Below are 55,484 nucleotides of genomic sequence, written 5' to 3' on the forward strand. Positions count from 1 at the left end.
CAAGGGCGGCAAGATCGAGTTCCGCGTCGACAAGCACTCGAACCTCCACTTCATCATCGGAAAGACCTCTTTCGATGACACGAAGCTGGTCGAGAACTACGGCGCGGCGCTGGAGGAGATCCTCCGTCTGAAGCCCTCCGCCGCGAAGGGTCGCTTCATCAAGAAGGCGACCATGAGCACGACGATGGGCCCCGGCATCCCGCTGGACGCCAACCGCGTGCGCAACCTCCTCGTCGAGGAGGACCCGGCCTCCGTCTGAGCCCCCGTGCTCATCCGGTAGCCGCGTCACGGCATTCCGACGGGCCCCGCACCTTCCGAGGTGCGGGGCCCGTCCCCGTATCCGCAGGGACGCGATCGTGGCCGAGCGGCCCGCACACCCGCGTTCCAAACCTCCCGGACCGCTCGAACCGGGACGGATTTGCTCCGCGTGCCCCCGGTCGCGTACTCTCCTGAAGAAGCCAAAGACCGCTGGTCGTTGCTGTGCTCTCGTAAGAGGGACCGGTGACCGAAGGCTCCGTCGAGAACGGACGACCTGCGCAGGTGACTGTGGAAAGCTCCCGGACTTCGTGCGGTTGAGCTACGCCCTGGCACTTGTGCCGGGGCGTTTTGTTTTTGCCGGTTCCTTCTGAGCGGTCCTCATCACCCGGAAGGAGGCCGACGCTCATGGCAAGGCCCGACAAGGCTGCCGCGGTAGCCGAGCTGACGGACCAGTTCCGCAGCTCGAACGCCGCCGTGCTGACCGAGTACCGGGGTCTCACCGTGGCGCAGCTCAAGACGCTGCGTCGTTCGCTCGGTGAGAACGCCCAGTACGCCGTGGTGAAGAACACGCTGACCAAGATTGCGGCCAACGAGGCCGGGATCGACACGCTGGACGACCTGTTCTCGGGTCCGACGGCGGTTGCCTTCATCACCGGTGACCCGGTGGAGTCGGCGAAGGGTCTTCGTGACTTCGCCAAGGAGAACCCCAACCTCATCATCAAGGGCGGTGTCCTTGACGGTAAGGCGCTGTCCGCCGATGAGATCAAGAAGCTCGCGGACCTCGAGTCCCGCGAGGTTCTGCTCGCCAAGCTGGCCGGCGCCATGAAGGGCAAGCAGACTCAGGCTGCGCAGCTCTTCCAGGCTCTGCCGTCGAAGTTCGTCCGCACCGCGGAAGCGCTTCGCGCCAAGAAGGCCGAGCAGGGCGGTGCCGGTACGCCGGCTCCCGCCGAGGCTGCCGAGTAACCACTCGGTGGTCCAGCGGGCACCACGTACGCCCGCCGACATATACATCCGGCACCTGCCGAATTAGTGGAAGGACCCGCCATCATGGCGAAGCTCAGCCAGGAAGACCTGCTCGCCCAGTTCGAGGAGCTCACCCTCATCGAGCTCTCCGAGTTCGTTAAGGCGTTCGAGGAGAAGTTCGACGTCACCGCCGCCGCGGCCGTCGCCGTCGCCGGCCCCGCCGGCCCGGGCGCCGTTGCCGAGGCCGCTGAGGAGCAGGACGAGTTCGACGTCATCCTCACCGCCGCCGGTGACAAGAAGATCCAGGTCATCAAGGTCGTGCGTGAGCTGACCTCGCTCGGTCTCAAGGAGGCCAAGGACCTCGTCGACGGCGCCCCGAAGCCCGTCCTCGAGAAGGTCGCCAAGGAGGCCGCCGAGAAGGCTGCCGAGTCCCTCAAGGGCGCCGGCGCCTCCGTCGAGGTCAAGTGACCCTGCGAGTCATCTGACTCCTCAGGACCGTCCCTGCCGCAAGGCGGGGATGTCACATCGCAAAGGGCGATCACCCATTCGGGTGGTCGCCCTTTGGCGTACCCGTGGCGGCTGCCTTGCTCTTCTGCCGGTGACGAGTATCGTGATCTTCGCCGTGCGCCTCTCAGGGGCCGCCAGCAGGCGTTCTGGGGCGGTCGGAGCGGGCCTCCGGGACCTCGTCCCGGCTGAGGGGCCTTGACGAACCGCACGCGGCGCGCAATTCTCAGGACGCGTCGTCACATCGATCCGTATCCGAGGCATGGATCGAGAGTGAAGAGGGCAGTAAAGAAGTGCGCACTTCGCGCGAGGGCTAGGCATAGGTGTTGAGAAGAGCTGTTGAGAGCAACGTGGGTCTCTGAGAACCCCGACTGGACATCAGTGTGGCCATTGGCTACACTGACCCTTTGCGCTGCCTGTTAGCTGCCTCCTGCCCGTCACCAGGGGCATACCCAATCTGAGCACCGATGACCGATCCTCTCTGACCTGGCCATTCATGGCTGATTCAGGAACGGCCTGTCTTCGTGTCCACTTGGGACCGGTACGCGCGTAGTGAGTCCGAGCCCTCGGAAGGACCCCCTCTTGGCCGCCTCGCGCAACGCCTCGACCGCGAATACGAACAACGGCGCCAGCACCGCCCCGCTGCGCATCTCTTTTGCAAAGATCAAGGAGCCCCTCGAGGTTCCGAACCTCCTCGCGCTGCAGACCGAGAGCTTTGACTGGCTCCTCGGTAATGCCGCCTGGAAGGCTCGCGTCGAGGCTGCTCTGGACAGTGGACAAGACGTCCCCACCAAGTCCGGCCTGGAGGAAATCTTCGAGGAGATTTCACCGATCGAGGACTTCTCCGGGTCGATGTCGCTTACGTTCCGCGACCACCGCTTCGAGCCCCCGAAGAACTCGATCGAGGAGTGCAAGGAGCGCGACTTCACGTTCGCCGCGCCGCTCTTCGTCACGGCCGAGTTCACCAACAACGAGACCGGCGAGATCAAGTCCCAGACGGTCTTCATGGGCGACTTCCCGCTCATGACCAACAAGGGCACCTTCGTCATCAACGGCACCGAGCGTGTCGTCGTGTCGCAGCTGGTCCGCTCGCCGGGTGTCTACTTCGACTCCTCGATCGACAAGACGTCCGACAAGGACATCTTCTCCGCGAAGATCATCCCGTCCCGGGGTGCCTGGCTGGAGATGGAGATCGACAAGCGCGACATGGTCGGTGTCCGCATCGACCGCAAGCGCAAGCAGTCCGTGACCGTACTCCTGAAGGCTCTCGGTTGGACCACCGAGCAGATCCTCGAGGAGTTCGGCGAGTACGAGTCCATGCGCGCCACCCTGGAGAAGGACCACACCCAGGGCCAGGACGACGCGCTGCTCGACATCTACCGCAAGCTGCGCCCGGGCGAGCCGCCCACGCGCGAGGCTGCTCAGACGCTGCTCGAGAACCTCTACTTCAACCCGAAGCGCTACGACCTCGCGAAGGTCGGCCGCTACAAGGTGAACAAGAAGCTCGGCGCGGATGAGCCGCTGGACGCCGGTGTGCTCACCAGCGACGACGTCATCGCGACGATCAAGTACCTGGTCAAGCTGCACGCGGGCGAGACCGAGACCGTCGGTGAGTCCGGTCGTTCGATCGTCGTCGAGACCGACGACATCGACCACTTCGGCAACCGTCGTCTGCGTAACGTCGGCGAGCTCATCCAGAACCAGGTCCGTACGGGTCTGGCTCGTATGGAGCGCGTCGTGCGTGAGCGCATGACGACTCAGGACGTCGAGGCGATCACGCCGCAGACCCTGATCAACATCCGGCCGGTCGTCGCCTCCATCAAGGAGTTCTTCGGCACCAGCCAGCTGTCGCAGTTCATGGACCAGAACAACCCGCTGTCGGGTCTCACCCACAAGCGCCGCCTGTCGGCTCTTGGCCCGGGTGGTCTGTCCCGTGAGCGGGCCGGCTTCGAGGTCCGTGACGTGCACCCGTCCCACTACGGACGCATGTGCCCGATCGAGACCCCTGAAGGCCCGAACATCGGTCTGATCGGTTCGCTCGCCTCGTACGGACGCGTCAACGCGTTCGGTTTCATCGAGACGCCGTACCGCAAGGTCGTCGACGGCCAGGTCACCGACGAGGTCGACTACATCACGGCCGACGAGGAAGACCGTTACGTCATCGCCCAGGCGAACGCGACGCTCTCCGACGAGCTGCGCTTCACCGAGCCCCGCGTCCTGGTCCGCCGTCGTGGCGGAGAGGTCGACTACGTGCCCGGCACGGACGTCGACTACATGGACGTCTCGCCGCGCCAGATGGTGTCCGTCGCCACCGCGATGATCCCCTTCCTGGAGCACGACGACGCCAACCGTGCCCTCATGGGCGCGAACATGATGCGGCAGGCGGTGCCGCTCATCAAGTCCGAGGCGCCGCTCGTCGGCACCGGCATGGAGTACCGCTGCGCCACCGACGCCGGTGACGTGCTCAAGGCGGAGAAGGACGGTGTGGTCCAGGAGGTCTCCGCGGACTACATCACCGTCACGAACGACGACGGCACGTACACCACGTACCGCATCGCCAAGTTCATGCGCTCCAACCAGGGCACCTCGGTCAACCAGAAGGTTGTCGTCTCCGAGGGTGACCGGGTCATCGCCGAGCAGGTGCTCGCCGACGGACCGGCCACCGAGAACGGTGAGATGGCCCTCGGTAAGAACCTGCTCGTGGCGTTCATGCCGTGGGAGGGTCACAACTACGAGGACGCGATCATCCTGTCGCAGCGCCTCGTGCAGGACGACGTCCTCTCCTCGATCCACATCGAGGAGCACGAGGTCGACGCCCGTGACACCAAGCTGGGCCCGGAGGAGATCACCCGGGACATCCCGAACGTCTCCGAAGAGGTCCTCGCCGACCTCGACGAGCGCGGCATCATCCGTATCGGTGCCGAGGTCACGGCCGGAGACATCCTCGTCGGCAAGGTCACGCCCAAGGGCGAGACCGAGCTGACGCCGGAGGAGCGTCTGCTCCGCGCGATCTTCGGTGAGAAGGCGCGCGAGGTGCGCGACACCTCGCTGAAGGTCCCGCACGGCGAGATCGGCAAGATCATCGGCGTCCGTGTCTTCGACCGCGAAGAGGGCGACGAGCTGCCGCCGGGCGTGAACCAGCTGGTTCGCGTCTACGTCGCGCAGAAGCGCAAGATCACCGATGGTGACAAGCTCGCCGGCCGTCACGGCAACAAGGGCGTCATCTCGAAGATCCTGCCGATCGAGGACATGCCGTTCCTGGAGGACGGCACCCCGGTCGACATCATCCTCAACCCGCTGGGTGTCCCGTCCCGAATGAACCCGGGACAGGTCCTGGAGATCCACCTCGGCTGGCTCGCCAGCCGCGGCTGGGACGTCTCCGGCCTCGGTGACGAGTGGGCCCAGCGCCTGCAGTCCATCGGCGCCGACCAGGTCGCCCCCGGCACCAACGTCGCGACCCCGGTCTTCGACGGTGCCCGTGAGGACGAGATCACCGGCCTCTTCAAGGCCACGATCCCGAACCGTGACGGGAACCGGCTGGTCCAGCCCTCGGGCAAGGCCAACCTGTTCGACGGCCGCTCCGGCGAGCCGTTCCCGGAGCCGGTCTCGGTCGGTTACATGTACATCCTCAAGCTCCACCACCTCGTCGACGACAAGCTCCACGCTCGTTCGACGGGTCCGTACTCCATGATCACCCAGCAGCCGCTGGGTGGTAAGGCTCAGTTCGGTGGTCAGCGCTTCGGTGAGATGGAGGTGTGGGCGCTCGAGGCTTATGGCGCCGCTTACGCCCTCCAGGAACTGCTGACCATCAAGTCCGACGACGTGACCGGCCGCGTGAAGGTCTACGAGGCCATCGTCAAGGGCGAGAACATCCCCGAGCCCGGCATTCCCGAGTCCTTCAAGGTGCTCATCAAGGAAATGCAGTCGCTCTGCCTCAACGTGGAGGTGCTGTCCTCGGACGGCATGTCCATCGAGATGCGCGACACGGACGAGGACGTCTTCCGCGCTGCGGAAGAGCTCGGTATCGACCTGTCCCGGCGCGAGCCGAGCAGCGTCGAAGAGGTCTGACGGGCCTGGCCGGGGCCTCCTCGTGAGGCCCCGGCCGCCCCGGACCGTTCAGACCATGTTTGACACTCGACCCTGAAAGAGGGATTGACGACAAGTGCTCGACGTCAACTTCTTCGACGAGCTGCGGATCGGCCTTGCCACCGCGGACGACATCCGGACCTGGTCGCACGGCGAAGTGAAGAAGCCGGAGACCATCAACTACCGCACGCTCAAGCCCGAAAAGGACGGACTCTTCTGCGAGAAGATCTTCGGTCCGACCCGGGACTGGGAGTGCTACTGCGGCAAGTACAAGCGTGTCCGCTTCAAGGGCATCATCTGTGAGCGCTGCGGCGTCGAGGTCACTCGCGCCAAGGTGCGTCGTGAGCGGATGGGCCACATCGAGCTTGCCGCTCCCGTCACCCACATCTGGTACTTCAAGGGCGTCCCGTCGCGCCTCGGCTACCTGCTTGATCTCGCTCCGAAGGACCTCGAGAAGGTCATCTACTTCGCCGCGTACATGATCACGTTCGTGGACGAGGAGCGCCGTACGCGTGACCTGCCCTCGCTGGAGGCGCACGTCTCCGTCGAGCGTCAGCAGGTCGAGAACCGTCGCGACTCCGACCTGGAGAACCGCGCCAAGAAGCTCGAGACCGACCTGGCCGAGCTCGAGGCCGAGGGCGCCAAGGCCGACGTACGCCGCAAGGTGCGCGAAGGTGCCGAGCGTGAGATGAAGCAGCTGCGCGACCGTGCGCAGCGCGAGATCGACCGCCTCGACGAGGTGTGGAGCCGCTTCAAGAACCTCAAGGTCCAGGACCTCGAGGGCGACGAGCTGCTCTACCGCGAGCTGCGTGACCGCTTCGGCACGTACTTCGACGGCTGCATGGGTGCCGCTGCTCTGCAGAAGCGCCTGGAGTCATTCGACCTCGACGAGGAGGCCGAGCGCCTCCGCGAGATCATCCGCACCGGCAAGGGCCAGAAGAAGACCCGTGCGCTCAAGCGCCTCAAGGTCGTCTCCGCGTTCCTGCAGACCAGCAACAAGCCCAAGGGCATGGTGCTCGACTGCGTGCCGGTCATCCCGCCGGACCTGCGTCCGATGGTGCAGCTGGACGGTGGCCGCTTCGCGACCTCCGACCTGAACGACCTGTACCGCCGTGTGATCAACCGCAACAACCGCCTCAAGCGTCTCCTTGACCTCGGTGCCCCCGAGATCATCGTGAACAACGAGAAGCGGATGCTGCAGGAGGCCGTCGACGCGCTGTTCGACAACGGCCGCCGCGGTCGCCCGGTCACCGGTCCCGGTAACCGCCCGCTGAAGTCCCTGAGCGACATGCTCAAGGGCAAGCAGGGTCGATTCCGTCAGAACCTTCTCGGTAAGCGTGTGGACTACTCCGCGCGTTCCGTGATCGTCGTCGGTCCGCAGCTGAAGCTGCACCAGTGCGGTCTGCCCAAGGCCATGGCGCTGGAGCTCTTCAAGCCGTTCGTGATGAAGCGCCTGGTCGACCTGAACCACGCGCAGAACATCAAGAGCGCGAAGCGCATGGTCGAGCGCGGCCGCACGGTCGTGTACGACGTCCTGGAAGAGGTCATCGCCGAGCACCCGGTTCTCCTGAACCGTGCGCCGACGCTGCACCGCCTCGGCATCCAGGCCTTCGAGCCGCAGCTGGTCGAGGGCAAGGCCATCCAGATCCACCCGCTCGTCTGCACCGCGTTCAACGCGGACTTCGACGGTGACCAGATGGCCGTGCACCTTCCGCTCTCCGCGGAGGCGCAGGCCGAGGCCCGCATCCTGATGCTGTCCTCCAACAACATCCTGAAGCCGGCCGACGGTCGTCCCGTCACCATGCCGACCCAGGACATGGTGCTGGGTCTGTTCTTCCTGACCACCGACGGTGAGCTCCGTGACACCAAGGGCGAGGGCCGCGCGTTCGGCTCCACGGCCGAGGCGATCATGGCGTTCGACGCCGGCGAGCTGGCGCTCCAGTCGTCCGTCGACATCCGCTTCCCGGTGGGTACCATCCCGCCGCGTGGCTGGGTGCCGCCGGTCGCCGAGGAGGGCGAGCCCGAGTACCAGCCGGGTGACACCTTCCGGCTGCGGACGAGCCTGGGCCGCGCGCTCTTCAACGAGCTGCTGCCCGAGGACTACCCGTTCGTCGACTACTCGGTCGGCAAGAAGCAGCTCTCCGAGATCGTCAACGACCTCGCCGAGCGCTACCCCAAGGTCATCGTGGCGGCGACGCTCGACAACCTGAAGGCGGCGGGCTTCCACTGGGCCACCCGTTCCGGCGTCACCGTCGCCGTTTCGGACATCGTCGTGCCCGAGGCCAAGAAGGCCATCGTCAAGGGCTACGAGGACCAGGACGAGAAGGTCCAGAAGCAGTACGAGCGCGGTCTGATCACCAAGGACGAGCGCACGCAGGAGCTCATCGCGATCTGGACCAAGGCGACCAACGAGGTTGCCGAGGCGATGAACGCGAACTTCCCCAAGACGAACCCCATCTTCATGATGGTTGACTCGGGTGCCCGAGGAAACATGATGCAGATGCGTCAGATCGCCGGTATGCGTGGTCTGGTGTCCAACGCCAAGAACGAGACGATTCCTCGTCCCATCAAGGCGTCCTTCCGTGAGGGCCTCACCGTTCTGGAGTACTTCATCTCCACGCACGGTGCCCGTAAGGGTCTGGCGGACACCGCCCTGCGTACCGCCGACTCGGGTTACCTGACCCGTCGTCTGGTGGACGTCTCGCAGGACGTGATCATTCGCGAGGAGGACTGCGGCACCGACCGCGGCCTCAAGCTGAAGATCGCGGTCAAGGGCGCCGACGGCGTGCTCCGCAAGACGGACGACGTCGAGACCTCGGTCTACGCCCGCATGCTCGCCGAGGACGTCGTCGTCGACGGCAAGGTCATCGCGCCTGCCAACGTCGACCTCGGTGACGTCCTGATCGACGCCCTGGTGGGCGCCGGCGTCGAGGAGGTCAAGACCCGTTCGGTCCTGACCTGTGAGTCCGCGGTCGGCACCTGTGCCTTCTGCTACGGACGCTCGCTCGCCACCGGCAAGCTGGTCGACATCGGTGAGGCGGTCGGCATCATCGCCGCCCAGTCCATCGGTGAGCCCGGTACCCAGCTGACGATGCGTACCTTCCACACCGGTGGTGTGGCGGGGGACGACATCACGCAGGGTCTGCCGCGTGTCGTCGAGCTCTTCGAGGCCCGTACGCCCAAGGGTGTCGCCCCGATCTCGGAGGCCAAGGGCCGCGTCCGGATCGAGGAGACCGAGAAGACGAAGAAGCTCGTCGTCACCCCGGACGACGGAAGCGAGGAGACGCCGTTCCCGATCTCCAAGCGTGCCCGTCTGCTGGTCGGCGAGGGCGACGCGGTCGAGGTGGGCCAGAAGCTCACCGTCGGTGCGACCAACCCGCACGACGTGCTGCGGATCCTCGGTCAGCGCGCGGTCCAGGTCCACCTGGTCGGCGAAGTCCAGAAGGTCTACAACTCGCAGGGCGTGTCGATCCACGACAAGCACATCGAGATCATCATCCGGCAGATGCTGCGCCGCGTGACGATCATCGAGTCCGGCGACGCGGAGCTGCTGCCGGGCGAGCTGGTCGAGCGGTCGAAGTTCGAGGTCGAGAACCGTCGTGTGGTCACCGAGGGCGGTCACCCCGCCTCCGGCCGTCCGCAGCTGATGGGTATCACCAAGGCCTCGCTCGCCACCGAGTCGTGGCTGTCGGCGGCGTCCTTCCAGGAGACGACCAGGGTCCTGACCGACGCGGCGATCAACGCCAAGTCGGACTCCCTGATCGGCCTCAAGGAGAACGTCATCATCGGTAAGCTCATCCCGGCCGGTACGGGTCTGTCCCGCTACCGCAACATCCGGGTCGAGCCGACCGAGGAAGCCAAGGCCGCGATGTACTCGGCCGTCGGCTACGACGACATCGACTACTCGCCGTTCGGCACGGGCTCCGGCCAGGCCGTTCCGCTGGAGGACTACGACTACGGTCCGTACAACCAGTAAGCGAGTCGTTCGGCCGCAGGGCGGCCACCCCGTTGCGTACGGGGTGGCCGCCCTGCGGCGTATCCAGGGGCCGGCGCGTCGCGGCGTACCGTCGTGAGGGCCCTCCGCCGGTCCTCTGCGGGATCGCGGCCGCCGGGTCGGCCGGCCGGGGTCGCGACGGGTGGGGGAGTGGGGCTGTGCGGCTCGTACGGGACCGGCGGTGACCGGCCCCGTTGTGATGGACAGCATTTGTTTTGACCGGAGTCCGTGAGGTAGGTACGCTCAAGCCTTGTGCCTGGGGTGTGCCTGGGCTCGGGTGCGTGTCCTCAACCGCATCGCGAGTCCGTAAGTGGCCACCGCAATCTGCGCCTCTCCCGCCCTCGGGCAGGAGCTTGCAGTATTCGACACACCCGACCGCGTGGGTCGGTGTGTTCCAGGTTAGTTTCAACGAACGGCACACAGAAACCGGAGAAGTAGTGCCTACGATCCAGCAGCTGGTCCGGAAGGGCCGGCAGGACAAGGTCGAGAAGAACAAGACGCCCGCGCTCGAGGGTTCGCCCCAGCGTCGTGGTGTCTGCACGCGTGTGTTCACGACCACCCCGAAGAAGCCGAACTCGGCGCTCCGTAAGGTCGCGCGTGTGCGTCTGACCTCCGGTATCGAGGTCACGGCCTACATCCCGGGTGAGGGACACAACCTGCAGGAGCACTCCATCGTGCTCGTGCGTGGTGGCCGTGTGAAGGACCTGCCGGGTGTTCGCTACAAGATCATCCGCGGTTCGCTCGACACCCAGGGTGTCAAGAACCGCAAGCAGGCCCGAAGCCGCTACGGCGCCAAGAAGGAGAAGTAAGAATGCCTCGTAAGGGCCCCGCCCCGAAGCGCCCGGTCATCATCGACCCGGTCTACAGCTCTCCTCTTGTCACCTCGCTGATCAACAAGATCCTCCTCGACGGCAAGCGTTCCACCGCCGAGCGGATCGTGTACGGCGCCATGGAAGGCCTCCGCGAGAAGACCGGCGCTGACCCGGTCATCACGCTGAAGCGCGCGCTTGAGAACGTCAAGCCCTCGCTCGAGGTCAAGTCCCGCCGTGTCGGTGGCGCCACCTACCAGGTGCCGATCGAGGTCAAGCCCGGTCGTGCCGCTACCCTCTCGCTGCGCTGGATCGTGGGTTACTCCCGCGCCCGTCGCGAGAAGACGATGACCGAGCGCCTCATGAACGAGCTGCTCGACGCCTCCAACGGTCTTGGCGCTGCCGTCAAGAAGCGCGAGGACACCCACAAGATGGCCGAGTCGAACAAGGCCTTCGCGCACTACCGCTGGTAGTCGCTACCCACATCGAGACCGAGAGAAGATTGAGCCTTATGGCCACCACTTCGCTTGACCTGGCCAAGGTCCGCAACATTGGGATCATGGCCCACATCGACGCGGGCAAGACGACCACCACTGAGCGGATTCTGTTCTACACCGGCGTCTCGTACAAGATCGGTGAAGTCCACGACGGCGCTGCCACGATGGACTGGATGGAGCAGGAGCAGGAGCGCGGCATCACGATCACGTCGGCCGCGACGACCTGTCACTGGCCGCTCAATGATGTTGACCACACGATCAACATCATTGACACCCCGGGTCACGTGGACTTCACGGTCGAGGTGGAGCGTTCGCTCCGCGTCCTCGACGGTGCCGTCACCGTGTTCGACGGTGTGGCTGGTGTCGAGCCGCAGTCCGAGACTGTCTGGCGTCAGGCGGACCGCTACGGCGTGCCGCGTATCTGCTTCGTCAACAAGCTCGACCGCACCGGTGCTGAGTTCCACCGCTGTGTCGACATGATCGTCGACCGCCTCGGTGCGGTTCCGCTGGTCATGCAGCTCCCCATCGGCGCCGAAGCCGACTTCAAGGGCGTCGTCGACCTCGTGACGATGAAGGCCTTTGTCTGGTCGGACGAGACCGCCAAGGGCGAGATGTACGACACCGTCGACATCCCGGACACCCACGTCGAGGCGGCTCAGGAGTGGCGCGGAAAGCTGCTCGAGGCCGTCTCCGAGAACGACGACCAGATGATGGAGCTGTACCTCGAGGGCATCGAGCCCACCGAGGACCAGCTCTACGACGCCATCCGTCGCATCACGCTGGCGTCCAAGGGCAGCGCGGACTCCGTCACGGTCACCCCGGTGTTCTGTGGCACGGCGTTCAAGAACAAGGGCGTTCAGCCCCTGCTCGACGCCGTCGTCCGCTACCTGCCTTCCCCCCTGGACGTCGAGGCCATCGAAGGCCACGACGTCAAGGACCCCGAGGTTGTCGTCAAGCGCAAGCCCTCGGACGACGAGCCGTTCTCCGGTCTCGCGTTCAAGATCGCTAGCGACCCGCACCTGGGCAAGCTCACCTTCGTCCGGATCTACTCCGGTCGCCTCGAGGCCGGCACCGCGGTGCTGAACTCGGTCAAGGGCAAGAAGGAGCGCATCGGCAAGATCTACCGTATGCACGCGAACAAGCGTGAGGAGATCGCGTCGGTGGGCGCCGGTGACATCGTCGCCGTCATGGGTCTGAAGCAGACCACCACGGGTGAGACGCTGTGTGACGACAAGAACCCGGTGATCCTGGAGTCCATGGACTTCCCGGCGCCGGTCATTCAGGTCGCCATCGAGCCCAAGTCCAAGGGTGACCAGGAGAAGCTGGGTGTCGCCATCCAGCGCCTCTCGGAGGAGGACCCCTCCTTCCAGGTGCACTCCGACGAGGAGACCGGCCAGACCATCATCGGTGGTATGGGCGAGCTTCACCTCGAGGTGCTCGTCGACCGCATGAAGCGCGAGTTCCGCGTCGAGGCGAACGTCGGCAAGCCGCAGGTCGCCTACCGCGAGACGATCCGCAAGACCGTCGAGCGCATTGACTACACGCACAAGAAGCAGACTGGTGGTACCGGCCAGTTCGCGAAGGTGCAGATCGCCCTCGAGCCCATCGAGGGTGGCGACTCGTCCTACGAGTTCGTCAACAAGGTCACCGGTGGCCGCATCCCCCGTGAGTACATTCCCTCGGTGGACGCGGGTGCCCAGGAAGCCATGCAGTTCGGCATCCTGGCCGGTTACGAGATGGTCGGCGTCCGCGTCACCCTTCTCGACGGTGGTTACCACGAGGTCGACTCCTCCGAGCTCGCCTTCAAGATCGCCGGTTCGCAGGCGTTCAAGGAGGGTGCCCGCAAGGCGTCCCCCGTGCTCCTCGAGCCGATGATGGCCGTCGAGGTCACCACGCCCGAGGACTACATGGGCGACGTGATCGGCGACCTCAACTCCCGCCGTGGCCAGATTCAGGCCATGGAGGAGCGCAGCGGCGCTCGCGTCGTGAAGGGCCTCGTGCCTCTCTCGGAGATGTTCGGCTACGTCGGAGACCTCCGCAGCAAGACCTCGGGTCGCGCAAGCTACTCGATGCAGTTCGACTCCTACGCCGAGGTTCCGCGGAACGTCGCCGAGGAGATCATCGCGAAGGCCAAGGGCGAGTAACTCTCCCGAGTTGACGCTTTAGGCTTATCACCGGAGCCCGGTGGGGCATTTGACGCGACGCGCGAGCGATGCGGCGAATGTCCCCGGGCCCCGGCATCCCAGCAAAGATCACCTGGCGCCGATGAAGCAAGGCGTACAGAACCACTCAGGAGGACCCCAGTGGCGAAGGCAAAGTTCGAGCGGACTAAGCCGCACGTCAACATCGGCACCATCGGTCACATCGACCACGGTAAGACGACCCTCACGGCCGCCATTACCAAGGTGCTGCACGACGCGTACCCGGACCTGAACGAGGCCTCGGCCTTCGACCAGATCGACAAGGCTCCCGAAGAGCGCCAGCGCGGTATCACCATCTCGATCGCGCACGTCGAGTACCAGACGGAGTCGCGTCACTACGCGCACGTCGACTGCCCGGGTCACGCCGACTACATCAAGAACATGATCACGGGTGCGGCGCAGATGGACGGCGCCATCCTCGTGGTCGCGGCCACCGACGGCCCGATGCCGCAGACCAAGGAGCACGTGCTCCTGGCCCGCCAGGTCGGCGTCCCCTACATCGTTGTCGCGCTGAACAAGGCCGACATGGTGGACGACGAGGAGATCCTGGAGCTCGTCGAGCTCGAGGTTCGTGAGCTCCTCTCCGAGTACGAGTTCCCGGGCGACGACCTTCCGGTCGTCAAGGTCTCGGCGCTCAAGGCTCTTGAGGGTGACAAGGAGTGGGGCCAGACCGTCCTCGACCTGATGAAGGCCGTCGACGAGTCGATCCCGCAGCCCGAGCGTGACGTCGAGAAGCCGTTCCTCATGCCGATCGAGGACGTCTTCACGATCACCGGTCGTGGCACCGTCGTCACCGGTCGTATCGAGCGTGGTGTCCTCAAGGTCAACGAGACCGTCGACATCGTCGGTATCAAGACCGAGAAGGTCACCACCACGGTCACCGGTATCGAGATGTTCCGCAAGCTGCTCGACGAGGGCCAGGCCGGTGAGAACGTCGGTCTGCTCCTCCGTGGCATCAAGCGCGAGGACGTCGAGCGCGGCCAGGTCATCATCAAGCCGGGTTCGGTCACGCCGCACACCGAGTTCGAGGCGCAGTCCTACATCCTGTCGAAGGACGAGGGTGGCCGTCACACCCCGTTCTTCAACAACTACCGCCCGCAGTTCTACTTCCGTACCACGGACGTAACGGGCGTTGTGACCCTTCCCGAGGGCACCGAGATGGTCATGCCGGGCGACAACACCCTCATGAACGTCTCGCTGATCCAGCCCGTCGCCATGGAAGAGGGCCTGAAGTTCGCCATCCGTGAGGGTGGCCGGACCGTGGGCGCCGGCCAGGTCACCAAGATCGTCAAGTAATTACCTGACTGTCTGACCTGGTTGCTCCGCACAGAGCACCGAGAAGGGCCCCGGCCCGCCGCGCGAGCGGTGGACCGGGGCCCTTCTGTGTGTCCGGGGGCCGGGCCCGGCGGCCTACGCGGGCCGCCAGATCCAGGGCACGGCGTCCGGGCCCAGGCCCACGACGCTCGGCCGGCCCTCGGCGTCGACGTGGAGCGCGGTGCCGTCGAGGGCCGCGGGCCCCTGGGTCCGTACGTGGAGTCCGCTGCTCGTACGGAGCTGGACCCGGCCCTCCGCGGTGCGGCCGAGCAGGACGGCACCCCGGGGCGCCGCCGCCGCGGTGACGGGTCCGTACCCGCCGAAGTCGTCGCGCTCCACGACGGCGCCCGAGCGCACGGTGGTCAGCCCCGCCTGCGCCTCGGCCCGGTAGAACACCTCCACGGACCCGTCAGCGGCCGTGAGAGCGGCCGGTGCCACACCGGGCACCGGAGCCTCGTCGAGCTGGGTGCGGGCGGTCAGCGCCTCCCCCGGCGCGTCCTGCGTCCAGTGGTGCACCGCGTGATGGCCCGCCGCGAAGACATGCACGCGGCCCGCCCCGTCGACGGCGGCGGCGAACCCGTCCTGCACCTGGCCGCCGCCCGTGTCACGCCAGCCGCTCCACCGCCCGGCCGCGGAGCGCACCCGGGTACTGAGCCCGCCCTCGGCGTTCCGTACGAAGAGGTGGACCCGTCCGTCCGGGGCGGCGAGGGCGACCGGTATGCCGATCCGGCGCCCGTGGTCCCGTCCCCGGGCGGGATTGCCGAGGCCCCGCCAGGCGCTGAACCCGCCGCCGGGGGAACGCTGTTCCAGCAGGACGATCTCGCGCTCGTTGTCACTGCCGTGCCCGCCGAGCGCCGCGAAACGCAGCCCGAACAGGAGCTGCCTGCCGTCGGTGAGGGTGGCCGAGCCGAGTACGGGGGCGAGCGGGCCGCCGCCGAGGTCGTCGGGAGCGTCCCAGGTCCCGCTGCCGGGCGCGCTCTCACGCCACCGGACGGCCCGCAGACCCAGCACGCCGTACGCGACCAGCGGGCCGTCCGGTCCGGCGGCGAGGGCCGGCCTGGCCCCCGGGTAGCGGTGGTGGGTGGAGCGGACCCAGCCCTTCCTGTTGGTCAGGGGCCGGTCGCCGCCCACGTTGTAGTCCCCGCAGCCGGCCGGGTTGCCGCACTCCCAGTCGGGCGAGCCGCCGTAGGGGACGAGGTGGCCGGCCTTCCGGGTGAGCACGGCCGGCGGCAGGTTCTTGGGCCAGTGGCGGTTGTAGTAGCCGCGGAACGAGCTGGCGACGAAGGCGGGCACGGTTCCGCCGCTCCGGGTGGACCGGGCCGACCAGCGGATCATCGCCGCCCAGGCGAAACAGGCCGCCGCGGTGTGGTCGGCGTGGTCGGAGTACCCGCGCTGTTCGCTGTCCCGCCGGCGGACGGCCTCGGTGCTGTGCTGGATGTCCGGATCGGGGTCCAGGGTGTGGACGACGGTCGGCCGGTACCGCTCCAGCAGTCCCGCGAGTACGTCGACGAGCCCCTCGTACGTATACGAACCCGCCCTGCGGACAGGGGAGTTGTCGGCGACCACGGTTCGCAGGACGAGGTGCCGGTCGTGCCAGAGGCTCGGCAGTCCCAGGCGGCCGTGCGAGGTGTGCATGGCCGTGCCGAGGAAGATCAGCTCGACCCGGCGGGTGCCGTCGGCCAGGACGTCGCACTCGGCCAGGTGCCGGCCGTGCAGCGTCACCACGGACCGCTGCCAGGGGGTGAACCCGTCGAGGCCGAGCAAGGTGGCGTACGCCTGGCGGAGCCCCTGCTGGCGCGAGGAGGAGTACGCGGACCTGTCCGGGGCCGGGTGGGGCGCACCGGGGATCTTGTTGACACCGTCGGCCTCGCCCGCGGTGAGGTAGACGCAGACCAGGGGAGTCCCGGAGTCGAGGGTCTCCCGGGCGTCCGGGTTCATGAAGTACAGGTCGTCGTCCGGGTGGGCGAGGATCTGCATCAGCCGGGCCCGCCCGGAGGAGCTGATCGGGAAGCCCGGAGCCGGATTCGGCATCGGGTTCCGGCGCCGGGGGGCCGGCACGGAACAGGCGGTGAGCACCGCCAGGCCGGTGGCCGCCATCACCGCCGTCCGTCTGCGGACACCGGTTTCTGGCAGAGCAGGTCGATCCGTCACGCCGCGCACCCTTCGCATTCCGCTTCCCCCGCAGCGGGCGTGAGGGATGCCCTGGGCTGCGTACCACCGCTTCGACGCGGGTCACGGCCGGCAGGGCCGTTCCCGCGAGGGAGTAGACGGGCGCGGGGACGTAAGGGTTGCCCTGCTCAGGACCCGGGTGCGCGGACCGTGAAGACGTCGACGGGGTTCTCCGACTCCAGGGCGAAGCCGTGGCCCTGGTGGGCGGGGGAGAGGGGGAAGTGCTCCAGGTCGGGGCGCGCGTCACGACCGGGGGAGTTTCCCGGGGACGGGCGGAAGCCCCGCAGGTGCGGCCGTTCGTGCCCGCGTTTGACCAAACGACCCCGGGGGGTAAGATCCTCCGCCCGATTGGCCAGGCTCGTGCCCCGTATGGCACACTGACCAGGTTGCTCGGTTGAGTGTCAATGCTGCGCGCCTCCCGCCGGGAGGACCGGAAGCGAGTCCCACGGTACTCGTCGACCCCATGCGGGTCGGACGTACGGGAATCTTTCGGGAAGTTAGGCAGGGCGCCGACCAGGCACCCGGTGGGTGTTCCGCCCCCGGTCGCGAGGTCTGAGGGCCCGCACCCCCTTGGTTGGGAAATCCTTCGGGAGATCTTCGTAGAGGGGATGCGACACGCCCGACCGCGTGGGTCGGAGACGGAGTTACGAGAACCCCCGGGTTCCAGAGCGTTACTGAGAGACAGGACTACTAGTAGCCATGGCGGGACAGAAGATCCGCATCCGGCTCAAGGCCTACGACCACGAGGTCATCGACTCCTCGGCGAAGAAGATCGTCGAGACGGTGACCCGCACTGGTGCGTCGGTCGCGGGCCCGGTGCCGCTGCCCACTGAGAAGAACGTGTACTGCGTCATCAAGTCGCCGCACAAGTACAAGGACTCTCGCGAGCACTTCGAGATGCGCACGCACAAGCGCCTCATCGACATTCTCGACCCCACGCCGAAGACGGTTGACTCGCTGATGCGCCTCGACCTGCCGGCTGGCGTCGACATCGAGATCAAGCTCTGAGGGGACGGGCCGAGATGAGCAAGAACATCAAGGGCGTCCTGGGCGAGAAGCTCGGCATGACCCAGGTCTGGGACGAGAACAACCGGGTTGTCCCGGTGACCGTCGTCAAGGCCGGGCCGTGCGTCGTGACGCAGGTTCGTACGAACGACAGCGACGGCTACGAGTCGGTCCAGATCGCCTTCGGCGAGATCGACCCTCGCAAGGTGAACAAGCCCCTCAAGGGCCACTTCGCCAAGGCCGACGTGACCCCCCGCCGCCACCTGGTGGAGCTCCGCACCCCTGACTCCAGCGAGTACACGCTGGGCCAGGAGATCACTGCCGAGGTGTTCGAGTCCGGCGTCAAGGTTGACGTCACGGGCAAGAGCAAGGGCAAGGGCTTCGCCGGTGTCATGAAGCGTCACAACTTCAAGGGCCTCGGCGCCGGTCACGGCGTCCAGCGCAAGCACCGTTCCCCCGGTTCGATCGGTGGCTGCGCCACCCCTGGGCGTGTCTTCAAGGGCATGCGCATGGCCGGCCGGATGGGTAACGAGCGCGTCACCACCCAGAACCTGACCATCCACGCGGTTGACGCGGAGAAGGGTCTGCTCCTCATCAAGGGCGCAGTCCCCGGTCCGAACGGCGGCCTCGTCCTGGTCCGTACCGCGGCCAAGGGGGCTTGAGGTAATGAGCACCATTGACATCCTTTCGCCGGCAGGCGACAAGGCCGGTACCGTCGAGCTCCCCGCGGAGATCTTCGACGCGAAGACCAGCGTTCCGCTGATCCACCAGGTCGTTGTCGCACAGCTGGCAGCTGCCCGTCAGGGCACGCACAAGACCAAGCGTCGCGGCGAAGTCCGTGGTGGTGGCCGCAAGCCTTACCGCCAGAAGGGCACCGGCCGCGCGCGCCAGGGTTCGACCCGCGCGCCGCAGTTCGCCGGCGGTGGCGTCGTCCACGGCCCGCAGCCGCGCGACTACTCGCAGCGCACCCCGAAGAAGATGAAGGCCGCCGCCCTGCGCGGTGCCCTCTCCGACCGGGCGCGTCACTCCCGCATCCACGTCGTCACCGGCGTGGTCGAGGGTGGAGTTTCCACGAAGGCCGCCAAGACGCTGTTCGGCAAGATCTCGGAGCGCTCCAACCTGCTCCTGGTCGTCGACCGCGCCGACGAGGCCGCGTGGCTGTCCGCACGCAACCTGCCCCAGGTGCACATCCTGGAGCCGGGCCAGCTGAACACGTACGACGTGATCGTCTCTGACGACGTGGTCTTCACCCAGGCCGCTTTCGAGTCCTTCGTGTCTGGCCCCCAGACCGCTGAGACCGAAGGGAGCGACGCCTGATGAGCGAGGCGACCGTTACCAGCTCGACCATCACGAGCAAGACCTACTCGGACCCGCGTGACGTTCTCGTCAAGCCGGTTGTCTCCGAGAAGAGCTATGCGCTGCTCGACGAGAACAAGTACACGTTCATCGTCGCGCCCGGCTCCAACAAGACCCAGATCAAGCAGGCCGTGGAAGCGGTCTTCTCGGTCAAGGTCACCGGGGTCAACACGATCAACCGGCAGGGCAAGCGCAAGCGGACCAAGACCGGCTTCGGCAAGCGCGCTGACACCAAGCGCGCCATCGTGACCCTCGCCGAGGGCGACCGTATCGACATCTTCGGCGGCCCGACCTCCTGACGGAGGTCGAGTCGTCCGGAATCGGACGAGGACTGAGAAATGGGTATCCGCAAGTACAAGCCGACGACCCCGGGCCGTCGTGGCTCCAGCGTCGCCGACTTTGTCGAGATCACGCGGTCCACGCCGGAGAAGTCGCTGGTCCGCCCCCTGCACAGCAAGGGCGGCCGTAACAACGCCGGTCGTGTGACCGTTCGCCACCAGGGCGGTGGCCACAAGCGCGCCTACCGAGTGATCGACTTCCGTCGTCACGACAAGGACGGCGTGCCGGCCAAGGTCGCGCACATCGAGTACGACCCGAACCGCACCGCGCGCATCGCGCTGCTGCACTACGCGGACGGCGAGAAGCGTTACATCGTCGCTCCCCGTGGCCTGTCGCAGGGTGACCGTGTCGAGAACGGTCCGACCGCAGACATCAAGCCCGGCAACAACCTGGCGCTGCGTAACATCCCGGTCGGTACGACCATCCACGCCATCGAGCTGCGGCCCGGCGGCGGCGCGAAGTTCGCCCGTTCCGCGGGTGCCTCCGTGCAGCTGCTGGCGAAGGAGGGCACCATGGCCCACCTTCGTATGCCGTCGGGTGAGATCCGCCTGGTCGACGCCCGCTGCCGCGCCACCATCGGCGAGGTCGGCAACGCCGAGCAGTCGAACATCAACTGGGGCAAGGCCGGCCGTATGCGCTGGAAGGGCGTTCGCCCGACCGTCCGCGGTGTCGCGATGAACCCGGTTGACCACCCGCACGGTGGTGGTGAAGGCAAGACCTCCGGTGGACGTCACCCGGTCTCGCCGTGGGGTCAGAAGGAAGGTCGTACTCGTTCGCCGAAGAAGGCATCGAACAAGTACATCGTCCGCCGCCGCAAGACGAACAAGAAGCGCTAGGAGCGGGTTTAGATGCCGCGCAGTCTCAAGAAGGGGCCCTTCGTCGACGGCCACCTCATCAAGAAGGTGGACGTACAGAACGAGGCAGGCACCAAGAACGTCATCAAGACCTGGTCCCGTCGCTCGATGATCGTCCCGGCCATGCTGGGTCACACCATCGCGGTGCACAACGGCAAGATCCATGTCCCGGTGTTCGTCACCGAGTCGATGGTCGGCCACAAGCTCGGCGAGTTCTCGCCGACTCGCACCTTCCGCGGCCACGTCAAGGACGACCGGAAGTCGAAGCGCCGCTAAGCGCGGGGTGGAAACGACTATGACTTACACCGAAGGGACAACCATGGAAGCCAGGGCCCAGGCGCGGTACATCCGCGTCACGCCCATGAAGGCCCGCCGAGTGGTGGACCTCATCCGTGGCATGGATGCCACGGAGGCTCAGGCGGTCCTGCGTTTCGCCCCGCAGGCCGCGAGCGTGCCGGTTGGCAAGGTGCTTGACAGCGCCATTGCCAACGCTGCACACAACTACGACCACACCGACGCCTCTTCGCTGGTCATCAGCGAGGCGTACGTGGACGAGGGCCCGACCCTGAAGCGGTTCCGTCCGCGTGCTCAGGGCCGTGCCTACCGGATCCGTAAGCGGACCAGCCACATCACCGTGGTCGTCAGCAGCAAGGAAGGAACCCGGTAATGGGCCAGAAGGTTAACCCGCATGGGTTCCGGCTCGGCATTACCACGGACTTCAAGTCCCGTTGGTACGCCGACAAGCTGTACAAGGACTACGTCAAGGAAGACGTTGCCATTCGTCGCATGATGACGAAGGGCATGGAGCGTGCCGGTATCTCGAAGGTTGAGATCGAGCGCACCCGCGACCGCGTCCGTGTCGACATCCACACCGCCCGCCCGGGCATCGTCATCGGTCGCCGTGGCGCCGAGGCCGACCGCATCCGTGGCGAGCTGGAGAAGCTGACCGGCAAGCAGGTCCAGCTGAACATCCTCGAGGTCAAGAACCCCGAGGTGGACGCTCAGCTGGTGGCCCAGGCCGTCGCCGAGCAGCTCTCCTCCCGCGTCTCCTTCCGTCGTGCCATGCGTAAGAGCATGCAGAGCACGATGAAGGCCGGCGCCAAGGGCATCAAGATCCAGTGCGGCGGTCGCCTCGGCGGCGCCGAGATGTCCCGCTCGGAGTTCTACCGCGAGGGCCGCGTGCCCCTGCACACGCTCCGCGCGAACGTGGACTACGGCTTCTTCGAGGCCAAGACGACCTTCGGCCGTATCGGTGTGAAGGTCTGGATCTACAAGGGCGACGTCAAGAACATCGCCGAGGTCCGCGCCGAGAACGCTGCGGCCCGTGCCGGTAACCGTCCGGCTCGTGGCGCTGAGCGTCCCGCCGGCCGCGGTGGCCGCAGTGGTGGCGAGCGTGGCGGTCGCGGAGGCCGCAAGCCGCAGCAGTCCGCGCCGGCAGCGGAGGCCCCCAAGGCCGACGCTCCCGTCGCCGCTGCTCCGGCTGAGAGCACCGGAACGGAGGCCTGACCGAAATGCTGATCCCCCGTAGGGTCAAGCACCGCAAGCAGCACCACCCGAAGCGCAGCGGTATGTCCAAGGGTGGCACGCAGGTTGCGTTCGGCGAGTACGGCATCCAGGCGCTGTCCCCGGCGTACGTGACGAACCGCCAGATCGAGGCCGCTCGTATCGCGATGACCCGCCACATCAAGCGTGGCGGAAAGGTCTGGATCAACATTTATCCGGACCGTCCCCTGACGAAGAAGCCTGCCGAGACCCGCATGGGTTCCGGTAAGGGTTCTCCCGAGTGGTGGATCGCGAACGTCAAGCCGGGTCGGGTGATGTTCGAGCTGTCCTACCCGAACGAGAAGATTGCTCGTGAGGCGCTTACCCGCGCTGCTCACAAGCTTCCGATGAAGTGCCGGATCGTTCGGCGCGAGGCAGGTGAGTCGTGATGTCGGCCGGTACCAAGGCGTCCGAGCTGCGCGAGCTGGGCAACGAGGAGCTCCTCAACAAGCTCCGCGAGGCCAAGGAAGAGCTGTTCAACCTCCGCTTCCAGGCGGCGACGGGCCAGCTCGAGAACCACGGTCGGCTCAAGTCCGTCCGTAAGGACATCGCCCGGATCTACACCCTGATGCGCGAGCGCGAGCTGGGCATCGAGACGGTGGAGAGCGTCTGATGAGCGAGAAGAATGTGACTGAGACGACTGAGCAGCGCGGATTCCGCAAGACCCGTGAGGGTCTCGTCGTCAGCGACAAGATGGACAAGACCGTCGTCGTCGCTGTCGAGGACCGCGTCAAGCACGCGCTGTACGGCAAGGTCATCCGCCGTACGAACAAGCTCAAGGCCCACGACGAGCAGAACTCTGCCGGCGTCGGCGACCGTGTTGTCATCATGGAGACGCGGCCGCTGTCTGCGACGAAGCGCTGGCGCATCGTCGAGATCCTCGAGAAGGCCAAGTAATCCCTGAGGGGGTTTCCCCTCAGGACAGTTCCGCCAGGCTCGGTGGGGGTCCGCTCCGTAACGGAGTGACCCCCGCCGGGAACCGGCAGACGATCAGGAGATAGACGTGATCCAGCAGGAGTCGCGACTTCGTGTCGCCGACAACACGGGTGCGAAGGAAATTCTCACCATCCGTGTTCTCGGTGGCTCGGGTCGCCGCTACGCGGGCATCGGTGACGTCATCGTCGCCACCGTCAAGGACGCAATCCCCGGTGGCAACGTGAAGAAGGGTGACGTCGTCAAGGCCGTCATCGTTCGCACCGTCAAGGAGCGTCGTCGTCAGGATGGCTCGTACATCCGCTTCGACGAGAACGCTGCCGTCATTCTGAAGAACGACGGCGACCCCCGCGGCACCCGTATCTTCGGCCCGGTGGGCCGAGAGCTGCGCGAGAAGAAGTTCATGAAGATCATCTCGCTCGCGCCGGAGGTGCTGTAAGCATGAAGATCAAGAAGGGCGACCTGGTTCAGGTCATCACCGGTAAGGACAAGGGCAAGCAGGGCAAGGTCATCGTTGCCTACCCTGCTCAGGACCGCGTCCTCGTCGAGGGTGTCAACCGGGTCAAGAAGCACACGAAGGCCGGTCAGACCGCTCGCGGTTCGCAGACCGGTGGCATTGTGACGACCGAGGCCCCCGTCCACGTCAGCAACGTGCAGCTGGTTGTTGAGAAGGACGGCAACAAGGTCGTTACTCGCGTCGGCTACCGCTTTGACGACGAGGGCAACAAGATCCGCGTTGCCAAGCGCACCGGTGAGGACATCTGATGACTACCACCACAGCGCCGCGTCTCAAGACGCGCTACCGCGAGGAAATCGCCGGCAAGCTGCGTGAGGAGTTCTCCTACGAGAACGTCATGCAGGTTCCCGGTCTGGTCAAGATCGTGGTCAACATGGGTGTGGGCGACGCCGCCCGCGACTCCAAGCTGATCGACGGGGCCGTCAAGGACCTCACCACGATCACCGGTCAGAAGCCGGCCGTCACCAAGGCCCGCAAGTCGATCGCGCAGTTCAAGCTGCGCGAGGGGCAGCCGATCGGCTGCCACGTCACCCTCCGTGGTGACCGCATGTGGGAGTTCCTGGACCGTACGCTGTCGCTCGCGCTTCCGCGTATCCGTGACTTCCGCGGCCTGTCGCCGAAGCAGTTCGACGGCCGTGGCAACTACACCTTCGGTCTCACGGAGCAGGTCATGTTCCACGAGATCGACCAGGACAAGATCGACCGGGTCCGGGGCATGGACATCACCGTGGTCACCACGGCGACCAACGACGACGAGGGTCGTGCCCTCCTTCGTCACCTCGGCTTCCCGTTCAAGGAGAACTGACCGTGGCGAAGAAGGCTCTGATCGCTAAGGCCGCCCGTAAGCCGAAGTTCGGCGTCCGCGGGTACACCCGCTGCCAGCGCTGCGGCCGGCCGCACTCCGTCTACCGCAAGTTCGGCCTGTGCCGCGTGTGCCTTCGTGAGATGGCTCACCGTGGCGAGCTGCCGGGCGTGACCAAGAGCTCCTGGTAATTCTCCTTCGCCCCTTGGGCGTTGGGAATACCCGGAGACTCTCGGTAAGCATCTGGTCGGCAGGAGCCCGGCCTCACATGCCGTAGGCTTGTGGGGTTGGGCGCCTGCCGCCCAAGACCGACTTACTACGCCGTAGGTCCCCGCACCGCACCCGTCCCGCCACTGAGTGGGGAGAGGGATGGCGCATACAGGAAACCCCGGCGAGAGAGGCCGAAGGCCAACTCATGACCATGACTGATCCCATCGCAGACATGCTCACGCGTCTGCGCAACGCGAACTCGGCGTATCACGACGACGTCGCGATGCCGCACAGCAAGATCAAGTCGCACATCGCGGAGATCCTCCAGCAGGAGGGCTTCATCACCGGCTGGAAGGTCGAGGACGCCGAGGTTGGAAAGAACCTTGTCCTCGAGCTGAAGTTCGGCCCGAACCGCGAGCGCTCGATCGCCGGCATCAAGCGAATCTCGAAGCCGGGTCTGCGTGTTTACGCAAAGTCCACCAACCTGCCGAAGGTTCTCGGCGGCCTGGGCGTGGCGATCATCTCCACGTCCCACGGTCTCCTGACCGGCCAGCAGGCCAGCAAGAAGGGCGTAGGTGGGGAAGTCCTCGCCTACGTCTGGTAGTCGGGAACGGAGGAACAGCTCATGTCGCGAATCGGCAAGCTCCCCATCCAGGTTCCCGCCGGTGTGGACGTCACCATCGATGGCCGCACGGTAGCGGTGAAGGGCCCCAAGGGCACCCTCTCGCACACCGTTGCCGCGCCGATCGAGGTCACCAAGGGTGAGGACGGCGTGCTCAACGTCGTCCGCCCTAACGACGAGCGTCAGAACAAGGCCCTTCACGGCCTGTCCCGCACGCTGGTGGCGAACATGATCACCGGCGTGACCTCGGGATACAGCAAGGCGCTCGAGATCAGCGGTGTCGGTTACCGAGTCCAGGCGAAGGGCTCCAACCTGGAGTTCGCCCTGGGTTACAGCCACCCGATCCTCATCGAGGCTCCGGAAGGCATCACCTTCAAGGTCGAGTCGCCCACGAAGTTCAGTGTCGAGGGCATCGACAAGCAGAAGGTCGGCGAGGTCTCCGCGAAGATCCGCAAGCTGCGGAAGCCCGACCCGTACAAGGCCAAGGGCGTCAAGTACGCCGGCGAGGTTATCCGCCGCAAGGTCGGAAAGGCGGGTAAGTAAGCCATGGCATACGGTGTAAAGATCGCCAAGGGTGACGCCTACAAGCGTGCCGCCCTCAAGCGCCGCCACATCCGCGTCCGCAAGCACATCTCCGGTTCGCCGGAGCGGCCGCGCCTGGTTGTGACGCGTTCCAACCGCCACATGGTGGCTCAGGTCATCGACGACATCGCGGGCCACACGCTCGCGTCGGCGTCGACCCTGGACGCCTCCATCCGTGGTGGCGAGGGTGACAAGAGCACCCTGGCCAAGCAGGTCGGGGCCCTGGTCGCCGAGCGCGCCAAGGCCGCAGGCGTCGAGGCCGTCGTGTTTGACCGCGGTGGTAACCAGTACGCCGGGCGGATTGCCGCTCTGGCTGACGCCGCCCGTGAAGCCGGGCTGAAGTTCTAAGCCCCGGTTCCTACGCACAGCGGACGTAACAGAGAGAGGTAATTCCAATGGCTGGACCCCAGCGCCGCGGAAGCGGTGCCGGTGGCGGCGAGCGGCGGGACCGGAAGGGCCGTGACGGTGGCGCAAGCGCCGCCGAGAAGACCGCGTACGTCGAGCGCGTCGTCGCGATCAACCGCGTCGCCAAGGTTGTGAAGGGTGGTCGTCGCTTCAGCTTTACCGCGCTTGTCGTGGTAGGCGATGGTGACGGCACCGTCGGTGTCGGATACGGCAAGGCCAAGGAAGTTCCCGCGGCCATCGCCAAGGGCGTTGAAGAGGCCAAGAAGAGCTTCTTCAAGGTTCCGCGTATCCAGGGCACCATCCCTCACCCGATCCAGGGCGAGAAGGCTGCGGGCGTCGTTCTGCTCAAGCCTGCTTCCCCCGGTACCGGTGTGATCGCGGGTGGCCCGGTGCGCGCCGTTCTGGAGTGCGCCGGCGTTCACGACATCCTGTCGAAGTCGCTCGGTTCTTCGAACCCGATCAACATCGTGCATGCGACCGTGGCGGCCCTTCAGGGCCTGCAGCGTCCCGAGGAGATCGCGGCTCGCCGTGGTCTGCCCCTCGAGGACGTCGCCCCCGCGGCTCTGCTTCGTGCACGTGCGGGAGCGGGTGCGTAATGGCTCGCCTCAAGATCACGCAGACGAAGTCGTACATCGGCAGCAAGCAGAACCACCGCGACACACTGCGTTCGCTCGGGCTCAAGCGCCTGAACGACTCGGTTGTCAAGGAGGACCGCCCCGAGTTCCGCGGAATGGTTCACACCGTCCGCCACCTCGTGACGGTTGAGGAGGTTGACTGACATGGCGGAGAACAGCCCGCTGAAGGCCCACAACCTCCGGCCTGCCCCGGGCGCCAAGACCGCCAAGACCCGTGTGGGTCGTGGTGAGGCGTCCAAGGGTAAGACCGCAGGCCGTGGTACCAAGGGTACGAAGGCTCGTTACCAGGTTCCGGAGCGCTTCGAGGGTGGCCAGATGCCCCTCCACATGCGTCTCCCGAAGCTCAAGGGCTTCAAGAACCCGTTCCGCACGGAGTACCAGGTCGTGAACCTGGACAAGCTCGCGACGCTCTACCCCGAGGGTGGAGAGGTCACGGTGGCCGATCTGGTCGCCAAGGGCGCTGTGCGCAACAACCACCTCGTCAAGGTCCTCGGACAGGGCGAGATCTCCGTGGCGCTGCAGGTTTCGGTTGACGCCGTTTCCGGCTCCGCCAAGGAGAAGATTGCCGCTGCGGGCGGCACTGTCACCGAGCTCGTCTGAGACAACTCGGACAAGCTGGTGGCCTGAACATCCGACCGGGGATGCCTCTCATATGGGGCATCCCCGGTTGGTCGTTCCTAGGGGGGCATGGTCGCCGGTAAGGTGGCCAGCGTTGTTGTGTGCTAACCCCCTGGGCGCCAGCCCGGGGACCTTTGACTGTTACCTAATCGTCGATCCTCAAGACCGTCACCTCTACGCATTGCGCGGGGGTCGCAGGAGGCACCGTGCTCACCGCGTTCGCCCGGGCGTTCAAGACGCCCGACCTGCGCAAGAAGCTGTTCTTCACGCTCGGCATCATCGTGCTCTACCGTCTCGGGGCACACATTCCCGTCCCGGGAGTGAGCTACGAAAACGTCCAGACCTGTGTCAATCAGGCAAGCGAGGGCAACAACAGCCTCTTCGGCCTGGTGAACATGTTCAGCGGTGGTGCACTGCTGCAGATCACGATCTTCGCGCTCGGCATCATGCCGTACATCACGGCCAGCATCATTCTTCAGCTGCTGACCGTCGTCATCCCCAGGCTCGAAGCCCTCAAGAAGGAGGGACAGTCGGGCCAGGGCAAGATCACGCAGTACACGCGTTATCTGACCGTCGCGCTCGCCATCCTCCAGGGCACCGGCCTGGTGGCGACCGCCCGTAGCGGCGCACTGTTCAGCGGCTGCCCTGTCGCCGACCAGATCGTGCCGAACCAGTCGATCTTCACGACGGTCGTCATGGTCCTCACCATGACCGCCGGAACCGCCGCCGTGATGTGGCTCGGTGAGCTCATCACCGACCGCGGCATCGGCAACGGCATGTCGATCCTGATGTTCATCTCGATCGCCGCCAGCTTCCCCGGCGCCCTGTGGGCCATCAAGACGAGCGGCAAGCTCGCGGACGGCTGGATCGAGTTCGCCACCGTCATCCTCATCGGCTTCGTGATGGTCGGGCTCGTCGTCTTCGTCGAGCAGGCCCAGCGCCGTATCCCGGTGCAGTACGCGAAGCGCATGATCGGGCGCAGGTCCTACGGCGGTACGTCCACGTACATCCCGCTGAAGGTGAACCAGGCGGGTGTGATTCCCGTCATCTTCGCTTCTTCGCTGCTCTACATCCCGGCCCTGATCGTCCAGTTCTCCAACTCCACTGCGGGCTGGGCGACATGGATCAAGGATCACTTCGTCAAGGGTGACCACCCGTACTACATCGCGACGTACTTCCTGTTGATCGTGTTCTTCGCCTTCTTCTACGTGGCGATCTCGTTCAACCCCGAGGAAGTCGCCGACAACATGAAGAAGTATGGTGGCTTCATCCCGGGCATCCGGGCTGGTCGCCCGACCGCCGAGTACCTGAGCTACGTGCTCAACAGGATCACTTGGCCGGGCTCGCTGTATCTGGGTCTGATCGCTCTTGTGCCGACGATGGCGTTGGCAGGCTTCGGCGGAGCCAACCAGAACTTCCCGTTCGGCGGGACGAGCATCCTCATCATCGTGGGTGTGGGTCTGGAAACCGTGAAGCAGATCGAGAGTCAGCTCCAGCAGCGCAATTACGAAGGGTTCCTCCGCTGATGCGAATCGTCCTCGTCGGGCCGCCCGGTGCCGGCAAGGGAACGCAGGCTGCGTACCTTGCCAAGAACCTGTCGATTCCGCACATCTCCACGGGCGACCTCTTCCGCGCCAACATCAGCCAGGGCACCGACCTTGGCAAGCAGGCCCGCGCCTACATGGACGCGGGGCAGCTGGTGCCGGACGAGGTCACCATCGGGATGGCCAAGGACCGCATGTCCCAGCCGGACGCCGCCGACGGCTTCCTGCTCGACGGCTTCCCCCGCAATGTGGGACAGGCCGAGGCTCTCGACGGGATCCTCCGGAGCGAGAGCGTCAAGCTGGACGCGGTTCTGGACCTCGAGGTCCCCGAGGACGAGGTGGTCAAGCGCATCGCCGGCCGCCGCATCTGCCGGAACGACAGCGCGCACGTCTTCCACGTGACGTACAACCAGCCGAAGACCGAGGGCGTCTGCGACGCCTGCGGCGGCGAGCTGTACCAGCGGGACGACGACAGCGAGGAGACGGTCAGGACCCGGCTGGAGGTCTACCACACGGAGACCGAGCCGATCATCGACTACTACAGGGCCCAGGGCCTGGTGGTCACCATCTCCGCGCTCGGCAAGGTCACGGACGTGACCGAGCGGGCCATGGAGGCTCTCAAGAAGTCCGACGAGGGCTGAGACCTCCCGCAACACCTTCACAGTCGGCCGCGGCGCCTCAGGGCGTCGCGGCCGACTGTTTGCGCCGTATCGTGGGGTACGCCGCACCCGTATCCCTCAGACGCAGAGAGGCGCCGAGCAATGGTGCAGATCAAGACCCCCGAGCAGATCGCGAAGATGCGCGAGGCCGGCCTGGTGGTCGCCGCCATTCACGCCGCCACCCGCGAGGCGGCCGTGCCCGGCGCCACCACGAAGGACCTGGACGAGGTCGCGCGCAAGGTGATCGCCGACCACGGTGCGAAGTCGAACTTCCTCGGGTACGGCGGATTCCCCGCGACCATCTGCACCTCGGTGAACGAGGTCGTCGTGCACGGCATCCCGGACGAGAAGACGGTCCTCAAGGACGGCGACATCATCTCGATCGACGCCGGCGCGATCATCGACGGCTGGCACGGCGACGCCGCCTACACCGCGTTCGTCGGTACGGGGCACGCCCCGGAGCTCGTGGAGCTGTCCCGGGTGACCGAGGAGTCGATGTGGGCCGGGATCGCCGCGATGAAGGTGAACAACCGCCTCGTGGACATCTCGAAGGCGATCGAGTCCTACATCCGCCGCCAGCCCCGTCCGGCCACCGGCAAGTACGGGATCATCGAGGACTACGGCGGCCACGGCATCGGCACCGAGATGCACATGGACCCGCACCTGCTGAACTACGTCTCCCGCAAGCGCGGCAAGGGCATCAAGCTGGTCCCGGGCGTCTGCCTGGCCATCGAGCCGATGGTGTCCCTCGGTACGGCGCAGACGAAGGTCCTCGCCGACGAGTGGACGGTCCTGACGACGGACGGCACCTGGTCCTCGCACTGGGAGCACTCGATCGCTCTGACGGAGCAGGGACCGCTGGTCCTGACGGCTCCCGACTGCGGGCGCGCGAAGCTGGCCCAGTACGGGATCGAGGCGGCGCCGGACCCGCTGGGGTGACCGCGCTCAGGCGGGCGGAGCCCGGCACAGCCGGCCGAAGCCTGCGAGGCGCCCCGGCGCCGAGCCCGCGAGGGCGGCGTGGAGGAGGGGCCGGGATCGAGGCGGCGCCGGACCCGCTGGGGTGAGGCCGGCCCGCCCGGCAGGTCTAAGGATCACCGATGGTGGGCAAACTTGACGGATTCGTCTTTTCGGGTCCGCTGACGTAGACTGACTCGTCGGCTCTCGTGCATCCGTGTGTCCTCATGCGGAGGACGGAGTCGATCAAGGTAGCCGATTCGAAAGGCGAAGCGTGGCCAAGAAGCAAGGTGCCATCGAAATTGAGGGCACCGTGATCGAGTCCCTCCCGAACGCGATGTTCAGGGTGGAGCTCCAGAACGGTCACAAAGTCCTCGCGCACATCAGCGGCAAGATGCGGATGCACTACATCCGTATCCTCCCGGATGACCGGGTCGTGGTGGAGCTCTCTCCGTACGACCTGACGCGTGGCCGGATCGTCTACCGATACAAGTAGATCTTGCCCACATCGCGCTTCGGCGTGGTGGTGGCACTGACCCGGAGAACCTGACATCCCATGAAGGTCAAGCCGAGCGTCAAGAAGATCTGCGACAAGTGCAAGGTGATCCGCCGTCACGGTCGGGTCATGGTCATCTGCGACAACCTGCGCCACAAGCAGCGCCAGGGCTGAAGCACGACCCCCTGCATCTCGCAGACTTCGCGCGACGCACGTAATACGTACATACGCAGTGCCCGTCCAAGCCACGGCTGACGACACCTCCGGCGGGGGCCGGGGACCCGGACGTACCACCTCAGTACTTCGTACGAGAGGTCGGCGGCCGGGAGTGACACTGTGGAAGACCCCCGAAATGACAACTGGAGCCATTGAATGGCACGCGTTTCAGGTGTTGACATCCCGCGCGAAAAGCGCGTGGAGGTTGCCCTCACCTACGTCTTCGGCATCGGGCGCACCCGGTCCAAGGAGATCCTCGCCACCACCGGCGTGAACCCGAACACCCGCGTTCGTGACCTGGCCGAAGAGGACCTGGTCAAGATCCGCGAGTACGTGGACGCCAACCTCCGCACCGAGGGTGACCTCCGTCGCGAGATTCAGGCCGACATCCGCCGCAAGGTCGAGATCGGTTGCTACCAGGGCATCCGTCACCGCCGCGGTCTGCCGGTGCACGGCCAGCGCACCAGCACCAACGCGCGTACCCGCAAGGGCCCGCGTCGCGCGATCGCCGGTAAGAAGAAGCCGGGCAAGAAGTAGTCCTCAGCGGACGCTATCCAGCGGTCTTCGCTGTAGGACCGATCACCTCCCCTCTCCATCTGGAGTCAAGACATGCCCCCCAAGGGTCGTCAGGGCGCAGCCAAGAAGGTGCGTCGCAAGGAAAAGAAGAACGTCGCTCACGGCCACGCGCACATCAAGAGCACGTTCAACAACACCATCGTCTCGATCACGGACCCCTCGGGCAACGTGATCTCCTGGGCCTCCGCCGGCCACGTCGGCTTCAAGGGCTCGCGCAAGTCCACCCCCTTCGCCGCGCAGATGGCCGCCGAGTCGGCCGCCCGCCGCGCGCAGGAGCACGGCATGCGCAAGGTTGACGTCTTCGTCAAGGGTCCGGGCTCCGGCCGCGAGACCGCGATCCGCTCCCTCCAGGCCACGGGCCTCGAGGTCGGTTCGATCCAGGACGTCACCCCGACGCCGCACAACGGCTGCCGCCCGCCGAAGCGTCGTCGCGTCTGACGCACGACGGCCGGTAACGGTTGTTGCGTTTCTTTCGGGTCCGGGCGGTATGTCTCTTCGGAGGCGTACCGCCCGTACCCTTGTTCTATCTGTCGGGCATCAAATAGTGGGTGCCCACGACTGAAGGATTCTCCTCATGCTGATCGCCCAGCGTCCGTCGCTGACCGAAGAGGTCGTCGACGAATTCCGCTCCCGGTTCGTGATCGAGCCGCTGGAGCCGGGCTTCGGTTACACCCTCGGCAACTCCCTGCGCCGGACTCTTCTCTCCTCGATCCCGGGTGCGGCTGTCACGTCCATCCGCATCGACGGTGTCCTGCACGAGTTCACCACCGTGCCGGGCGTCAAGGAAGACGTCACCGACCTCATCCTCAACATCAAGCAGCTCGTCGTCTCCTCGGAGCACGACGAGCCGGTCGTGATGTACCTGCGCAAGCAGGGTCCCGGCCTGGTCACCGCTGCTGACATCGCCCCGCCGGCCGGTGTCGAGGTCCACAACCCGGACCTCGTCCTGGCCACGCTGAACGGCAAGGGCAAGCTGGAGATGGAGCTGACCGTCGAGCGCGGTCGCGGCTACGTCTCCGCCGTCCAGAACAAGCAGGTGGGCCAGGAGATCGGCCGGATTCCGGTCGACTCCATCTACTCCCCGGTGCTCAAGGTCACGTACAAGGTCGAGGCGACCCGTGTCGAGCAGCGCACCGACTTCGACAAGCTGATCGTCGACGTCGAGACCAAGCAGGCCATGCGTCCCCGTGACGCCATGGCGTCGGCCGGTAAGACCCTGGTCGAGCTGTTCGGTCTGGCGCGCGAGCTCAACATCGACGCCGAGGGCATCGACATGGGCCCGTCCCCGACGGACGCCGCGCTCGCCGCCGATCTGGCGCTGCCGATCGAGGAGCTCGAGCTCACGGTCCGTTCGTACAACTGCCTCAAGCGCGAGGGCATCCACTCCGTGGGTGAGCTCGTGGCTCGTTCCGAGGCCGACCTGCTCGACATCCGTAACTTCGGTGCGAAGTCGATCGACGAGGTCAAGGCGAAGCTGGCCGGTATGGGCCTCGCGCTGAAGGACTCGCCTCCCGGCTTCGACCCGACCGCTGCCGCTGACGCGTTCGGTGCGGACGACGACGTGGACGCCGGTTTCGTGGAGACCGAGCAGTACTGAGCCGTCTCCGGCGGGGGTGCCCGGATTCTCCGGGTGCCCCGGGCCGGGACTGAGGTACTGAGGTCTGGTCTCGATCGCCGGACGGGCTCGCAGTGCCCGTCCGGCACTGAATTCTTCCGCGGGGCGGCCGCCTCGCGGGAACTGACACCGGTACCTGATACGGCCGGTGCAGCACACAAGGAGAAACACCATGCCGAAGCCCGCGAAGGGCGCCCGTCTGGGCGGCAGCGCTGCGCACGAGAAGCTTCTTCTCATCAACCTTGCGAAGTCGCTGTTCGAGCACGGCCGCATCACCACGACCGAGGCCAAGGCCCGCCGCCTGCGTCCGGTCGCCGAGCGTTTCATCACCAAGGCGAAGAAGGGCGACATCCACAACCGTCGCCTGGTGCTGCAGTCGATCACGGACAAGGGCATCGTGCACACGCTCTTCACCGAGATCGCCCCGCGGTACGAGAACCGCCCCGGTGGTTACACCCGCATCACGAAGATCGGCAACCGTCGTGGCGACAACGCCCCGATGGCGGTCATCGAGCTGGTCGAGGCGCTGACCGTGGCCCAGCAGGCCACCGGTGAGGCCGAGGCCGCGACGAAGCGCGCGGTCAAGGAAGACTCCCTCAAGAAGGACGAGGCCCCGGCCGAGTCCGTCGAGGACGCCACGCCGGCCGAGGCCGACGCGGAGTCCAAGGACGCCTGAGCGTTCTGAGACCGCTGGACGGGCCCGTACCACCCTTCGGGGCGGTGCGGGCCCGTTCCGTTTTGAGAGGATGCGCGGGTGAGTGACGAGGTGGAGCCCGGTTTCGTACGGGTACGGCTGGACCTTTCGTACGACGGGAAGGACTTCTCCGGCTGGGCGAAGCAGACCAGCAGGCGCACGGTGCAGGGGGAGATCGAGGATGCGCTGAGGACCGTGACGCGGTCTTCGCGTACGTACGATCTGACCGTCGCCGGGCGTACCGATGCCGGGGTGCATGCCCGGGGGCAGGTCGCGCACGTCGATCTGCCGGCCGAGGTGTGGGCCGAGCACGAGGAGAAGCTGCTGCGGCGCATGGCCGGGCGGATGCCGCAGGATGTGCGGATCTGGCGGGCCGCCGAGGCGCCGCCCGGATTCAACGCGCGGTTCTCCGCGCTGTGGCGGCGTTACGCCTACCGGGTCGCGGACCGGCCGGGCGGGGTGGACCCGCTGCTGCGGGGTCATGTGCTCTGGCACGACCGGCCGTTGGACGTGGACGCGATGAACGAGGCGGCGGCGCCGATGGTCGGTGAGCACGACTTCGCCGCGTACTGCAAGAAGCGCGAGGGCGCGACGACCATCCGTACGCTCCAGAAGCTGAGCTGGGTACGGGACGAGGCGTCCGGTGTGATGACGGCGACCGTGCAGGCGGACGCCTTCTGCCACAACATGGTGCGGGCGCTGATCGGCGCGGCGTTGTTCGTGGGGGACGGGCGGCGGCCCGCGCGGTGGCCGGCGGAGGTGCTCGCGGCCCGGGTGCGGGACCCCGCGGTGCATGTGGTCAGGCCGCACGGGCTGACGCTCGAGGAAGTGGCCTACCCCGCCGACGACTTGCTGGCGGCACGGGCCGTGGAGGCCCGGAACGTACGGACGTTGCCCGGGGGCGGCTGCTGCTAGGCCCAGGCCCGCGGGCGGTGTGTCAGGAGACGGGTGCGCCGGCCGCCGCCGACGCCTGGACCTCGCCGCGGTGATGGATCTGACGGAACGTGAAGTTCGTCAGATCGTCGCCGACCGCGAACACGTTGCTGTCCGCCTTGGTGACGTTCTTGCCGTTCGTGAAGCCGCCCACGGTGAAGTAGGCGTAACGGCCGTGGGAGTTGGCGGTGCGGCGGCAGACCGCACCGCCGCGGCAGAAGGTGGGTACGCCCGCGCCGTCGAGGGAGGCGATGCCGCCCGACGCCTGCTGCGCGGCCTTCTTCGCCTGGGCCTCGGTCTCGAAGACCGCGAGGCCGACCGTCACCGCCACGCCGTCCTTGCGGTAGGTGGCGCGGATGACCTGGTCGCAGCCGTTGTTGGTGAGGATGGAGCCGAGCGCGCCCTGTGTGGTGGCGGCGCAGTTGCGGGTCTGCGCCGTCGCGCCCTTGGTGTGGACGCGGTCGCCCATGGTCAGGCGCTTGCCGGGGAAGAACGCTTCCGCGGTGATCGGCGCCCTGTCCTTCGTGGCGTCGGAGATGTACTCCTTCGGGTCCGGCGGGGGCGGCGGTGCGACGGAGGAGAACGAGGGCTCGGGCGCGGCCGACTCCGAGGGCAGGTCGGCGGGCGAGGGAAGCTCGCTCGCGTTCTTCTCCGACCGGGCCGGACCGTTGTCGCCGTTGGCGGTGATCACGGCCGTCGCCACGATCGCGGCGACCGCCGCGGTGGCCAGTGCGCCGCCGCCGATCATCAGCCATTTCCTGCGTCGGCCGCGTGCGGCGGACTCCTCGGCCAGCGCCGCCCAGTCCGGCGTGTCACTGCCCCCCGGCCCCCAGGAGGGCCCCCCTTGACCAAAGCTCATGCGGCGAATCTTAGACCGCGGCAAAACTGGTTGGGCCAGGGCTTCGCGGGCCGTGACAATGCTGTGTATGGGACATCTCGAAGCAGGGCATCTGGAGTACTACCTACCGGACGGGCGGGTGCTGCTCGGCGATGCCTCGTTCCGGGTCGCGGACGGCGCCGTCGTCGCTCTCGTCGGGGCGAACGGTGCGGGCAAGACGACGCTGCTGCGGCTGCTGGCCGGTGAGCTCCAGCCGCACGGCGGATCGGTGTCGGTGAGCGGCGGGCTCGGGGTGATGGCCCAGTTCGTGGGGTCGGTGCGGGACGAGCGGACCGTGCGGGACCTGCTGGTGTCCGTGGCCCAGCCCCGTATCCGCGAGGCGGCCGAGGCCGTGGACGCGGCCGAGGCGCTGATCCTGACCGTCGACGACGAGGCCGCGCAGATGACGTACGCGCAGGCCCTCAGCGACTGGGCGGAGGTGCGGGGGTACGAGGCCGAGACGCTGTGGGACATGTGCACGATGGCCGCGCTCGGCGTTCCGTACGAGAAGGCTCAGTGGCGTGAGCTGCGGACGCTCAGTGGGGGTGAGCAGAAGCGGCTGGTCCTGGAGGCGCTGCTCCGGGGGCCCGACGAGGTGCTGCTCCTGGACGAGCCGGACAACTATCTGGACGTGCCGGGCAAGCGGTGGCTGGAGGGGAAGCTCAAGGAGACCCGTAAGACGGTCCTCTTCGTCTCCCACGACCGGGAGCTGCTGTCCCGGGCCGCGGAGAAGATCGTGAGTGTGGAGCCCAGTGCCGCCGGGTCGGACGTCTGGGTGCACGGCGGCGGATTCGCGACGTACCACGCGGCGCGCAAGGAGCGGTTCGCCCGCTTCGAGGAGCTCCTGCGGCGCTGGGAGGAGGAGCACGCCCGGCTGAAGGCGCTCGTCCTGCGGATGCGGCAGCAGGCGGCGAACAGTCCGGACATGGCGAACCGCTACCACGCGATGCAGACCCGCTTCAAGAAGTTCGAGGAAGCGGGCCCGCCGCCGGAGCCGCCGCGCGAGCAGGACATCAAGATGCGGCTGCGGGGCGGGCGGACCGGGGTGCGGGCGGTGACCTGCAAGAACCTGGAGCTGACCGGACTGATGAAGCCGTTCGACCTGGAGATCTTCTACGGCGAGCGGGTGGCCGTCCTCGGGTCCAACGGGTCGGGCAAGTCACACTTCCTGCGGCTGCTGGCCGGCGATACGTCGGTGGCGCACACGGGGGAGTGGAAGCTCGGGGCGCGGGTCGTGCCGGGGCACTTCGCGCAGACCCACGCGCATCCGGAGCTGCTGGGGCACACGCTGGTCGAGATTCTCTGGACCGAGCACGCCAAGGACCGGGGCGCGGCGATGTCCGTGCTGCGGCGCTACGAGATGGAGCGGCAGGGGGACCAGCCGTTCGAGAAGCTGTCGGGCGGGCAGCAGGCGCGGTTCCAGATCCTGCTGCTGGAGCTGGCCGGGACGACGGCGCTGCTGCTGGACGAGCCGACGGACAACCTGGACCTGGAGTCTGCGGAGGCCCTCCAGGACGGGCTGGAGGCGTACGACGGCACGGTGATGGCGGTCACGCACGACCGGTGGTTCGCGAAGTCCTTCGACCGGTATCTGGTCTTCGGGTCGGACGGGGTGGTGCGGGAGACGGCGGAGCCGGTGTGGGACGAGCGGCGGGTCGAGCGGGAGCGGTAGGGCGGCGCGTTTTGACCCGTCCGGGGCGGGGCGGGTAGTGTCGAGGACTGTTATACGTATTGGCTTCGTCGTTCTCACGCGAAGGGCCCTTACGTAGGTTCCCTGGAGCAGTTACCAGTGGCTCGCATACGGGCAGCGTCCCCGGCATTGTGTGCCCCAGCTGCATGATCGCTTCAGGGGTGCCGTGTGTCTGGACCCCATCCACTAAGAAGCGAAGGCTACGAAGTGCGTACGTACAGCCCCAAGCCCGGCGATGTCACTCGCCAGTGGCACATCATCGACGCCGAGGACATCGTCCTGGGCCGTCTGGCCACCACGGCCGCGAACCTCCTTCGCGGCAAGCACAAGGCGATCTACGCCCCCCACATGGACATGGGCGACTTCGTCATCATCATCAACGCCGAGAAGGTTCACCTCTCCGGCAACAAGAAGACCCAGAAGATGGCGTACCGCCACTCGGGCTTCCCGGGCGGTCTCCGCTCCGTGCGTTACGACGAGCTGCTCTCCAAGAACCCGGAGAAGGCTGTCGAGAAGGCCATCAAGGGCATGATCCCCAAGAACACCCTGGGCCGTCAGATGCTCTCGAAGCTCAAGGTCTACGCGGGTGACCAGCACCCGCACGGCGCGCAGCAGCCGGTCCCGTTCGAGATCACCCAGGTCGCGCAGTAGTTCCGGCCTCCCCCTAAGACGTACAGAAAGATCTGAGGAGAATCGTGGCCGAGACCACTGTTGAGACCCCCGTCGAGGGCACCGAGGGCGAAGAGGTTTTCGCCGAGGTGACCACCTTCGAATCCGAGGTGCCCGTCGAGGGCGAGTACACCTCCGAGTCGCTGGCAGGCCGCTTCGGCGACCCGCAGCCCGCGGCCGGCCTGGGTCGTCGCAAGAACGCCATCGCCCGCGTCCGGATCGTTCCGGGCACCGGCAAGTGGAAGATCAACGGTCGCACCCTTGAGGACTACTTCCCCAACAAGGTGCACCAGCAGGAAGTCAACGAGCCCTTCAAGGTGCTCGAGCTCGACGGCCGCTACGACGTCATCGCCCGCATCTCGGGTGGCGGCGTCTCCGGTCAGGCCGGCGCCCTGCGCCTCGGCGTGGCCCGCTCGCTGAACGAGGCGGACGTGGACAACAACCGCGCCACGCTGAAGAAGGCCGGCTTCCTCTGCCGTGACGACCGTGCGGTCGAGCGCAAGAAGGCCGGTCTCAAGAAGGCCCGTAAGGCCCCGCAGTACAGCAAGCGCTAAACCGCCTGCTCTTCAGCGTTACACGTTCGCCCCGGCGGCACATCTCGTGCCGCTGGGGCGTTCGTTTATCGCCCCTCGCGGGCGTATAACGGCATTAGACGCTCATAGGGCCGAGGGCCGGGCCCGTCGCGCGGTGTTCGCCGCGGCATGCCCTGGCCGGCCCCGTTTTCGTATTTCTTGGGTTTGTGGTTTCGGAGCAATCTCGGAGGACACCAGTGGGACGACTCTTCGGCACGGACGGCGTGCGCGGTGTCGCCAACGCGGATCTGACGGCCGAGCTCGCGCTCGGTCTGTCGGTCGCGGCGGCGCACGTACTTGCCGAGGCGGGGACCTTTGAGGGGCATCGGCCGACGGCCGTGGTGGGCCGTGACCCCCGCGCGTCCGGAGAGTTCCTCGAGGCGGCCGTCGTGGCGGGCCTCGCGAGCGCGGGTGTGGACGTCCTGCGGGTGGGCGTGCTGCCCACGCCCGCCGTGGCGTACCTCACCGGCGTGCTCGGCGCCGACATCGGCGTGATGCTGTCCGCCAGCCACAACGCGATGCCGGACAACGGTGTCAAGTTCTTCGCCCGCGGCGGCCACAAGCTCGCCGACGAGCTGGAGGAACGGATCGAGACCGTCTACGAGCAGCACCGCACCGGTGAGCCGTGGGCGCGCCCGACGGGCGCCGGAGTGGGCCGGGTCAGTGACTACGCCGAGGGCTTCGACCGGTACGTCGCCCACCTCATCGCCGTACTCCCCAACCGGCTCGACGGGCTGAAGGTCGTCCTCGACGAGGCGCACGGTGCCGCTGCCCGGGTCTCGCCCGAGGCGTTCGCGCGGGCCGGCGCCGAGGTCGTCACCATCGGTGCCGAGCCGGACGGTCTGAACATCAACGACGGCTGCGGCTCCACCCACCTGGGCCTGCTGCGCGCCGCGGTCGTCGAGCACGGCGCCCACCTCGGTATCGCGCACGACGGCGACGCCGACCGCTGCCTGGCCGTGGACGCGGCGGGCGAGGAGATCGACGGCGACCAGATCCTGGCCGTGCTCGCCCTCGCCATGCGGGAGGCCGGACAGCTCCGCAAGGACACCGTCGTCGGCACGGTCATGTCGAACCTGGGCTTCAAGATGGCGATGGAGCGGGAGGGCATCCAGCTCGTCCAGACCGCCGTCGGGGACCGTTACGTCCTGGAGTCCATGAAGGCCGAGGGCTTCGCCCTGGGCGGCGAGCAGTCCGGCCACGTCATCGTCCTCGACCACGCCACGACCGGCGACGGCACGCTGACCGGCCTGATGCTGGCGGCCCGGGTCGCCGCCACCGGCCGTACGCTCGCCGACCTGGCCGGCGTCATGCAGCGCCTTCCGCAGGTGCTCATCAACGTGCCGGACGTCGACAAGTCCCGGGTGAACACCTCGTCCGAGCTGGCCACCGCGGTCGCGGAGGCGGAGCGCGAGCTGGGCGCCACCGGGCGCGTACTGCTGCGTCAGTCGGGCACCGAGCCGCTCGTACGGGTCATGGTCGAGGCCGCCGACATCGAGCAGGCGCGGGCCGTGGCCGGCCGGCTGGCCGACGCGGTGAAGTCCGCCCTGGGGTGATGTGCCGTCACATGCTGCCGGACGGGGCCGTCTTCGGGGCCGTCCGGCGGCGGTGGGCGGCCCACAGGCCCTTCTGGACCAGCAGGGTCAGGGTGCCCGCGAGCACGATGCCGCCGAGGTTCGCCAGCAGCTGGCCGATGGAACCCGACATCTGGCCGTAGTCCTTGTAACTGAACGCCACCGCCGCGTTGGCCGCCGCCGGCACCGTCGTCACCGAGATCGCCACGCCGATCAGGGCCCCGGACTTCGCCGAGGTGAGCGAGAGCGTCCCGGCGATGCCCGCCAGGAGCGCCACGACGAACGACATCCAGTCCGGATGCCAGATGAACCCCGTGTTGGGCCGGGGCGCGTCGATCATCGTGCGGCTGAACAGCCCGAAGGCGTCCATCAGCCAGGCGAAGCCCGCGGTCAGGATCATCGCCACCGCGAAGCCGCCGATGAGCGCGCACAGGGAGCGCCACACCAGGCGCGGGGCGCGCTGCACCAGTGCCGTGGAGATCCCGGCCAGCGGGCCGAACTCCGGGCCCACCGCCATCGCGCCCACGATCAGGATCGCGTTGTCGAGCATCACACCGCAGGCGGCGAGCATCGTGGCGACGGCGAGGAAGACCACGTACGTGATGCTGAGCGTCGACTCCTCGTGGGTCGCTTCCGACAGCTCCTCCCACAGCACCGCGTCCGCGCCCTCGCCCGGCGCGTCCTCCTCCGCCTGATCGGCGTGCGAGGAGAGCGTGAGGTCCATGTTCTCGACGGTGATCGAGCCGCACTTGTCGATACCGAGTCCGCGCAGCTTGCCGATCAGCTCGTCACCGGCCTCCCGGGCCACGTCGCAGAGCACCACGTCACCGGCGGGGCTGCGGGCCGCGCCGCTCAGCACCGCGAGGTGGGTGGCGCCGACGGTCCCCTCCAGGAGACGCACGACCTCCTCCGAGCGGTCGGCGGGGACGATGAGGCGCAGATGCAGCACGAGCGGGCTCCCGGAAGGGTTCAGAGTTTGCGCAGCGACAGTCGCTGGACCTTGTGGTCGGGTCCCTTGCGCAGCACCAGAGTGGCACGGCCCCGGGTGGGCGCCACGTTCTCCAGCAGATTGGGCTTGTTGATGGTCCGCCACATCGTGCGCGCGTAGTCCAGGGCCTCCTCCTCGGAGACCTGGGTGTACTTGCGGAAGTACGAGAACGGGTTCTGGAACGCCGTCTCGCGCAGCTTGCGGAAGCGGTTGAGATACCAGGTCTCGATGTCCTCGGCCCGGGCGTCGACGTACACACTGAAGTCGAAGTAGTCGGCGAGGCCGACCCTGGTCCGGCCGTCCTTGCCGGGCATCGCGGGCTGGAGCACGTTCAGCCCCTCGACGATCAGGATGTCCGGGCGGCGTACGGTCAGCCGCTCGTCCGGCACGATGTCGTAGATCAGGTGCGAGTAGACGGGCGCGGTGACCTCGTCCTTGCCGGCCTTGATGTCGGCGACGAAACGGGTCAGGGCCCTGCGGTCGTACGACTCGGGGAACCCCTTGCGCGACATCAGGCCGCGCGCCTGGAGCTCCTTCATCGGCAGCAGGAAGCCGTCCGTGGTCACCAGCTCGACCCGGGGGTGCTCGGGCCAGCGGGCCAGCAGCGCCTGGAGGATACGGGCGCTGGTGGACTTGCCGACGGCGACACTGCCGGCGACCCCTATGACGAACGGGGTGCCGCGCTGCGCCCCGTGGCCGTTGCCGGCGTCGCCCAGGAAGGTGTTGAGGGCGCCGCGCAGCCCCGAGGTGGCCTGTACGTAGAGGTTGAGGAGCCGGGAGAGCGGCAGGTAGACGTCGCGGACCTCGTCGAGGTCGATGACGTCACCGAGGCCGCGCAGCTGCTCCACCTCGTCCGCGGAGAGCGGCAGCGGAGTCTTGTCGCGCAGGGCGCTCCACTCGGCGCGGGACAGGTCGACGTACGGCGTCGCCGCGTGCTCGGTGCGACGGTGGGCGGTCCGTGCCGGCGAAGAGATCACGGGTTCATTGTTGCGGGAGTTTTAACTCCGTGGGGGGTGGGCTCGGTCACGCGGTCCCACGCCCACCCTTCCCGTAACCCCTGGGCAGCCGTGCCCCTCGGCCGTATGGTGCCGCTATGTGCGGAATCGTGGGTTATGTCGGTGGACAGTCGGCGCAGGACGTCGTGGTCGCGGGTCTCAAGCGTCTGGAGTACCGGGGCTACGACTCGGCGGGAGTCGCCCTCCTCTCGGACGGCGGGCTCGCCGCCGCGAAGAGGGCGGGGAAGCTGGTCAATCTGGAGAAGGAGCTGATGGAGCGGCCGTTGCCGGCCGGGAGCGTCGGGATCGGGCATACCCGGTGGGCCACGCACGGGGGGCCGACCGATGCCAACGCCCACCCCCATCTCGACAACGCGGGGCGCGTCGCCGTCGTGCACAACGGGATCATCGAGAACTTCGCCGAGCTGCGGGCGGAGCTCGCCGAGCGCGGTCACGATCTGGCGTCCGAGACCGATACCGAGGTCGTGGCCCATCTGCTGGCCGAGGCGTTCTCGGGCGGTGCCTGTCTGGCGGAGGCCATGCGGCAGGTGTGCCGGCGGCTGGAGGGGGCCTTCACCCTGGTGGCGGTCCATGCCGACGAGCCGGAGACCGTGGTCGGGGCCCGGCGGAACTCGCCCCTCGTGGTGGGGATCGGGGACGGGGAAGCCTTTCTGGCCTCCGACGTCGCCGCGTTCATCGCGCACACCCGGTCCGCGATCGAACTGGGCCAGGACCAGGTCGTGGAGCTCAGCAGGGACGGCGCGACCGTCACCGACTTCGAGGGACGGCCCGCCGAGACCCGTGCGTACCACGTGGACTGGGACGCGTCCGCGGCCGAGAAGGGCGGCTACGCCTCCTTCATGCTCAAGGAGATCGCCGACCAGCCGAAGGCCGTCGCGGACACGCTCCTCGGGCGGATCGGCGGCGAGGAGGGCGCGCTGAGCCTCGACGAGGTGCGAATCGCGCCGAGCGTGCTCCGGGAGGTCGACAAGGTCGTCATCATCGCCTGCGGGACCGCGTACCACGCCGGGATGATCGCCAAGTACGCCATCGAGCACTGGACCCGGCTGCCCTGCGAGACGGAGCTGGCCAGCGAGTTCCGCTACCGCGATCCGATCCTGGACCAGCGGACGCTCGTCATCGCGATCTCGCAGTCCGGCGAGACCATGGACACCCTGATGGCGCTGCGGCACGCCCGTGAGCAGGGGGCGAAGGTGCTCGCCATCTGCAACACGAACGGGTCGACCATCCCGAGGGAGTCCGACGCCGTCCTCTACACGCACGCGGGGCCGGAGGTCGCGGTCGCCTCGACGAAGGCGTTCCTGACGCAGCTCGTCGCCTGCTACCTCGTCGCCCTGTACCTCGGGCAGGTGCGCGGGACGAAGTGGGCCGACGAGATCCGGACGGTCGTGCGGCAGCTCTCCGAGATGTCCGCGGCCGTCGAGCGGGTGCTGGAGACCATGGAGCCCGTGCGCGAGCTGGCGCGCTCGCTCGCCGGCAAGGACACCGTGCTGTTCCTCGGACGGCACGTCGGCTACCCGGTGGCCCTGGAAGGCGCGTTGAAGCTCAAGGAACTCGCGTACATGCACGCGGAGGGATTCGCCGCCGGCGAGCTCAAGCACGGGCCCATCGCGCTGGTCGAGGACGATCTGCCGGTCGTCGTGGTCGTCCCGTCACCGCGTGGGCGCTCGGTGCTGCACGACAAGATGGTGTCGAACATCCAGGAGATCAGGGCCCGGGGAGCCCGCACCATCGTGATCGCCGAGGAGGGCGACGAGGCGGTCGTCCCGTACGCCGACCACCTGATCCTGATCCCCGCTACGCCTACGCTGCTTCAGCCACTGGTCGCCACCGTGCCGTTGCAGGTCTTCGCCTGCGAACTGGCGACGGCCCGCGGCAACGAGGTGGACCAGCCGCGCAATCTGGCGAAGTCAGTGACAGTCGAGTGAGTGAGTGAGCACGTGATCATTGGGGTCGGGATCGATGTGGCCGAGATCGAGCGCTTCGGCGCCGCGCTGGAGCGTACGCCCCAGCTGGCCGGGCGGCTCTTCCTGGAACGGGAGTTGACGCTGCCGAGCGGGGAACGGCGCGGTATCGCCTCGCTGGCCGCCAGGTTCGCCGCCAAGGAGGCCGTAGCCAAGGCGCTCGGCGCACCCTCCGGTCTGCACTGGTCGGACGCCGAGGTGTACGTCGAGGAGAGCGGGCAGCCCCGGCTGCGGGTGCGGGGCACGGTCGCCGCGCGCGCGGCCGAGCTCGGGGTGCGGCACTGGCATGTGTCGCTCAGCCACGACGCGGGGGTGGCGTCGGCCGTGGTGATCGCGGAGGGTTGACCGTATGCGAACCGCTTACAGCGTGGAGACCGTACGGGCCGCCGAAGCGGCACTGATGGCGCGGCTGCCGGAGGGTGCCCTGATGCAGCGGGCCGCCGCGGGCCTCGCGGTGGCCTGCGGCGATCTGCTGCGGCGCAACGGCCGGGTCTACGGGGCCAGAGTGCTTCTGCTCGTCGGCAGCGGCGACAACGGCGGCGACACGCTGTACGCCGGGGCCCGGCTGGCGAAGCGTGGGGCCGGCGTGCGGGCGGTGCTGACCTCGCCGGACAAGGTCCACGGCGGCGGCCTCGCCGCCCTGCTGGCCGCGGGCGGGCAGGTGCTGGACAGTGCGGAGGGACTGGGGGCCGTCGACCTCGTCGTCGACGGCATCACCGGGATCGGCGGGCGCGGCGGGCTGCGTCCCGAGGCGGCGGCCCTGGTGGCGGCCGTCACGGGGCGCGGGGCGCCCGTCCTCGCCGTGGATCTGCCGAGCGGGGTGGAGGCGGACAGCGGAGAGGTCAACGGCGCGGCAGTGCGGGCCGACGCGACGGTCACCTTCGGCACGTACAAGCCGGGGCTGCTGATCGACCCGGCCGCCGAACTGGCGGGGGCGCTGCGGCTCGTCGACATCGGCCTGGGCCCCGAACTGCCCGAGCCCGCGGATCTGGAGGCGCTCCAGTACGCGGACGTGGCGGCGCTGCTGCCCGTACCGGGTGCGGAGAGCGACAAGTACCGGCGCGGGGTCGTCGGGGTGGCGGCCGGGTCGGAGCGGTACCCGGGGGCGGCGGTGCTCGCGGTCGCGGGAGCGCTGCGGGGCGGCGCCGGAGCCGTGCGGTACGCCGGGCCGGGCGCCGACGCGGTGATCGCCCGCTTCCCGGAGACGCTGGTGAGCACGGGCCCGCCGTCCAGGGCCGGACGGGTGCAGGCGTGGGTCGTGGGACCGGGGCTCGGCGACGGTTCCCGGGCCGCGGCGGCGGTCGCCGATGTGCTGGCCGCCGATGTGCCGGTGCTGGTCGACGCGGACGGGCTGCGGCTGCTGGACGCCGACACCGTACGGTCGCGCTCCGCGCCCACCGTGCTGACCCCGCACGCCGGGGAGGCCGCCGCGCTGCTCGGCGTGGCGCGCGAGGAGGTCGAGGCGGGCCGGCTCGCCGCCGTACGGGAACTCGCCGCCCGCTACCGCGTCACCGTCCTGCTCAAGGGGTCGACGACCCTGGTCGCCGAGGCCCGGGACACCCCCGTACGGGTCAACCCCACCGGCACCTCCTGGCTGGCCACGGCGGGCAGCGGCGATGTGCTCTCCGGTCTGACCGGCTCCCTGCTGGCCGCGGGCCTGGCCCCGCGCGACGCGGCATCGGTGGGCGCCTATCTGCACGGGCTCGCGGCCCGCCGGGCCTCCGCCGGCGCGCCGGTGGCCGCGCAGGACGTCGCGGACGCGATCCCGGCGGCCTGGCGCGATGTGCGGGACGCGTGAGCCTGCGCCACGCTGGGGGCGGGCGTCGGAAGGAGAAGGGCCGTGGGCGACAGCTCCGTACGGGTACGACGGGTGTACGAGCCGCCGGAGGACGAGGACGGGGTGCGGGTTCTCGTCGACCGGCTCTGGCCGCGCGGGGAGAGCAAGGCGAAGGCCGCGATCGACCGGTGGGCCAAGGACGTCACCCCGTCGAACGAACTGCGCTCCTGGTACCACCAGGACCCCGGCTCCCGGTACGACGACTTTGTCGACCGCTACCGCACCGAGCTGGCGGACCCGGCCCACACCGAGGCGGTCGGTGAGCTGCTCGGCCTGCTGCGCGAGGGCGGCCCGGTGACCCTGGTGACGGCGGTGAAGGACGTGCCCCGCAGCCATGTCCCGGTGCTCGTGGACCATCTGGAGCACGAGCTCGACCAGCACTGACCCGGTCCCGGGACAGCGCGTACCGAGGGAGGACCGGGGGAACTGTCGTACGCCTCTGAGACACTGGGCGCGATGAACGAGACAGCGACCCTGAGAGCCCGGGCAGAGATCGACCTCGCCGCACTGCGCGCCAATGTGCGTGCCCTGCGTGCGCGGGCGGCCGGTGCGCAGCTCATGGCCGTCGTGAAATCCGACGCGTACGGGCACGGGGCGGTGCCCTGCGCCAGGGCCGCGCTCGAAGCGGGTGCGACGTGGCTGGGCACCGCCACCCCGCAGGAGGCGCTGGCCCTGCGGGCGGCCGGGCTCGGCGGCCGGGTGATGTGCTGGCTGTGGACGCCGGGCGGCCCGTGGCGCGAGGCGATCGAGGCGGACATCGATGTGTCGGTGAGCGGCATGTGGGCGCTGCGCGAGGTCGTCGCCGCCGCCGCCGGCGCGGGCGCCGTGGCCCGTATCCAGCTGAAGGCCGACACGGGCCTCGGCCGCAACGGCTGCCAGCCCGCCGACTGGCCCGAGCTGGTCTCGGCGGCCCGCGCCGCCGAGGAGGGCGGCACGGTCAGGATCACCGGTCTCTGGTCGCACTTCGCCTGCGCCGACGAGCCGGGGCACCCGTCGATCGCCTCGCAGCTGGAGGTGTTCCGGGACCTGGTGGCGTACGCGGAGAAGGCGGGCGTCCGGCCCGAGGTGCGGCACATCGCGAACTCCCCGGCGACCCTCACGATCCCCGAGTCCCACTTCGATCTCGTACGGACCGGGATCGCCATGTACGGCATCTCGCCCAGCCCCGAGCTGGGCACGCCGGCCGATTTCGGGCTGCGGCCCGTGATGACGCTCGCCGCGTCGGTCGCCCTGGTCAAGCAGGTGCCGGCCGGGCACGGCATCAGTTACGGCCACCACTACACGACGCCCGCCGAGACGACCCTGGGCCTCGTGCCCGTCGGGTACGCGGACGGGATTCCGCGCCATGCCTCGGGCCGGGGCCCGGTCCTCGTCGGGGGCCGGCGCCGCACGATCGCGGGGCGGGTCGCGATGGACCAGTTCGTGGTCGACCTCGAAGGCGACGAGCCGGAGCCGGGCGCGGAGGCGGTGCTGTTCGGCCCGGGGGACCGGGGCGAGCCGACCGCCGAGGACTGGGCGGTGGCGGCGGACACCATCGCGTACGAGATCGTCACCCGCATCGGGGCCCGCGTGCCACGGGTCCATCTGAACCCGTAGGGCCTGTCGTTTCGATCTCCGACTGACTTCGATATCCGACTGACGAGGACGAGGAGCGCGGCACGGTGAGCGAGAGCAGCGCGCAGGAGGTGGCGGCGACGGCCGCCGCAACCGCGGCCGGCTGGCGGCGGGCGGGCTTCGCGGGTGCGGCGATAGGGGTGATCGCGGCGGGCGCGGCGGCCGGTGTCGCGGTCGAGCGGATGACCGTGGGCCGGGGGATGCGCAAGAAGGCCCGGCTGGCGCTGGACGCCGCCGGGCCCTACGGCGCCCTGCGCGGCGTGCCGGGGAAGGCGCTCGCGGACGACGGCACCGCGCTGTACTACGAGGTCGACGAGGTCGAGACCGACGGGGGTACGGGCACCGGCGCGGCCACCGGGACGGGCGTCTCCGGTCCGCGTCGGCGCAGACTCTTCGGCCGCAGGGCGCCCACACCCGTGACGGTCGTCTTCAGCCACGGCTACTGCCTGAGCCAGGACTCCTGGCATTTCCAGCGGGCCGCCCTGCGCGGTCCGGTGCGTACGGTCCACTGGGACCAGCGCAGCCACGGCCGCTCCGAGCGCGGCAGGGCGCAGGCCGAGGGCGTGCCCGTCACCGTGGACCAGCTCGGCCGTGACCTGAAGGCGGTCATCGACGCGGCGGCGCCCGAGGGCCCGCTCGTGCTGGTGGGGCACTCGATGGGCGGTATGACGATGATGGCCCTCGCCGACCAGTATCCGGCGCTGATCCGGGAGCGGGTGGCCGCCGTCGCGTTCGTCGGTACCTCCAGCGGGAAGCTCGGCGAGGTGAATTTCGGGCTGCCGGTCGTGGGCGTGAACGCAGTACGGCGGGTGCTGCCCGGGGTGCTGAAGGCGCTCGGCTCGCAGACGGAGCTGGTGGAGCGGGGGCGGCGGGCGACGGCCGACCTCTTCGCGAGCCTGATCAAGCGGTACTCGTTCGGGTCACGGGATGTGGACCCGGCGGTCGCGCGGTTCGCCGAGCGGCTGATCGAGGCCACCCCGATCGATGTGGTCGCCGAGTTCTATCCGGCGTTCACCGAACACGACAAGAGCGGGGCGCTGCCCGCGTTCCGGGATGTCCCGGTGCTCATCCTGGCGGGTGACAAGGACCTGGTGACGCCCAGTTCGCACAGCGAGGCCATCGCGGAGGTCCTGCCGGACGCGGAGCTGGTCATCGTGCCGGACGCCGGCCATCTGGTGATGCTGGAGCACCCCGAGGTGGTGAACGGGCGCATCGTGGAGCTGCTGGTACGCATCGGCGCCGTGCCGACGGCGGCCCCGACCGTCTAACGTTGACCGGCATGGAAGCAGTGCAGAAAAGTCCGGCGGCGGAGAGCTCCGCACCGGGCGCCGTCACCCTGGGTGTGGCCGTCGAGTCACCCGAACAGATGCAGGACCTCGGCCGCCGGATCGCCGGGGTGCTGGCCCCCGGCGACCTGGTGATGCTCACGGGCGAGCTGGGTGCCGGGAAGACGACGCTGACCCGGGGGCTCGGCGAGGGACTCGGGGTGCGGGGCGCCGTCACCTCGCCCACCTTCGTGATCGCCCGTGTGCATCCGTCGCTGGTCGGCGGTCCCGCGCTGGTCCACGTCGACGCGTACCGCCTGGGCGGCGGCCTCGACGAGATGGAGGACCTCGACCTCGACGTGTCGCTGCCGGATTCGGTGGTGGTCGTGGAGTGGGGCGACGGCAAGGTCGAGGAGCTGTCGGACGACCGCTTGCGGGTGGTGATCGACCGCGCGGTCGGTGACACGGACGACGAGCGGCGCACGGTGACGCTGGTGGGCATCGGGCCGCGCTGGGCCGGACTGCGGGCGGATCTGGGCCCGGAGGGGTAGCGGACACGTCCTGGGGCGCCCGGCGGGTATCCCGCGCATGACTTTCCGACAGTCCGTCGGTAAATTGTTGCGCGCGGGGCCACAGGCGTGTTCACATGGAGAGAAGACTTGGTTAGGTCTACCTAACCACGCCTTCCACCGGAGCCCCAGGAGGCATCCATGCCGACGCCCGAGCGTGAAGTGCAGCCGCAGTCGCCGCAGGCGCGGCCGTCGTCGGCGGTGTCCATGAAGGATCTGCTGGCCTCCTGCGCCGCCGCGTCGGCGGTCTCCACGCCGCCGCGTGACGAACGCGAGGACGGGGAAGAGGCCGCGGCGGAGGCGGACCGCGAGGAGCGGCCGAGGCCGCCCGTCCGGCGCGACGCGGCCTGAGCGCGCGCGTTCTGCCCGGCGTGCCACGCGGCCTGAGAGGGCGCGTTCTGCCCGGCGCGACGTGGCCTGAGAGCGCCGTCTATCCCTACGGAACGACGACGACCTTGGCGCCGACCGTCGCGAAGGTCCACATCGCGTCGCCGTCCGCCCTCTTCATCCGTACCCCACCCGTCTTCGACGTCGGGTCCGGGCTCGCCATCGAGCCGTCCTGGGCGGCGCTGAAGCCGATGGCCACGTCGTCGACGTTCGTGAAGCGCACGACGTGCTCGATCATCACGCCGTCCGAACCCTTGACGCTGCCGGTGCGCGAGCTCACCTGGTAGGCCCCGGGCATCGGGCTGACGGGGCTCGGCATGACCGTGAACGTCCGGCCCGCCTTCCCCTTGGCGTCCACCAGCCAGACCCGCCGGTCCTTCAACGCGTACACGACGCGCATCCCGGTGCCTGAGTCCTCGGGTACCGCCAGCGGTGTCTTCGGCTGCTTCGGCTTCTCGGTGGGCTGGGCCGAAGCGCTGCTGGAGACCTTGCTCTTGGGGACCGCCACCGAATCCGGTGCGTTCGCCGATGCCTGGTAGGCGAGGAAACTGACCACGACGACAGCCGCCGCGGTGAGCCCGGCCACGATTCCCGAGCTGCCCCTTGCCACCTGAGCTCCCCTTTCGCCTGCCATCCGGCACATGTCGTACAAGCGTTTATGTCGTACACACGTATACCGGGTGACGGTAGCAGCCGGGCAGGGGCGGACCGGGACGACGTACGGGCGCGGTGACCCCGTCGGCGGAGCCGTAGGCTGTTCGTGTGCTCCTGCTCGCCGTGGATACCGCCACCCCCGCCGTCACCGTCGCCCTGCACGATGGTTCAGCCGTCGTCGCAGCGACGAGCCAGGTCGATGCCCGAAGGCACGGCGAACTACTGCTGCCCGCCGTCGACCGGGTCCTCGCCGAGGCCGGGGTGAAGCTCGACGCCGTGACGGACCTGGTCGTGGGCGTGGGCCCCGGCCCGTACACGGGTCTGCGCGTGGGCCTCGTGACGGCGGCCGCCTTCGGCTCCGCGCTCTCCGTCCCCGTGCACGGACTGTGCACCCTGGACGGCCTCGCGTACGCCGCCGGGCTCGCCGGTCTCCAGGGGCCGTTCGCCGTCGCCACGGACGCCCGCCGCAAGGAGGTCTACTGGGCGCGGTACGAGGATTCCCGTACCCGCACGGGTGACCCCGCCGTGGACCGGCCCGCCGACATCGCCGGACAGCTCGCGGGACTGCCCGTCGTCGGGGCGGGCGCGGTGCTCTACCCGGAGGCGTTCCCCGACGCCCGCGAGCCCGAACACGTCTCGGCGGGCGCACTGGCCGCTCTCGCCGCCGAACGTCTCGCCGCGGGGCAGGAGCTGCTCCCGCCGCGGCCGCTCTATCTGCGCAGGCCCGACGCCCAGGTGCCGAAGAACTACAAGGTGGTCACCCCGAAGTGACCGGAGCGATCCATGGGGCAGGTGCGGCGACCGTGACCGCCGTGCTGCGCGAGATGCGCTGGTGGGACATCGATCCGGTGCTGGAGCTCGAACACGAGCTGTTCCCGGAGGACGCCTGGTCGGCCGGGATGTTCTGGTCGGAGCTGGCCCACGCCCGTGGCCCGGGCGCCACCCGCCGCTATGTCGTCGCCGAGGAACCGGCCACCGGCCGGATCGTCGGCTACGCGGGACTCGCGGCCGCCGGTGACCTCGGGGACGTACAGACCATCGGCGTCACCCGCGACCACTGGGGCGGTGGCCTGGGCTCCGAACTCCTCACCGATCTGCTGAAGCACGCCACGGCCTTCGAGTGCTCCTCCGTGCTCCTGGAGGTCCGGGTCGACAACACCCGTGCGCAGAAGCTGTACGAACGCTTCGGCTTCGAACCGATCGGCTTCCGGCGCGGCTACTACCAGCCGGGCAACATCGACGCTCTGGTCATGCGCCTCCACGTACAAGAAACTGAGACTGACTGATGGCTGACGAACCGCTCGTACTCGGCATCGAGACCTCCTGCGACGAGACCGGGGTCGGCATCGTGCGCGGCACGACGCTGCTCGCGGACGCCGTCGCCTCCAGTGTCGACACGCACGCCCGGTTCGGCGGTGTCGTGCCGGAGATCGCCTCCCGCGCCCACCTGGAAGCGATGGTCCCGACCATCGAACGCGCGCTGAAGGACGCCGGGATCAGCGCCCGCGACCTCGACGGGATCGCGGTCACGGCCGGCCCCGGACTCGCGGGCGCGCTGCTCGTCGGGGTCTCCGCGGCCAAGGCGTACGCGTACGCGCTGAACAAGCCCCTCTACGGGGTCAACCACCTCGCCTCGCACATCTGCGTCGACCAGCTGGAGCACGGTCCGCTCCCCGAGCCGACCATGGCGCTGCTGGTCAGCGGCGGTCACTCCTCGCTGCTGCTCGCGCCGGACATCACCAACGACGTGCGGCCGCTGGGCGCGACCATCGACGACGCGGCGGGCGAGGCCTTCGACAAGATCGCCCGGGTGCTGAACCTCGGTTTCCCCGGTGGCCCGGTCATCGACCGGCTGGCGAAGGAGGGCGACCCGAAGGCCATCGCGTTCCCGCGCGGTCTGAGCGGTTCGCGCGACCCCGCGTACGACTTCTCCTTCTCCGGGCTCAAGACGTCCGTGGCGCGCTGGATCGAGGCGAAGCGGGCGGCGGGCGAGGAGGTGCCGGTACGGGACGTGGCGGCGTCCTTCCAGGAGGCCGTGGTGGACGTGCTCACCCGTAAGGCGGTCCGCGCCTGCAAGGACGAGGGCGTCGGCCACCTGATGATCGGCGGCGGTGTCGCGGCCAACTCGCGGCTGCGGGCCCTGGCCCAGGAGCGGTGCGAGCGGGCCGGCATCCGGCTGCGGGTGCCCAGGCCCGGCCTCTGCACGGACAACGGGGCGATGGTCGCCGCACTGGGCGCGGAGATGGTGGCCCGCAACCGGCCGGCCTCCGACCTGGAGCTGTCGGCCGACTCCTCGCTGCCGGTGACGGAGCCCCACGTGCCGGGTGCCCATGCGCACGACCACGACCATGTGCACGAGATCAGCAAGGACAACCTGTACTCATGAGCGGCACCGTCGCGCTGATGTGGGAGGCCCGGGCCACCGAGGGCCGGGGCGCCGAGCTGCTGGAGTGGGCGCGGGCCCGGTCGGCGGAGCTGGCCCGCGAGCCGGTCCGCCGCGAGCTGCTCCGCGCCCCGCAGGACCGGGTGCTGGTCATCACCTGGTGGGAGGGCGCGTACGGGGACGACCTGCCCGAACTCCCCGATCCGGACGCGGCATTGATCGCGCGCCCGGTGCACCGGTGGTGCTTCGAATCCGTCGGCTGAGAATTCGCCGGAAGAAATATCCTTCGCGGTGTCGATCCGGGGCGGGCCCGTTCGACGTACGAGTGTGAGGCGGGAGAACAGCCCGCCCCCGACCCGAGGAGTCACCGTGCCGCGCTACCTGACGATGGTCCGTATCGACGAGAACAGCGCCCCGGCCGAAGGCCCGAGCGAAGGGCTCATGCAGCGCATGGGCGCCCTGATCGAGGAGATGACCAAGGCCGGTGTCCTGCTGGACACGGCCGGGCTCACCCCGACCGCGCAGGGCACCAGGGTCACCTGGTCCAACGGCGAGTTCACCGTCACCGACGGGCCGTTCACCGAGACGAAGGAAGTCATCGGCGGCTACGCGATCATCCAGGCCAAGGACAAGGCCGAGATCCTGGAGTGGACCAAGCGTTTCCTCGCGGTCCACGAGCCGTACTGGACCGTGACCTCCGAGATCCGCGAGATCGCCGAAGGCTGACGGGCCCCGCAACAGCACAGGGGTGGGGCGGCAGGTCCTTGCCGCCCCGGCCCCCGGCTGCTCTGATGGGTGGCCGTGACAGAAGCACGCAGCGCCGTCGAAGCCGTCTACCGGATCGAGTCGGCGCGGATCATCGCCGCGACCGCCCGCATCGTGCGGGACGTCGGAATCGCCGAGGAGATCGCGCAGGACGCCCTGCTCGCCGCACTGGAGCAGTGGCCGGTTTCCGGGGTTCCGGACCGGCCGGGCGCCTGGCTCACGGCCACCGCGAAGCACCGGGCCATCGACCTCGTACGCCGCAAGGAGACCTACGCGCGCAAGCTGGCGGAGGTCGGCCGGGCCCTGGAGGACGTACCGCCCCCGGAACCGGCCGATCCGGACCACATCGACGACGACCTGCTGCGGCTGATCTTCACCTCCTGCCATCCGGTGCTCTCCACCGAGGCCCGCATCGCCCTCACCCTGCGCCTCCTCGGCGGCCTCACCACCGAGGAGATCGCCCGCGCGTTCCTGGCCCCCGAACCGACCGTCGCCCAGCGCATCGTCCGGGCGAAGCGGACCCTGGGCCGGGCGGGCGTCCCCTTCGAGGTGCCGTACGGCCCCGACCGCGCCGCCCGCCTCGACTCCGTGCTCGAAGTGATCTACCTGATCTTCAACGAGGGGTACGCGGCGACCGCGGGCGACGACCTGCTGCGCCCCGCCCTCTGCCAGGACGCGCTGCGTCTCGCCCGGGTGCTGGCCGGCCTGATGGAGAAGGAGCCCGAGGTCCACGGGCTCGTCGCGCTCCTGGAGCTCCAGGCCTCGCGCGCCGCCGCGCGGACCGGGCCGGACGGTGCGCCGGTGCTGCTCGCCGACCAGAACCGGGCCCGCTGGGACCAGCTGCTGATCCGGCGCGGCTTCGCGGCCCTGGCGCGGGCGAACGCGGCGGGCGCCATGGGCCCGTACGCCCTCCAGGCCGCGATCGCCGCCTGCCACGCGCACGCGGTGACGTACGAGGACACGGACTGGACCGCGATCGCCACGCTGTACGGGCGCCTCGCCGCGCTCACCCCGTCCCCCGTGGTGGAGCTGAACCGGGCGGTGGCGGTGTCGATGGCCGAGGGGCCCGCGGCGGGGCTCGCCCTGGTGGACGCGCTGGCGGCGGGCCAGGCGCTCACGGCGTACCACCTGCTGCCGAGCGTGCGGGGCGATCTGCTGGAGCGGCTGGGGCGGGGGGAGGAGGCGCGGGCGGAGTTCGTACGGGCGGCGGAGCTGACCCGCAACGAGCAGGAGAAGGCGCTGCTGCTGGCGCGCGCCCGCCGGGTGTCGCGATGAGTTCCGGGGGCGTGGCGGGTCTACCTTCCGAGAGCATCCGGCCGGGGCGTTCCGGCTCTGCGGCCGCTCGACGTCCCGGCGAGGAGAAGACCATGCAGAAGATCACCACGTTCCTGTGGTTCGACCACCAGGCGGAGGAGGCGGCGCAGTACTACGTCTCCGTCTTCGGCGGTGACTCGCGGATTCTGGGCGTGACCCACTACGGGGCGGCGGCCCCGGGCGAGCCCGGCTCGATCATGACGGTGAGCTTCCGGCTGGCGGACCAGGAGTACGTCGCTCTCAACGGAGGCCCGCAGTTCCCCTTCACGGAGGCCATCTCGCTCTCCGTGGACTGCGAGGACCAGGCCGAGGTGGACCGGCTGTGGGACACGCTCACCGAGGGCGGCGAGGAGGGCCGGTGCGGGTGGCTCAAGGACCGGTACGGCCTCTCCTGGCAGATCGTCCCGAGAGGACTGCCCGAGGTGCTGTCCGGCCCGGACCCGG

65 protein-coding genes (2 of these 65 only partly in view) are annotated in these 55,484 nt (G+C 68.3%); 59 read left to right on the forward strand and 6 right to left on the reverse strand.

All coding sequences use genetic code 11. From position 1 onward, the window contains the following. The 9 genes from rplA to tuf all read left to right on the forward strand — a co-directional run. On the forward strand, positions 1–259 hold the 3' portion of the coding sequence (gene rplA, locus AC07FA_RS23820; protein WP_361890020.1) for a 50S ribosomal protein L1. Its footprint begins 464 nt before the window's first position; 259 of the gene's 723 nt are visible here — the last part of the coding sequence; the start codon falls outside the window, past its left edge; it ends in the stop codon at positions 257–259. A gap of 404 nt (positions 260–663) precedes the next feature. Beyond that, positions 664–1,221 carry a 50S ribosomal protein L10 gene (gene rplJ / locus AC07FA_RS23825; RefSeq protein ID WP_479078066.1) on the forward strand — a complete coding sequence of 186 codons (558 nt, stop codon included), beginning with the start codon at positions 664–666 and terminating at the stop codon, positions 1,219–1,221. Between the two features lie 84 nt (positions 1,222–1,305). Further along, complete coding sequence (rplL, locus tag AC07FA_RS23830) at positions 1,306–1,689, forward strand: 50S ribosomal protein L7/L12 (protein WP_328905315.1); 384 nt, start codon at positions 1,306–1,308, stop codon at positions 1,687–1,689. 618 nt (positions 1,690–2,307) lie between these two features. After that, complete coding sequence (rpoB, locus tag AC07FA_RS23835; RefSeq protein WP_479078068.1) at positions 2,308–5,793, forward strand: DNA-directed RNA polymerase subunit beta; 3,486 nt, start codon at positions 2,308–2,310, stop codon at positions 5,791–5,793. Between the two features lie 94 nt (positions 5,794–5,887). Next, positions 5,888–9,787, forward strand: a complete 3,900-nt coding sequence (locus AC07FA_RS23840) for a DNA-directed RNA polymerase subunit beta' (protein ID WP_479078070.1) — start codon at positions 5,888–5,890, stop codon at positions 9,785–9,787. A 455-nt stretch (positions 9,788–10,242) separates the two neighbouring features. Beyond that, positions 10,243–10,614 carry a 30S ribosomal protein S12 gene (rpsL, locus tag AC07FA_RS23845; RefSeq protein ID WP_003948652.1) on the forward strand — a complete coding sequence of 124 codons (372 nt, stop codon included), beginning with the start codon at positions 10,243–10,245 and terminating at the stop codon, positions 10,612–10,614. Positions 10,615–10,616: 2 nt separating this feature from the next. Beyond that, entirely contained in the window at positions 10,617–11,087 is a 471-nt protein-coding gene (gene rpsG, locus AC07FA_RS23850; protein ID WP_014154599.1) for a 30S ribosomal protein S7, read from the forward strand. Between the two features lie 38 nt (positions 11,088–11,125). Beyond that, entirely contained in the window at positions 11,126–13,255 is a 2,130-nt protein-coding gene (gene fusA, locus AC07FA_RS23855; RefSeq protein WP_479078071.1) for an elongation factor G, read from the forward strand. Between the two features lie 159 nt (positions 13,256–13,414). Continuing rightward, positions 13,415–14,608, forward strand: coding sequence for an elongation factor Tu (gene tuf / locus AC07FA_RS23860; RefSeq protein WP_328905319.1), 1,194 nt, complete (start codon positions 13,415–13,417; stop codon positions 14,606–14,608). A 114-nt stretch (positions 14,609–14,722) separates the two neighbouring features. Here tuf and AC07FA_RS23865 read toward each other — a convergent pair whose 3' ends face one another. Together AC07FA_RS23865 and AC07FA_RS23870 are read right to left on the reverse strand one after the other, a co-directional pair. Next, positions 14,723–16,795: a PIG-L family deacetylase gene (locus tag AC07FA_RS23865; RefSeq protein WP_479078073.1), complete on the reverse strand. Its 2,073-nt coding sequence runs from the start codon at positions 16,793–16,795 to the stop codon at positions 14,723–14,725. 128 nt (positions 16,796–16,923) lie between these two features. Next, complete coding sequence (locus AC07FA_RS23870; protein WP_479078075.1) at positions 16,924–17,112, reverse strand: hypothetical protein; 189 nt, start codon at positions 17,110–17,112, stop codon at positions 16,924–16,926. A gap of 382 nt (positions 17,113–17,494) precedes the next feature. Between AC07FA_RS23870 and rpsJ the strand changes: the two genes are divergently transcribed. From rpsJ to truA, 31 genes are all read left to right on the forward strand, one after another. After that, positions 17,495–17,803, forward strand: a complete 309-nt coding sequence (gene rpsJ, locus AC07FA_RS23875; protein WP_003948644.1) for a 30S ribosomal protein S10 — start codon at positions 17,495–17,497, stop codon at positions 17,801–17,803. Between the two features lie 14 nt (positions 17,804–17,817). Beyond that, positions 17,818–18,462 carry a 50S ribosomal protein L3 gene (gene rplC, locus AC07FA_RS23880; RefSeq protein WP_328905321.1) on the forward strand — a complete coding sequence of 215 codons (645 nt, stop codon included), beginning with the start codon at positions 17,818–17,820 and terminating at the stop codon, positions 18,460–18,462. Between the two features lie 4 nt (positions 18,463–18,466). Continuing rightward, complete coding sequence (gene rplD / locus AC07FA_RS23885; protein ID WP_328905322.1) at positions 18,467–19,117, forward strand: 50S ribosomal protein L4; 651 nt, start codon at positions 18,467–18,469, stop codon at positions 19,115–19,117. Continuing rightward, a complete protein-coding gene (gene rplW, locus AC07FA_RS23890) occupies positions 19,117–19,455 on the forward strand; it encodes a 50S ribosomal protein L23 (RefSeq protein ID WP_031096361.1) in 339 nt (112 codons plus the stop codon). The genes rplD and rplW overlap by 1 nt, the downstream gene beginning before the upstream one ends. 39 nt (positions 19,456–19,494) lie before the next feature. After that, on the forward strand, positions 19,495–20,331 hold the full coding sequence (gene rplB, locus AC07FA_RS23895) for a 50S ribosomal protein L2 (RefSeq protein WP_003966957.1): 837 nt from the start codon (positions 19,495–19,497) through the stop codon (positions 20,329–20,331). Between the two features lie 12 nt (positions 20,332–20,343). After that, positions 20,344–20,625, forward strand: a complete 282-nt coding sequence (gene rpsS, locus AC07FA_RS23900; protein ID WP_003966956.1) for a 30S ribosomal protein S19 — start codon at positions 20,344–20,346, stop codon at positions 20,623–20,625. 43 nt (positions 20,626–20,668) lie between these two features. After that, positions 20,669–21,016 (forward strand): 50S ribosomal protein L22, encoded by a 348-nt coding sequence (gene rplV / locus AC07FA_RS23905; protein WP_004571827.1) that lies wholly within the window; start codon positions 20,669–20,671, stop codon positions 21,014–21,016. Then, positions 21,016–21,855 carry a 30S ribosomal protein S3 gene (gene rpsC, locus AC07FA_RS23910; RefSeq protein WP_479078077.1) on the forward strand — a complete coding sequence of 280 codons (840 nt, stop codon included), beginning with the start codon at positions 21,016–21,018 and terminating at the stop codon, positions 21,853–21,855. Before rplV ends, rpsC begins: the two co-directional genes overlap by 1 nt. Before the next feature lie 5 nt (positions 21,856–21,860). Beyond that, complete coding sequence (gene rplP, locus AC07FA_RS23915; protein ID WP_014154587.1) at positions 21,861–22,280, forward strand: 50S ribosomal protein L16; 420 nt, start codon at positions 21,861–21,863, stop codon at positions 22,278–22,280. After that, complete coding sequence (gene rpmC, locus AC07FA_RS23920; RefSeq protein WP_014047786.1) at positions 22,280–22,504, forward strand: 50S ribosomal protein L29; 225 nt, start codon at positions 22,280–22,282, stop codon at positions 22,502–22,504. The genes rplP and rpmC overlap by 1 nt, the downstream gene beginning before the upstream one ends. Next, a complete protein-coding gene (gene rpsQ / locus AC07FA_RS23925) occupies positions 22,504–22,788 on the forward strand; it encodes a 30S ribosomal protein S17 (RefSeq protein WP_328905325.1) in 285 nt (94 codons plus the stop codon). Before rpmC ends, rpsQ begins: the two co-directional genes overlap by 1 nt. A gap of 106 nt (positions 22,789–22,894) precedes the next feature. Further along, the gene (gene rplN / locus AC07FA_RS23930; RefSeq protein ID WP_003966950.1) at positions 22,895–23,263 is read left to right on the forward strand and encodes a 50S ribosomal protein L14; all 369 of its coding nucleotides are present in this window, start codon (positions 22,895–22,897) and stop codon (positions 23,261–23,263) included. 2 nt (positions 23,264–23,265) lie between these two features. Beyond that, complete coding sequence (gene rplX / locus AC07FA_RS23935; RefSeq protein WP_018550616.1) at positions 23,266–23,589, forward strand: 50S ribosomal protein L24; 324 nt, start codon at positions 23,266–23,268, stop codon at positions 23,587–23,589. Continuing rightward, complete coding sequence (rplE, locus tag AC07FA_RS23940) at positions 23,589–24,146, forward strand: 50S ribosomal protein L5 (protein WP_073718383.1); 558 nt, start codon at positions 23,589–23,591, stop codon at positions 24,144–24,146. The genes rplX and rplE overlap by 1 nt, the downstream gene beginning before the upstream one ends. Before the next feature lie 2 nt (positions 24,147–24,148). After that, on the forward strand, positions 24,149–24,334 hold the full coding sequence (locus tag AC07FA_RS23945) for a type Z 30S ribosomal protein S14 (RefSeq protein WP_003948630.1): 186 nt from the start codon (positions 24,149–24,151) through the stop codon (positions 24,332–24,334). Positions 24,335–24,558: 224 nt separating this feature from the next. Continuing rightward, complete coding sequence (gene rpsH, locus AC07FA_RS23950; protein WP_028439249.1) at positions 24,559–24,957, forward strand: 30S ribosomal protein S8; 399 nt, start codon at positions 24,559–24,561, stop codon at positions 24,955–24,957. Positions 24,958–24,978: 21 nt separating this feature from the next. After that, entirely contained in the window at positions 24,979–25,518 is a 540-nt protein-coding gene (rplF, locus tag AC07FA_RS23955; protein WP_383781754.1) for a 50S ribosomal protein L6, read from the forward strand. Positions 25,519–25,521: 3 nt separating this feature from the next. Next, a complete protein-coding gene (rplR, locus tag AC07FA_RS23960; RefSeq protein ID WP_069171153.1) occupies positions 25,522–25,905 on the forward strand; it encodes a 50S ribosomal protein L18 in 384 nt (127 codons plus the stop codon). A gap of 47 nt (positions 25,906–25,952) precedes the next feature. After that, complete coding sequence (rpsE, locus tag AC07FA_RS23965) at positions 25,953–26,558, forward strand: 30S ribosomal protein S5 (protein WP_056796577.1); 606 nt, start codon at positions 25,953–25,955, stop codon at positions 26,556–26,558. Further along, entirely contained in the window at positions 26,558–26,740 is a 183-nt protein-coding gene (gene rpmD, locus AC07FA_RS23970; protein ID WP_003966943.1) for a 50S ribosomal protein L30, read from the forward strand. The genes rpsE and rpmD overlap by 1 nt, the downstream gene beginning before the upstream one ends. Before the next feature lies 1 nt (position 26,741). Then, positions 26,742–27,197: a 50S ribosomal protein L15 gene (rplO, locus tag AC07FA_RS23975; RefSeq protein WP_014047794.1), complete on the forward strand. Its 456-nt coding sequence runs from the start codon at positions 26,742–26,744 to the stop codon at positions 27,195–27,197. A gap of 224 nt (positions 27,198–27,421) precedes the next feature. After that, positions 27,422–28,741 carry a preprotein translocase subunit SecY gene (secY, locus tag AC07FA_RS23980; RefSeq protein ID WP_479078079.1) on the forward strand — a complete coding sequence of 440 codons (1,320 nt, stop codon included), beginning with the start codon at positions 27,422–27,424 and terminating at the stop codon, positions 28,739–28,741. After that, on the forward strand, positions 28,741–29,400 hold the full coding sequence (locus AC07FA_RS23985) for an adenylate kinase (protein ID WP_479078080.1): 660 nt from the start codon (positions 28,741–28,743) through the stop codon (positions 29,398–29,400). Before secY ends, AC07FA_RS23985 begins: the two co-directional genes overlap by 1 nt. 120 nt (positions 29,401–29,520) lie before the next feature. Continuing rightward, on the forward strand, positions 29,521–30,357 hold the full coding sequence (gene map, locus AC07FA_RS23990) for a type I methionyl aminopeptidase (protein ID WP_479078081.1): 837 nt from the start codon (positions 29,521–29,523) through the stop codon (positions 30,355–30,357). Between the two features lie 289 nt (positions 30,358–30,646). Next, complete coding sequence (gene infA, locus AC07FA_RS23995; protein WP_014047798.1) at positions 30,647–30,868, forward strand: translation initiation factor IF-1; 222 nt, start codon at positions 30,647–30,649, stop codon at positions 30,866–30,868. A 60-nt stretch (positions 30,869–30,928) separates the two neighbouring features. Then, positions 30,929–31,042 (forward strand): 50S ribosomal protein L36, encoded by a 114-nt coding sequence (gene rpmJ / locus AC07FA_RS24000; RefSeq protein ID WP_003956441.1) that lies wholly within the window; start codon positions 30,929–30,931, stop codon positions 31,040–31,042. A 198-nt stretch (positions 31,043–31,240) separates the two neighbouring features. Continuing rightward, the gene (rpsM, locus tag AC07FA_RS24005; RefSeq protein WP_018490826.1) at positions 31,241–31,621 is read left to right on the forward strand and encodes a 30S ribosomal protein S13; all 381 of its coding nucleotides are present in this window, start codon (positions 31,241–31,243) and stop codon (positions 31,619–31,621) included. A gap of 72 nt (positions 31,622–31,693) precedes the next feature. Next, a complete protein-coding gene (gene rpsK / locus AC07FA_RS24010; RefSeq protein ID WP_003956432.1) occupies positions 31,694–32,098 on the forward strand; it encodes a 30S ribosomal protein S11 in 405 nt (134 codons plus the stop codon). A gap of 136 nt (positions 32,099–32,234) precedes the next feature. Continuing rightward, a complete protein-coding gene (locus AC07FA_RS24015; RefSeq protein ID WP_019055532.1) occupies positions 32,235–33,257 on the forward strand; it encodes a DNA-directed RNA polymerase subunit alpha in 1,023 nt (340 codons plus the stop codon). A gap of 190 nt (positions 33,258–33,447) precedes the next feature. Beyond that, on the forward strand, positions 33,448–33,951 hold the full coding sequence (gene rplQ, locus AC07FA_RS24020; RefSeq protein ID WP_328905331.1) for a 50S ribosomal protein L17: 504 nt from the start codon (positions 33,448–33,450) through the stop codon (positions 33,949–33,951). A gap of 78 nt (positions 33,952–34,029) precedes the next feature. After that, positions 34,030–34,884 carry a tRNA pseudouridine(38-40) synthase TruA gene (truA, locus tag AC07FA_RS24025; protein WP_479078083.1) on the forward strand — a complete coding sequence of 285 codons (855 nt, stop codon included), beginning with the start codon at positions 34,030–34,032 and terminating at the stop codon, positions 34,882–34,884. A gap of 22 nt (positions 34,885–34,906) precedes the next feature. On the opposite strand, the gene AC07FA_RS24030 is transcribed toward truA, so the two are convergent. Beyond that, complete coding sequence (locus AC07FA_RS24030) at positions 34,907–35,761, reverse strand: hypothetical protein (RefSeq protein WP_479078084.1); 855 nt, start codon at positions 35,759–35,761, stop codon at positions 34,907–34,909. A gap of 67 nt (positions 35,762–35,828) precedes the next feature. Here AC07FA_RS24030 and AC07FA_RS24035 point away from each other — a divergent pair, with 67 nt between their 5' ends. From AC07FA_RS24035 to glmM, 4 genes are all read left to right on the forward strand, one after another. Further along, complete coding sequence (locus AC07FA_RS24035; protein WP_479078085.1) at positions 35,829–37,451, forward strand: ATP-binding cassette domain-containing protein; 1,623 nt, start codon at positions 35,829–35,831, stop codon at positions 37,449–37,451. A gap of 225 nt (positions 37,452–37,676) precedes the next feature. Continuing rightward, positions 37,677–38,120, forward strand: a complete 444-nt coding sequence (rplM, locus tag AC07FA_RS24040) for a 50S ribosomal protein L13 (RefSeq protein WP_179764138.1) — start codon at positions 37,677–37,679, stop codon at positions 38,118–38,120. A gap of 44 nt (positions 38,121–38,164) precedes the next feature. Continuing rightward, the gene (gene rpsI, locus AC07FA_RS24045; RefSeq protein ID WP_382738655.1) at positions 38,165–38,692 is read left to right on the forward strand and encodes a 30S ribosomal protein S9; all 528 of its coding nucleotides are present in this window, start codon (positions 38,165–38,167) and stop codon (positions 38,690–38,692) included. A 215-nt stretch (positions 38,693–38,907) separates the two neighbouring features. Continuing rightward, complete coding sequence (gene glmM, locus AC07FA_RS24050) at positions 38,908–40,266, forward strand: phosphoglucosamine mutase (protein WP_479078087.1); 1,359 nt, start codon at positions 38,908–38,910, stop codon at positions 40,264–40,266. Positions 40,267–40,273: 7 nt separating this feature from the next. On the opposite strand, the gene AC07FA_RS24055 is transcribed toward glmM, so the two are convergent. Both AC07FA_RS24055 and coaA read right to left on the reverse strand, forming a co-directional pair. After that, positions 40,274–41,233, reverse strand: coding sequence for a DUF389 domain-containing protein (locus AC07FA_RS24055; RefSeq protein ID WP_479078089.1), 960 nt, complete (start codon positions 41,231–41,233; stop codon positions 40,274–40,276). 20 nt (positions 41,234–41,253) lie between these two features. Beyond that, positions 41,254–42,249: a type I pantothenate kinase gene (gene coaA, locus AC07FA_RS24060; protein ID WP_479078090.1), complete on the reverse strand. Its 996-nt coding sequence runs from the start codon at positions 42,247–42,249 to the stop codon at positions 41,254–41,256. Positions 42,250–42,365: 116 nt separating this feature from the next. Between coaA and glmS the strand changes: the two genes are divergently transcribed. From glmS to AC07FA_RS24100, 8 genes are all read left to right on the forward strand, one after another. After that, the gene (glmS, locus tag AC07FA_RS24065; RefSeq protein ID WP_479078092.1) at positions 42,366–44,216 is read left to right on the forward strand and encodes a glutamine--fructose-6-phosphate transaminase (isomerizing); all 1,851 of its coding nucleotides are present in this window, start codon (positions 42,366–42,368) and stop codon (positions 44,214–44,216) included. Between the two features lie 12 nt (positions 44,217–44,228). After that, positions 44,229–44,597 (forward strand): holo-ACP synthase, encoded by a 369-nt coding sequence (locus tag AC07FA_RS24070; protein WP_479078272.1) that lies wholly within the window; start codon positions 44,229–44,231, stop codon positions 44,595–44,597. A 4-nt stretch (positions 44,598–44,601) separates the two neighbouring features. Further along, a complete protein-coding gene (locus AC07FA_RS24075; protein WP_479078093.1) occupies positions 44,602–46,050 on the forward strand; it encodes an NAD(P)H-hydrate dehydratase in 1,449 nt (482 codons plus the stop codon). A 42-nt stretch (positions 46,051–46,092) separates the two neighbouring features. Further along, positions 46,093–46,473, forward strand: coding sequence for a DUF488 domain-containing protein (locus tag AC07FA_RS24080; RefSeq protein WP_479078095.1), 381 nt, complete (start codon positions 46,093–46,095; stop codon positions 46,471–46,473). A gap of 72 nt (positions 46,474–46,545) precedes the next feature. Further along, positions 46,546–47,685 carry an alanine racemase gene (gene alr / locus AC07FA_RS24085; protein WP_479078097.1) on the forward strand — a complete coding sequence of 380 codons (1,140 nt, stop codon included), beginning with the start codon at positions 46,546–46,548 and terminating at the stop codon, positions 47,683–47,685. Between the two features lie 65 nt (positions 47,686–47,750). Next, complete coding sequence (locus AC07FA_RS24090) at positions 47,751–48,971, forward strand: alpha/beta fold hydrolase (RefSeq protein ID WP_479078099.1); 1,221 nt, start codon at positions 47,751–47,753, stop codon at positions 48,969–48,971. A gap of 11 nt (positions 48,972–48,982) precedes the next feature. Then, positions 48,983–49,519, forward strand: coding sequence for a tRNA (adenosine(37)-N6)-threonylcarbamoyltransferase complex ATPase subunit type 1 TsaE (gene tsaE, locus AC07FA_RS24095; RefSeq protein WP_479078100.1), 537 nt, complete (start codon positions 48,983–48,985; stop codon positions 49,517–49,519). 159 nt (positions 49,520–49,678) lie between these two features. Next, a complete protein-coding gene (locus tag AC07FA_RS24100) occupies positions 49,679–49,888 on the forward strand; it encodes a hypothetical protein (RefSeq protein ID WP_479078101.1) in 210 nt (69 codons plus the stop codon). 85 nt (positions 49,889–49,973) lie between these two features. Here the strand turns inward: AC07FA_RS24100 and AC07FA_RS24105 are convergent, their stop codons facing one another. Beyond that, positions 49,974–50,534 (reverse strand): hypothetical protein, encoded by a 561-nt coding sequence (locus AC07FA_RS24105; protein WP_479078103.1) that lies wholly within the window; start codon positions 50,532–50,534, stop codon positions 49,974–49,976. A 152-nt stretch (positions 50,535–50,686) separates the two neighbouring features. Here AC07FA_RS24105 and tsaB point away from each other — a divergent pair, with 152 nt between their 5' ends. From tsaB to AC07FA_RS24140, 7 genes are all read left to right on the forward strand, one after another. Beyond that, positions 50,687–51,349 (forward strand): tRNA (adenosine(37)-N6)-threonylcarbamoyltransferase complex dimerization subunit type 1 TsaB, encoded by a 663-nt coding sequence (gene tsaB, locus AC07FA_RS24110; RefSeq protein WP_479078105.1) that lies wholly within the window; start codon positions 50,687–50,689, stop codon positions 51,347–51,349. A 53-nt stretch (positions 51,350–51,402) separates the two neighbouring features. Further along, entirely contained in the window at positions 51,403–51,864 is a 462-nt protein-coding gene (gene rimI / locus AC07FA_RS24115; protein WP_479078273.1) for a ribosomal protein S18-alanine N-acetyltransferase, read from the forward strand. Then, positions 51,864–52,964: a tRNA (adenosine(37)-N6)-threonylcarbamoyltransferase complex transferase subunit TsaD gene (gene tsaD / locus AC07FA_RS24120; protein ID WP_479078106.1), complete on the forward strand. Its 1,101-nt coding sequence runs from the start codon at positions 51,864–51,866 to the stop codon at positions 52,962–52,964. The genes rimI and tsaD overlap by 1 nt, the downstream gene beginning before the upstream one ends. Further along, positions 52,961–53,224, forward strand: a complete 264-nt coding sequence (locus AC07FA_RS24125) for a hypothetical protein (protein ID WP_479078107.1) — start codon at positions 52,961–52,963, stop codon at positions 53,222–53,224. The genes tsaD and AC07FA_RS24125 overlap by 4 nt, the downstream gene beginning before the upstream one ends. A 106-nt stretch (positions 53,225–53,330) precedes the next feature. Continuing rightward, positions 53,331–53,687, forward strand: coding sequence for a YciI family protein (locus tag AC07FA_RS24130; RefSeq protein ID WP_479078108.1), 357 nt, complete (start codon positions 53,331–53,333; stop codon positions 53,685–53,687). 75 nt (positions 53,688–53,762) lie between these two features. After that, on the forward strand, positions 53,763–55,001 hold the full coding sequence (locus tag AC07FA_RS24135) for an RNA polymerase sigma factor (protein ID WP_479078110.1): 1,239 nt from the start codon (positions 53,763–53,765) through the stop codon (positions 54,999–55,001). 92 nt (positions 55,002–55,093) lie between these two features. After that, positions 55,094–55,484, forward strand: partial view of a VOC family protein gene (locus AC07FA_RS24140; RefSeq protein WP_479078112.1) — the 5' portion only. Its footprint extends 74 nt past the window's final position; 391 of the gene's 465 nt are visible here — the first part of the coding sequence; it begins with the start codon at positions 55,094–55,096; the stop codon falls past the right edge of the window.

It is taken from the genome of Streptomyces sp. NPDC045968 (assembly GCF_056430475.1).

Coding starts and splice junctions, on each gene's coding strand:
- rplJ (WP_479078066.1), top strand. CDS start 664: ATGGCAAGGCCCGACAAGGCTGCCGCGGTAGCCGAGCTGACGGACCAG.
- rplL (WP_328905315.1), top strand. CDS start 1,306: ATGGCGAAGCTCAGCCAGGAAGACCTGCTCGCCCAGTTCGAGGAGCTC.
- rpsG (WP_014154599.1), top strand. CDS start 10,617: ATGCCTCGTAAGGGCCCCGCCCCGAAGCGCCCGGTCATCATCGACCCG.
- fusA (WP_479078071.1), top strand. CDS start 11,126: ATGGCCACCACTTCGCTTGACCTGGCCAAGGTCCGCAACATTGGGATC.
- AC07FA_RS23865 (WP_479078073.1), bottom strand. CDS start 16,795: ATGCGAAGGGTGCGCGGCGTGACGGATCGACCTGCTCTGCCAGAAACC.
- rpsJ (WP_003948644.1), top strand. CDS start 17,495: ATGGCGGGACAGAAGATCCGCATCCGGCTCAAGGCCTACGACCACGAG.
- rplC (WP_328905321.1), top strand. CDS start 17,818: ATGAGCAAGAACATCAAGGGCGTCCTGGGCGAGAAGCTCGGCATGACC.
- rplD (WP_328905322.1), top strand. CDS start 18,467: ATGAGCACCATTGACATCCTTTCGCCGGCAGGCGACAAGGCCGGTACC.
- rplW (WP_031096361.1), top strand. CDS start 19,117: ATGAGCGAGGCGACCGTTACCAGCTCGACCATCACGAGCAAGACCTAC.
- rplB (WP_003966957.1), top strand. CDS start 19,495: ATGGGTATCCGCAAGTACAAGCCGACGACCCCGGGCCGTCGTGGCTCC.
- rpsS (WP_003966956.1), top strand. CDS start 20,344: ATGCCGCGCAGTCTCAAGAAGGGGCCCTTCGTCGACGGCCACCTCATC.
- rplV (WP_004571827.1), top strand. CDS start 20,669: ATGGAAGCCAGGGCCCAGGCGCGGTACATCCGCGTCACGCCCATGAAG.
- rpsC (WP_479078077.1), top strand. CDS start 21,016: ATGGGCCAGAAGGTTAACCCGCATGGGTTCCGGCTCGGCATTACCACG.
- rplP (WP_014154587.1), top strand. CDS start 21,861: ATGCTGATCCCCCGTAGGGTCAAGCACCGCAAGCAGCACCACCCGAAG.
- rpmC (WP_014047786.1), top strand. CDS start 22,280: ATGTCGGCCGGTACCAAGGCGTCCGAGCTGCGCGAGCTGGGCAACGAG.
- rpsQ (WP_328905325.1), top strand. CDS start 22,504: ATGAGCGAGAAGAATGTGACTGAGACGACTGAGCAGCGCGGATTCCGC.
- rplX (WP_018550616.1), top strand. CDS start 23,266: ATGAAGATCAAGAAGGGCGACCTGGTTCAGGTCATCACCGGTAAGGAC.
- rplE (WP_073718383.1), top strand. CDS start 23,589: ATGACTACCACCACAGCGCCGCGTCTCAAGACGCGCTACCGCGAGGAA.
- rpsH (WP_028439249.1), top strand. CDS start 24,559: ATGACCATGACTGATCCCATCGCAGACATGCTCACGCGTCTGCGCAAC.
- rplF (WP_383781754.1), top strand. CDS start 24,979: ATGTCGCGAATCGGCAAGCTCCCCATCCAGGTTCCCGCCGGTGTGGAC.
- rplR (WP_069171153.1), top strand. CDS start 25,522: ATGGCATACGGTGTAAAGATCGCCAAGGGTGACGCCTACAAGCGTGCC.
- rpsE (WP_056796577.1), top strand. CDS start 25,953: ATGGCTGGACCCCAGCGCCGCGGAAGCGGTGCCGGTGGCGGCGAGCGG.
- rpmD (WP_003966943.1), top strand. CDS start 26,558: ATGGCTCGCCTCAAGATCACGCAGACGAAGTCGTACATCGGCAGCAAG.
- rplO (WP_014047794.1), top strand. CDS start 26,742: ATGGCGGAGAACAGCCCGCTGAAGGCCCACAACCTCCGGCCTGCCCCG.
- AC07FA_RS23985 (WP_479078080.1), top strand. CDS start 28,741: ATGCGAATCGTCCTCGTCGGGCCGCCCGGTGCCGGCAAGGGAACGCAG.
- map (WP_479078081.1), top strand. CDS start 29,521: ATGGTGCAGATCAAGACCCCCGAGCAGATCGCGAAGATGCGCGAGGCC.
- rpmJ (WP_003956441.1), top strand. CDS start 30,929: ATGAAGGTCAAGCCGAGCGTCAAGAAGATCTGCGACAAGTGCAAGGTG.
- rpsM (WP_018490826.1), top strand. CDS start 31,241: ATGGCACGCGTTTCAGGTGTTGACATCCCGCGCGAAAAGCGCGTGGAG.
- rpsK (WP_003956432.1), top strand. CDS start 31,694: ATGCCCCCCAAGGGTCGTCAGGGCGCAGCCAAGAAGGTGCGTCGCAAG.
- AC07FA_RS24015 (WP_019055532.1), top strand. CDS start 32,235: ATGCTGATCGCCCAGCGTCCGTCGCTGACCGAAGAGGTCGTCGACGAA.
- rplQ (WP_328905331.1), top strand. CDS start 33,448: ATGCCGAAGCCCGCGAAGGGCGCCCGTCTGGGCGGCAGCGCTGCGCAC.
- AC07FA_RS24030 (WP_479078084.1), bottom strand. CDS start 35,761: ATGAGCTTTGGTCAAGGGGGGCCCTCCTGGGGGCCGGGGGGCAGTGAC.
- AC07FA_RS24035 (WP_479078085.1), top strand. CDS start 35,829: ATGGGACATCTCGAAGCAGGGCATCTGGAGTACTACCTACCGGACGGG.
- glmS (WP_479078092.1), top strand. CDS start 42,366: ATGTGCGGAATCGTGGGTTATGTCGGTGGACAGTCGGCGCAGGACGTC.
- AC07FA_RS24075 (WP_479078093.1), top strand. CDS start 44,602: ATGCGAACCGCTTACAGCGTGGAGACCGTACGGGCCGCCGAAGCGGCA.
- alr (WP_479078097.1), top strand. CDS start 46,546: ATGAACGAGACAGCGACCCTGAGAGCCCGGGCAGAGATCGACCTCGCC.
- tsaE (WP_479078100.1), top strand. CDS start 48,983: ATGGAAGCAGTGCAGAAAAGTCCGGCGGCGGAGAGCTCCGCACCGGGC.
- AC07FA_RS24100 (WP_479078101.1), top strand. CDS start 49,679: ATGCCGACGCCCGAGCGTGAAGTGCAGCCGCAGTCGCCGCAGGCGCGG.
- rimI (WP_479078273.1), top strand. CDS start 51,403: ATGCGCTGGTGGGACATCGATCCGGTGCTGGAGCTCGAACACGAGCTG.
- tsaD (WP_479078106.1), top strand. CDS start 51,864: ATGGCTGACGAACCGCTCGTACTCGGCATCGAGACCTCCTGCGACGAG.
- AC07FA_RS24125 (WP_479078107.1), top strand. CDS start 52,961: ATGAGCGGCACCGTCGCGCTGATGTGGGAGGCCCGGGCCACCGAGGGC.